The organism is Polynucleobacter sp. MWH-UH2A (assembly GCF_018687195.1).
Classification (GTDB): domain Bacteria; phylum Pseudomonadota; class Gammaproteobacteria; order Burkholderiales; family Burkholderiaceae; genus Polynucleobacter.
Genome location: NZ_CP061321.1, coordinates 1147962 through 1205492, shown reverse-complemented (window position 1 = coordinate 1205492; position 57531 = coordinate 1147962). Strand labels below are relative to the sequence as shown.

The window sequence follows — 57531 nt, the reverse complement described above, 5'->3', positions numbered from 1 at the left end:
TTAGGGGTATCGCGGTCAGAGGAGATAGCAAGCACCTTCTCGTTATCGGTTAATAAGGTAAAGCGATAGTGGGCCTTGAGTTCGCCTGGAATGATTTCTAGAACGCCTTGGGTTGTATACAGAGCGGCAAGATAACCTGTTATTTGACCACCGACGATATTGGGTACCACTTGCCAGAACACAGTCCTTCTCTCTTTGGCAATTGGCTCTTCATTCGGCAGGCTTAGTGTTATGAATGCACTAAATGCAGCTCTGCTGGTAGCCTTGCTTAACTCAATAGTGCTCGCCAGATTATCGTTAGCGGTTTGATCATTTTGAGTTTTGCTAATCCAATCTGTTTTATTGTTACCAACAGGAACAGTCCAGACGGGATTATTTTCAGCATTAATCCAAATGACTTTGACAATCTCATGGTTGTTTATAACCAAGTCATCCGCTTGCTCGCGTACGAGTTGTCGTAATTTTGGATCTTCTGTGCTTGCGGCTATTTCGCGATTAATCGAATTTAAGGTGTCGGCATTATTTGCAAAACGCAATTGAATACGCTGCTTAGCAAAAGACAGTTCACGGAATAGGGCAGCCTCTTGCTGATTTTTTTCTTGAAGATGTAGCGTGCTAAGGATGATGCCCATCACCATCGTGAACAACACAATGGCAAGCAATGGGGTGTAAACGAGCTTAAATCCCCGTATTTTTCGGAGCCATTTAAAGGGTTTGGTGATTAAGCTGACTAAAGCCGTGGATTTCATATATATAAACCCATTTTGCCTTATTGGAGGCTTGAAATATCGAATTTGAGGCTTCTAAGCCTTATTTCTGTGCAGCGCAATAAAATACCGCATTATGAGAAATATTCCCATTATGTGGAAAATTGCTTGTTAACACCCATATACCTTCCTAGAATATTGCCTATAGAGTGAATGGCTAGCAATGAAGTAACTGAAGTAAATCAAGTAACTATTGGAGACAAGTTATGGCTGCAGTTCCAGATCAAATTTTAGGCAAACAAAATCTACAGGATGCCGATCCTGGTGAGACGCAAGAATGGCTACAGGCGCTTGATGGTGTCATTCACAACGAAGGGGTGCAACGTGCTGCCTATTTGATTGATCAACAAATATCCCATGCGCGCGTCAATGGAGTGAATCAACCTTTCCATGCCGAGACGCCTTATATCAATACGATTCCCGTTGAGAATCAAGCGCGATTACCGGGCGATCAAAATGTAGAACATCGTATTCGTTCATATACACGCTGGAATGCAATGGCAATGGTATTGCGTGCTAATAAAGACACCAATGTCGGCGGCCACATTTCTTCATTCCAATCTGCAGCCACTTTATATGATGTGGGTTACAACCATTTTTGGCATGCACCATCCGCAGAGCATGGCGGTGATTTGATATTTGTTCAAGGCCACTCAGCACCTGGTGTTTATGCACGCGCCTATATGTTGGGCCGCTTAACGGATGATCAGTTGAATAACTTCCGTCAAGAGGTTGGCGGTAAGGGTATTTCAAGCTATCCGCATCCTTGGTTGATGCCAGACTTCTGGCAGTTCCCAACCGTCTCTATGGGTCTTGGCCCCATTATGGCGATCTATCAAGCGCGCTTTATGAAGTACTTGAGAGATCGCGGATTTATTCAAGAGCAAGGTCGCAAAGTGTGGGCTTTCCTTGGAGATGGTGAAACAGACGAACCAGAATCCTTGGGCGCCATTGGCATGGCGGGCCGTGAAAAATTAGATAACCTCATCTTTGTTATTAACTGTAATTTACAGCGCTTAGATGGCCCAGTTCGCGGTAATGGAAAAATTATTCAAGAGTTAGAAGGTGAATTCCGTGGCGCAGGTTGGAATGTCATCAAAGTAGTGTGGGGTGGTCAGTGGGATGCGCTGTTCGCGCGCGATAAGAAGGGTATCTTGATGCAACGTCTCGGCGAGATTGTTGACGGTCAGTACCAAACCATGAAAGCAAAAAATGGTGCTTATGTTCGCGAGACAGTATTTAATACCCCTGAACTCAAAGCACTGGTAAGCGACTGGAGCGATGACGAAATTTGGCAATTGAACCGTGGTGGTCATGACCCTCATAAAGTTTATGCCGCTTTTCATGCTGCGGTAAATCATAAGGATCAACCAACCGTCATCCTGGCTCATACCATTAAGGGTTACGGCATGGGCGGATCTGGTGAAGCGATGAATATTGCTCACCAAGCTAAGAAGATGAATGACGATGATGTTCGTCGTTTTAGAGATCGCTTTGAAATCCCAGTGAAAGACCAAGACTTAGCAGAAATGCCTTTGGTCAAGTTTGCTGAAGGTAGCCCAGAACTGGAATACATGAAGGCGCGCCGCCAGGAGTTGGGTGGTTACTTGCCGCAGCGTCGAGCAAAGGCCGAGAGTTTGCCAGTGCCTGCATTAAGTGCGTTCACTCCGTTGCTAGAAGCGACTACAGAAGGGCGTGAGATTTCAACCACGATGGCTTTTGTGCGCATGCTCAACACGATTGTGCGCGATCAAACTATTGGTAAGCGTGTGGTACCCATTGTTCCTGATGAGTCACGTACTTTTGGTATGGAAGGTATGTTCCGCCAATTGGGTATTTGGAATCAATTGGGTCAACTCTATACGCCTGAAGACCATGATCAGTTGATGTTCTATAAAGAAGATAAGTCTGGTCAAATTTTGCAGGAAGGTATTAATGAAGCAGGCGGTATGTGCGACTGGATCGCGGCTGCTACATCGTATTCAACACACGGTGTGCCGATGTTGCCTTTCTATATCTTCTATTCCATGTTTGGTTTCCAACGTATTGGCGACTTGGCTTGGGCGGCGGGCGATATGCGTAGCCGTGGTTTCTTGCTAGGTGGTACAGCAGGTAGAACCACATTGAATGGTGAAGGCTTACAACACGAGGATGGTCATAGCCATCTGTGGAGTGCTGCAGTGCCAAACTGCATTAGCTATGACCCGACATTTGCTTTTGAGTTAGCGGTAGTGATTCAAGATGGTATGCGTCGCATGTTGGAAGTGCAGGAAGACGTGTATTACTACGTCACTCTCATGAATGAAAACTATGCACACCCAGCAATGCCTAAGGGTGCTGAGCAAGACATCATTAAGGGTATGTATAAGCTGAAGTCTGTTGGTGATGACAAAGCAAAACTACGTGTACAACTCTTAGGCTCAGGCACGATTTTCCGTGAAGTGATTGAAGCTGCAGAGATGCTGCAAAAAGACTGGGGTGTTGCATCTGATTTATGGGGTTGCCCAAGTTTTACAGAGCTCGGACGTGATTGGAATGCAGTTCACCGCGCTAATCTCTTGAGCCCTACTGCAACGCCGACACTCTCCCATGTAGAGAAGTGCTTAAAAGATACAGCAGGCCCAATCATTGCTGCTACAGACTATGTGCGTCTGTTCGCTGAGCAAATTCGTCCGGCGATTCAGCATATGGGACGTCGCTATGAGGTGCTCGGCACAGATGGATTTGGACGTTCTGATACCCGTGAGAAGCTGCGTGATTTCTTTGAGGTAGATCGTCGCTGGGTGGTGATTACTGCGCTGAGATCTTTGGTTGATGCAGGCCAGTTTGATCGTCAGAAATTAGCCGAGGCTATTAAGAAGTATGGCATCGACACTAACAAACCAAACCCAATGACGGTTTAAGGCGAGATCATTTCATGAGTCAAATAATCGAAATCAAAGTACCGGACATTGGTGACTACAAAGACGTACCTGTCATTGAAGTGCTAGTAAAAGCAGGCGACAAGGTTGAAAAAGAGCAATCAATTGTCGTTTTGGAATCCGATAAAGCAACCATGGATGTGCCTTCTTCACATACGGGCGTAGTTAAGGATGTGAAGGTCAAAGTGGGTGACACCTTATCAGAAGGTTCGGTTGTCATCACTTTGGAAGAAGGTGCCGCTACAGCTGCACCCGCTCCAGCAGCAAGCACGACTCCCGCACCAGCAGCTCCGGCCGCTTCTGGTGGCGCACCAATTGAAGTGAAAGTTCCTGATATTGGTGATTACAAAGATGTTCCTGTGATTGAAGTGCTGGTGAAGGCAGGAGATAAGGTAGAGAAAGAACAATCGATTGTTGTTCTGGAGTCTGATAAAGCGACGATGGATGTTCCGTCATCTCATGCCGGCGTTGTGAAAGAAGTGAAAGTGAAAGTTGGCGATACCCTGTCCGAGGGATCGGTGGTAGTCATTTTGGGTGGCGCTTCAAGTAGCGCTTCTGCGCCTGCAGTTGCAGCATCGGCAGCTCCTGCAGCCCCAGCGGCTAGAGCAGTTGAGCCGCCTATTGCGCGAGCACCAGCACCTCCGCCAATCAGCAATACACCTCCACCAGCAGATGCTGTTGTAAGCCATGCTAGTCCTTCAGTCAGAAAGTTTGCTCGTGAGCTTGGTGTCACAATTGCTCAGGTAAAAGGATCTGGTCCAAAAGGGCGTATTACCCAAGAGGACGTGCAGTCTTTTGTGAAAGCCGCGATGAGTGGCGGTGCTGGCAGTTCAGCTGCAGCATCCAGTGGTGGAAGCTTAGGTGGTCTGAATTTAATTCCATGGCCAAAAGTGGATTTCACGAAGTTTGGTGAGATCGAGCGCCAACCGTTAAATCGCATTAAGAAACTTACCGCAGCAAACCTAGGTCGTAACTGGGTGATGATTCCTGCGGTAACGTATCACGAGGATGCAGACATCACTGATTTAGAAGCGTTCCGTGTTCTGACAAACAAAGAGAACGAGAAAAAAGGTATCAAGATTACGATGCTCGCTTTCTTGATGAAAGCTGCTGTAGCCGCCTTGAAGAAGTATCCAGAGTTCAATAGCTCCCTAGATGGGGATGACTTAATTCTCAAGAAATACTTCAATATCGGCTTTGCTGCAGATACGCCAACGGGTCTCGTTGTGCCAGTAATTAAAGATGCAGACAAGAAAGGTATCTTTGAGTTAGCCAAAGAGACTTCTGAATTGGCCGCATTGGCACGTGATGGCAAATTAAAGCCAGATCAAATGCAGGGCGCAAGCTTCACCATTTCCTCCTTGGGTGGTATCGGCGGAACCTATTTCTCTCCAATCGTGAATGCACCGGAAGTTGCTATTTTAGGTGTCAGCAAAGCAGCGATGAAACCGGTTTGGGATGGTAAGCAATTTGTGCCGCGCTTGATTTGCCCACTGTCTCTGTCTGCAGATCACCGTGTGATCGATGGCGCATTGGCCACTCGATTCAATGTATATATTGCGCAACTCTTGGCCGACTTCCGTCGTGCTTCGCTATAAGGAGGTTCCATGGCCAAGCAAACGATTCTAGTTCCGGATATTGGTGATTACGCAGACGTACCTGTAATTGAAGTGTTGGTGAAGGTGGGTGATGTTATTCAAAAAGAGCAGCCGCTATTGGTGCTTGAGTCTGATAAGGCCACCATGGAAGTGCCCGCAGATGCTGCTGGCACGATCACCAGTATTGTCGTGAAATTGGGCGACAAGGTCAGCAAGGGTTCGGTAATCGCTGAAATTGAAGCGAGTGCTACCTCAGCGGTGGCTTCTGCACCAGCCTCAGTGCCAACCCCAACTCCTCAGCCTTCAGCGCCGCCCCCAGCGCCAAAAGCAGGGCAGTACAACGGCAAAGTCGATCATGAATGCGAGACCTTAGTTCTTGGCGCTGGCCCTGGCGGCTATAGCGCAGCATTCCGGAGTGCTGATTTGGGAATGAATACCGTTTTGGTAGAGCGCTATGCAACTTTGGGCGGCGTCTGTTTAAACGTGGGTTGCATTCCATCAAAAGCATTACTTCATACCACCGCAGTGATGGATGAGGTGAAGACGATGGCTAAACATGGCATTACGTTTGGCGCACCTAAGATCGAGATTGATCAATTGCGTGGTTATAAAGAGTCGGTGATCGCTAAATTAACTGGCGGATTAGCTGGTATGGCTAAAGCGCGCAAAGTGAAGGTAGTGCGCGGCCTTGGTAAGTTTCTAGATGCAAATCACGTAGAAGTTGAGCTGACCAGTGGTACAGGCCAAGACTTAACGGGGCAGAAAGAGGTGGTACGTTTTCAGAAAGCCATCATCGCTGCGGGTAGTCAGCCTGTAAAGCTGCCTTTCTTACCTGAAGACCCTCGTATTGTGGATAGCACAGGCGCTTTGCTGCTCAAGAGTATTCCCAAAAGGATGTTGGTGATTGGTGGCGGCATTATTGGTTTAGAAATGGCGACGGTTTACAGTACGCTTGGCTCACGCATTGATATTGCCGAGATGATGGATGGTTTGATGGCTGGTGCTGACCGTGACCTTGAAAAGGTTTGGGAGAAGTTCAACGCAGGTCGTTTTGAAAACATCATGCTCAAGACTCGTGCTGCAAAAGCTGAAGTGAAGGCTGATGGCATCCAGGTTACCTTTGAGGGTGAGAATGCGCCCGCACAACCCCAGACTTATGACTTAGTGTTAGTTGCAGTGGGACGCACTCCAAATGGCAAGAAAATCGCTGCTGATAAAGCTGGTGTTCAGGTGGATGAGCGTGGTTTTATTCCAGTCAATAAACAAATGCGCACCAATGTTCAGAACATTTTTGCAATTGGCGACTTGGTAGGCCAGCCGATGTTGGCTCACAAGGCCGTGCATGAAGGTCATGTTGCTGCTGAAGCTGCCGCTGGTGAGAAGTCTTACTTTGATGCCAAGCAAATTCCTTCAGTTGCATATACTGATCCAGAGGTAGCTTGGGCAGGCCTGACCGAAGAGCAATGCAAAGCCCAAGGTATCGCCTATGAAAAAGGTTTATTCCCATGGGCTGCTAGTGGTCGTGCGATTGCAAACGGCCGCGATGAAGGTTTCACAAAGCTGATTTTTGACGCTAAGACTCATCGCATCATTGGTGGCGGTATCGTCGGCACTCATGCCGGCGACTTAATCGGCGAAGTATGTCTTGCCATTGAGATGGGTGCTGATGCGGTTGATATTGGTAAAACCATTCATCCTCATCCAACCCTTGGTGAATCTGTTGGCTTGGCTGCAGAAGCGGCGCATGGTCATTGCACAGATTTGCCGCCAGTCAAAAAGAAACCTGCGTAAGGTGTAAGCACTATTCGCAGGGTAGTAAACAAAAAAGCCCCGACCAATCAGGGCTTTTTTATAAAGCTTTATGAAATAAGCTCTGCTTTTAACTCTCGTATGCGCTCATCAACATAGTACCCGCCAGCTTCTAGGTATCGGAGATATTTAGAAGCGCATTTTTTGCACTGGTATACGTCTGATTTATTGTAGGGATGAAACTGGATCGCTATTGGGGCATTCTTTGACCACAGGTCTGTGCCATTCGGATGGTATTCCTCCCAGCATTCTGGGTTATCTTCCGATCGTAGTGTGCCAATGCACTCCAGAGTTTTGGTTTCATAGCCGCCAGGAATGCTTTCCCAACCTTCGCAAGTGAGAGATTGGCACTCAGGACACTTTTCCTGATGCTTTGCGCTTGCTAAGGCTAGAAGTTTATCTCGACTAAAGAGTTTCGTCATTTTGAGTATTTGAGTATTGGGCTTCTGAGCGGAGTATATTTTTGCAAATGAACAGATCTTAGCTCATGCAGTGAGTGCCTGAAGTAAGTAAAAAGCCCCGATCTTCGGGGCTTTTCTTATAACAGCACCTTAGTAGGCACTCGTGTTCTTACTTATTTCTTCTTGGTTGTTTTTGTAACTGCATCAGCTGCAGTATTGATATTGGTTTGAGCAACTTCAACTGCGTGCTTAACAGCCTTTTGGCTGGTTTCAAATACATTGTTTGCTGAGGCGATTGCTTGCTTCAGTGCTTGTACGGCAGCATCAGATCCAGCGGGTGCATTTTTAGTCCACTCTTCAACCAATGCATTCATTTTCTTTTGACCTGCTGCAAATTCTTTTTCTGCAGACTTAGTAAAACTATCTTGCGTCTCATGCGCCAATTCATAAAGGTGACGGCTATAAGAAATAATTTTCTCAGCAATAGGTTGTACTGTTGCGGCCTGGTGGGCGAGAAGTTGTTGAATATCTTTTACTTCCAATGCCTTTTTGGCATTATTAACGCTATCACTTAAGCTTTGTTTGGCAATTGCTAAATTCAGCTCAACCAATCTTTCGATGCTTTGCAACGCTTGGTTAGTCAAGCCACTCAAAGTTTCTAAATTGGCTTTTTGCGCTGCTGCGATTTGTTCTGGAGTTAAGTTCATTGCAGACCCTTTCTTTGGTCTAGGTTACTGTCTTCAGTATGACCCTTTGAGGAAATTGGATCAACTAACTTATACGGACAATTATAAAGCTTGTATATTGCGTCGCATCATCAAAGACCCTAACTGTATGTAGATCGCTTGGTGACTTGAATGATCTGAAAAAGCCTAAAATGGGGAGTTAATTTAAAAAAATCAATATTTTCAGTAAGTTACCCATGAAGCTAGGTTTAGACAATTTTATTGCACCCATTTTTGTGTTGATTTGGAGTACAGGGTTTGTAATTGCGCGCCTAGCAATGCCTTACGTAGAGCCAGCTACTTTTCTGTTTTGGCGCTTTAGTGGCGTACTCGCTGCGATGGCAGCGCTAAGTTTGGTTTGGCGTATTACATGGCCCAGTTGGACTCAGATTAAGCATATTGCGATAGCAGGCATACTGTTGCAATTTGGATATTTGTTGGGCGTGTGGTTCGCCGTCAGGCTTGGCATGACTGCTGGCTTAGTGGCAATTATTGTGGGTTTGCAGCCGATATTAACAGCATGGTTTGCTGCCTGGATTTCAGAAAAGGTCTCGCCTCGTCAGTGGATTGGTTTGTGCTTTGGATTTGCTGGCGTTGCTTTGGTGGTAGCAGAAAAGATTGGTTTTGCGCACATTCCTTTGGCAAGTTACGTTTTGGCGTTCATTGCGCTTTTATCGATCACGTTTGGCACTCTGTATCAAAAGAAGTATTGCCCCGTTTTTGATTTGAGGGCTGGCTCTTCGATTCAGTTTGGTGTCTCAGCTGTTTTATGTTTCTTCTGTATGTATTACTTTGAGAGTGGGGTGATGGTCTGGAATGCCTCTGTTATCACTGCTTTGTTATGGGCGATATTCCCGCTGTCAATTGGCTCAATCAGCCTCCTATTTATGATGATTCGCAAAGGAGCGGCTACCAAGGTAACAAGTTTGTTGTACCTGACGCCTCCAACCACCGCCCTAATGGCGTGGTGCTTATTTGATGAGCCATTTACCCTCATGATGGCACTAGGATTGTGCCTAACGATGACCGGAGTGGTGCTGGTTAACGCTCGCCAGAACAATACCGTTGCTACGATTGCTGAGTAGGGGTGGGGAATAAATCCCATATTCGCGTAGAAAGTATTTATCATTCCGTATGTTGAAAGTTTTAGAAGGTCTTTTTGGGATGCGTTTGAATCGATTTTGGCTGTTTGCCGTGATGGTTGTTTTTGCTTGTGGTGCAAATATTGCGCCAGCCTATGCCGCCAGCAAAGATAAAGATAAACAGCCTAAGTCCGCCAAGGTAGTTGTAAAGTCCCCTAAAAAAGCTAAAACGGTTAGAGTTACCGTAACGCGTGCTAATGCACCAGAAATAGCTGCGCCACCTTCGTTTGCAACAGCACTCGGTTTGCGTGGGCAGCATGATGATCTGAGTTTGAAATCTAGTGTTGCTATGGTGGTCAATCAGGACACTAAAGAGGTTTACTTCGAAAAGAACCCAAAGGTGAGCTTACCAATCGCCTCTATTACCAAACTCATGACGGCAATGGTGGTTTTGGATTCTAAATTGCCTTTAGACGAAACGATTGTGATTAACCCAGAGGACGCGCATATTTACCGTCGTTCTCGTTTGGCAGAGGGCACTGCAATGTCTCGTGAAGATGCCTTACACCTTGCTCTCATGTCCTCTGAGAACCGGGCAGCATATACCTTGGGGCGTAATTACCCAGGCGGTGTGCCTGCCTTTGTAGATGCGATGAATCGCAAAGCAAAGGAATTGGGAATGGATCACTCTCATTTTGCTGATCCCACAGGCTTACTCAGTGATAACGTTGCTACGGCAGAAGATTTAACTCGTATGGTCAATGCTGCGTATCAATATAAATTGATACGTGAGTATTCCACTTGGCCAGATTTAACGATGGTAATTGCAAAGCGCCCACAGAAATTCTTGAATACCAATCGATTGGTGCGCTCTGGTGACATGGATATTGGTTTGCAAAAGACTGGCTTCATTAATGCTGCTGGCAAATGCTTAGTGATGCAGGCCAGAGTAAACAACACACCGCTCTTACTGGTCTTTTTAGATTCGGTAGGAACACAATCGCGTTTCGCTGATGCAGTGCGGGTACGCGATTGGTATGAGCGCATGCCATCAGGCACACAACCCATACGCCGTTTGATGTAAAGAAGATAGCTTAGGCCGAGCCGCCTGGTTCGGTTGACTTGGGTTTATAGCCCATGCCCTTAGAGATCTGAAGGGCGGTATCTTGTAGTGAACGCAGCCAATCCGCCTGTATGCGATCGGTAGGGGCGCTCAGCGATAAGCCGGCCACTAATTTTCCGGTGTCGTCCAAAATGGCTGCAGCAAGACAACTCACACCAAGTTCTAACTCTTCGTCATCACGAGCGTTCCCAACTCTACGAACGTGATTGAGTTCAGTTTCTAGCTTTGCTAAATCGGTAATGCTATTGCGAGTATGGCCAGATAATCCTGTGCGGGTGACATAGGCACGAACCTGGTTAGCATCATCGCTAGCCAAGAAGAGTTTTCCTACAGAAGTAAGGTGAAGGGGTGCGCGACCACCAATGGCGCGAACAACTTGCATGCCTGAGCGTTCGCTATAAGCGCGATCTACGTAAACAATTTCATCACCCTGGCGCACGGAAAGATTCACCGTTTCACCTGTGAGCTTGTGCAGCGTGCGCATCGGCCCTTGAGCTGCTTCTCGAACGGAAAGTCTGGCTTTGACTAGGTTGCCTAGTTCCAGTAATTTCAATCCCAATCGATAGGTGCCACCATCGCCACGTTCAACCAAACGACAGGCAACCATGTCATTCAGAATGCGGTGAGCGGTAGAGGGGTGTAAGCCAGTCTGCTCTGCCAAGCTTTTCAGGCTACAGGAGTCTTCCTGCTCAGCCAGGGCATCAAGCAGATTCATCATGCGCTCGACTACCTGAATGGCGGTTTTAGTTACTTCCCCAGTATTTTTGGAATCTTTGGCAGATTTGCTGGTATTCATAAGGCATATTGTAGCGATTTCGCACCATATTGCATATTATGAAATCAGTTTTTACTAAATTCCTACCCATTAATGGAATGGGTGCGGTGGTGCCTAAAAGCCTTATTTAGGCACTTCTTAGCGCCTTGGCACACTCATCTATGAGGTCTGGCCCCTTATAGATGAGGCCACTATAGAGCTGAACCAAGCTTGCTCCAGCTCTAATTTTTTCTCTAGCATCGGCGCCGGATAGGATGCCACCAACACCAATGATGGGTAGGCGATCTCCAAGGCGTGCTTTGAGAACTTTGATGACAGCATTAGATGCAGCTCGAACTGGAGCCCCTGATAAGCCGCCAGCTTCTTCACTATGTTCAATGCCTTGCACTGCATCACGAGCGATGGTGGTGTTAGTAGCAATCACGGCATCCATGCCAAATTCAGCCAATAAATCGGCAATCAAATGGATGTCATCCTGATCAAGATCGGGAGCAATTTTCAAAAACACGGGTTTGCGAATTCCTGTGCGATCGCTTAAACGTTTTCTTGCATCATCCAGATTGCTTAGTAAATCACGCAACATTTCTTCACCTTGTAAAGCGCGAAGATTTTTTGTATTGGGTGAAGAGATATTTACGGTGATATAGGTTGCAATATCGTAGACGGCTTCCATGCCGAATACATAATCATTGGCAGCCTCTTCAATCGGGGTGCTTGCATTCTTGCCAATGTTGAGCCCTAGTACACCACCTTTTTGCCAGAAACGAGATTGGCGAACTCGGGCTACGCAAGCCTCAACACCATCATTATTAAAGCCCATGCGGTTAATAATTGCCTGGGCTTCTGGTAGACGGAACATGCGTGGCTTGGGATTGCCCGGTTGTGGGCGGGGCGTAACGGTACCAATTTCTAAGAAGCCAAAACCCAGAGCGGCTAATGCATCAATGTGCTTGCCGTCTTTATCTAAACCTGCAGCCAAACCAACCGGGTTTGGAAAGTGAATTCCGCATACATGTTGGGGATCGGCAATCGGCTTGCTGACAAATTTATCTAGCAAACCCCAGCGTTGAGCACGATCTAAATTGTTGAGTGTGAGATTGTGAGCCTGTTCTGGATCTAGGCAAAAGAGCCAGGGGCGTAAGAGTGAGTAGCGATCAATCATGATGGCTATTATGAACCAGTCAGCTTTTGCCAATGATCCTCAATGAGTCCTTCCATCGGCTGATACTTTGCTTTGTAGGACATCTTTTCGCTTTCTTGAATATAGTAGCCCAAGTAGAGGTAGGGAAGATGCAGTATTCGTGCTTGTTCAATTTGCCATAAGATGCTGTAAACACCAAAGCTGGCAGCACTGTCAGAGGCATCGTAAAAGGTATATACAGAGGAGATGCCATGCTCCAAAATATCAATCATGCTCACCATGCGCAATCGCCCAGGGTGAGGGTCATTAGGCCCATCTCTGAATTCAACGATCCGTGAATTAACTCTGCTTTGTAGCAAGAATTGCATGTACTGGTCTTGATCATCGCTATCCATATCACCATCCGTATGACGATCATTTTGATATCGTTGATATAGTTGGTAGTGCTCCTCTTGATAGCCTAAATTCAAAACAGATGCTTGAAGACCTGAATGCTTTTTCCAGGCGCGTCGTTGACTGCGACTAGGGATAAATTGATTGACTAAAACGCGTGTCGCAATACATGCGCTACACGAATCGCAATAGGGGCGATAGGTATACAAACCACTGCGACGAAATCCAGCATGAATCAGTTCGTTATATATATCCGCATGAATCAAATGCGATGGTGTGGCAACTTGTGAGCGCGCAGTTTTATTGGGCAAGTAACTGCATGGGTAGGGTGCGGTTGCATAAAACTGTAGGGTCGTGAGGGGTAGCTCTTTTAAGCGTGTCATAACCAGTGCGTCAATATTTGCTTGTCAAATTTCCAAGATTTAACAATATTAGATGGATTTAAAGAAGCTTGCAGTTGCCGCAAGAAATCTTGTCTAGATATGGGCTTGGCGCCCATCGATTGCAAATGCTTAGTTTCTTGTTGGCAGTCGATCATGGCAATCTGATTCTGAATGCACCAAGCACTTAGGGCGGCTAAGGCAATTTTGGACGCATTGGGTTTGCGACTAAACATGGACTCTCCATAAACCATGCTGCCAATCGCAACGCAATATAAACCCCCAATCATTTCATCATGTTCCATTAGGGCGATGGAATGCGCATAGCCTTGTTCATGAATGGCGGTGTAAGCATCCATGATTTCATGGGTGATCCACGTGCCATCTTGTTCTTTGCGAGCACTTGTTGCGCACGCTCTGATGACGGCACCAAAATCTACATCGACCAATACTTTTGCATGAGTATCTTGGCAAAAATGACGAATACTTTTTTGAAGAGAGTCGCTACAGCGAAAATCTTGGGGCTTTAGAACCATGCGTGGATCGGGTGACCACCATAGCACTGGTTGCTCGTCTGAGTACCAGGGAAAGATACCAAGCTGATAGGCCTGCAATAGCTGGTTAGGGTAAATCCGTTCGCTAACTGCAATGAGGCCAGGTACGCTCTGATCGGGATCTGAGCTTAGGAGGGGGTTGGGAAAGGAGTCTTGGGGTCCAAGCCAACAAATTTGACTCATGTGCTCAGCGCTAAACCGATTTAGATTTTCTCGGTGCGCAGTACATCCCGGCTACGCACATGAAATTCACTGGCTAGGGCGCCAGAAGCGCGATCAGCAAAGAACCACTCTAAAGTCTGCTTCACGGTTGGGAAGGCAAGCTCGCTCCATGGAATTTCTTGCTCATCAAACAACGCCACTTCTAGGCTCTCTTCACCGGCCGAAAAATCTGGCGTCTTCATTGTGGCAAGGTAGAACAAATGTACCTGTTCAGCAAGAGGGACATTTAGCAATGAATACAAAGGACCAATCTCGACGACGGCACCGGCTTCTTCAAAGGTCTCGCGAGCAGCACCATCGGCAGTACTTTCACCTAACTCCATAAAGCCTGCCGGTAGGGTCCAATAACCATAGCGTGGTTCAATAGCGCGACGACAAAGTAGCACTTTGTTGCCATAAACCGGAATGCTACCAACAACATTTCTGGGATTTTGATAATGAATGCTTCCACAGGCCTCACATACATGGCGCTCACGCGAATCATCTGCTGGTATTTTCAGAGTGATGGTGGCGGCGCAGTTGGAACAATACTTCATGAATGCTTTCTAGAAATGGGCCTTAATAGCGCCTCGTAGGGCATTGCTAAGCATAATCTCTTTCGCCCTTAGGACGTCCTGAATAGTCAGGTTGGCTTCACGGGCATTTAGAGTGGCGTCGATAAGCAAAGCCCCTCGCATGACTCCAGGCAGCACTCCGGCTGACTTGGGTGGCGTAAGCCACTCATTACCAACGGCGGGCTTGATAAATACGCTACTTCTGCCACCCTCAGTGACAAAGCCTTTCTCATTAGTAAAGAGCGCATCAAAACCACCTAACTTCACAGCCTGCTGCCATGCGGCATCGTACAAATCTCGATCGCTGACTTTATGCGCTAACAAGGGGTTCCCAGAATTCATGATGCAGTTGCTTGAAAGAATATCTTTTGCCCAAAAAATCTTCACTGGTTGGTTAATGCTCTCAAGCACTCCGTATTGGGTATCTAAGTTTCCATTAGCAGCAAGGTCAAGCCGTAGCCGCATGGGAGTGTTTGAATTTAAAGATGCGCAGGCATTTAGTATGACTGCTTTAGCCTTTTCTCTATCAAAGGAAATACGCAAAGCCTTTGCTGAGGATTGCATCCGATCCAGGTGGGATTGAAGTCGTTGAGGCACTTTGTTTAGAACTGCAATCGTTTCAAATATGCCTGTAGCGCTTGGTAGTTCTGTCAAGAAGGCAGATTTAATGCGACATTCATGCCACTCTTGTTTTGCATTGGAGTCGATGGTGATTCCAGCGCCAACGCCAAGAGTAAATTGCGCTGCTTCTGATATCGAATCTGCTTCAATTTCAATGGTTCGAATGGGAACGCTGAACGCAAAGTCACCATGAGGATCAAGCCACCCCAGGGCGCCACAATAGTAGCCTCGATCACTTTGTTCTAACTCTTGAATAATTTCCATGCTCCGTTTTTTGGGCGCACCCGTAACAGAGCCACAAGGAAAAACGGCATTCAATATATCGTTCAGTTGCACATTCGGTTTTATTTGACCTTGCACAGTAGAGGTCATCTGCAATACATCGCCATGTCTTGCTACCTGAAAGAGATGGGGAACTTTGACTGTGTTTGGTAAACAAATCCGACTTAAATCATTGCGTAATAGATCCACAATCATCACATTCTCTGCTTGATTTTTGGGATCGTCAGATAAAGCGCTTTCGGTATCTGATAGGGCGCTAGCAGTGCCTTTCATGGGCATTGCTTTTAATGTATCGCCCTGACGCTCAATAAATAGCTCTGGTGATTGTGAGAGTAAATAGTGATTATCTTGCGCAATATAAGCGCCAAACCGACCAGGCTGACGATCACGCAATCGGCTGTAAAGCGCTAATGGCGAGCCATAGACATTTCCAGAGATGCGATAGGTATGGTTGATTTGATAAGTATCGCCATTACGAATGTATTCATGGATCTTCGTAATATCATCACAAAAACGATCTTCGTTTATTGATACTTGCAGGTCAATCACCCCAGCAATTTGTTCTGCTTTTGATAGCGATTGCAATTGCGATGCAATATAGCGATCCACTTGTACTTTAGAAAGCTTTTGATAATCCTGAAAAGCCCACGCCTCAATTAAGGGGTGTGGATCTGTATGATTTGGGTGATTTAAATGATATGGTTCTAGAGTAGGTTGTGGCAGATGATGAATCAATCGACCTAATTCATAAGCGAAAGCTGCAACAATACACTTACCTTCTTTTAGTACTCGTGAGATTTCTTCTAAGCAGTCTAGTACTGCCTGATGATCGGTGTCGCGACTACCGCTAGGAAGAACGCGCCAATACTGCAAAGGCGCCTTATATAGACGGCTGGAAGGGTTGTTATCCGTGCTTTGTGCGTCATCGAGCAAAATCATGACGCTTAATCTACCTTAATCTAGCGATTACTTCAGGATGGTGGCTGATTCAATAACCACGGGCTTAGTTGGTACGTCAGCCATTCTTCCCATGCGTGGGGCAGGGGCAACCATGGTGGGCACTTTACGAATTGCATCAATAGTTTGAGTGCCAGAGATGACTTTGCCAAACACGGTATAGCCATTGCCCATGGCGTTCGGGTAGTTCAGGCCTTCATTGTCTTTGACGTTGATGAAGAATTGCGCTGTTGCTGAATCTGGATCTGAAGTGCGAGCCATAGCAATGGTGTAGGTATTGTTTTTGAGTCCGTTATTTGCTTCAGAAGCAACGGGTGCATCGGTTGGCTTTTGGACCAAGTCAGGAGTAAAGCCGCCACCTTGAATCATGAAGCCATCAATCACGCGATGAAAAATCGTACCGTTATAAAAACCACTCTTCACGTAATTTAAAAAGTTGGCAGTAGTTTTGGGGGCCTTAACATCATCTAGTTCCACTACAAAGTTACCCATAGTAGTTTTAAATTCCACTTTTGGCCCGGCAATTGCCGCTTGTGTTGCAAAGCAAGTGAACGCAAAGACCAATAAGGCGAAAAACTTACGCATAAAGACTCCTTAAGCAAAACAATAGTTTAATGAACGGCGACAGTGAACAACGTTGTTGAGTAAGATACTTATTGTATTGCGCTAAGGGCTTAGGCCATTCGGGAGATTACCCGCTTTAGCATAGGGGGTTTCGTCAAACATACCTGGGCGAGAGAGGTAGTCCAATACCCAGTCTATGGTATCGACACCCCAAAAACAACGTTGATTCACAACTAGGGCTGGCACGCCAAAGGCGCCATCCGCTTTTGCTTGTTCCGTATTGCTGATGAGTTGGGATTTCACTGCAGCATCATCTGGTTTGGGCGTCTCACGAGATAAGCCAAGATAGGCGCAGAAATCAGGCCAAGAAAGGTTGGGATCTTTCCCCTCAAGCCAGACGTAATCGAAAGCCTTTTCAACCATCTTCCAGTCAGCCTTTTCTTGAACGAGAAGACGTTGTGGCGCAATAGTCATAAAAGGATGGTGATCTGGAAAGCGAAATGGAATTCCCAATTTCTCTGCTTGCCAAACGCAGAACTGATACGTGTGAGGGCGCTTAGCGGCAACTTCACCCGGACCCTTGTTCTCAGTTGCTCTAAACAGGCCGCCTAACAATATCGGCACAGGAGTGATGTCTAGTTTTTCTTCTAGGCGTTGGCGTTGTTTGATATACAAATATGCAAATGGAGAAATAATGTCGTAATAAAAACGCGCAGACAATTTTGAAGCCATTTTGACCTCTTTATTTCTTCTGATGCTCGGCGTCGAGCTTTCGCAAGAATGCCATCTTTTCTTTAATCTGACCTTCTAGACCGCGATCAACAGGTTCATACCAATGAGGTGCAGTCATTCCGTCTGGAAGGTAAGATTCTCCCGCAGCATAAGCATGGGGCTCATCATGTGCATAACGATATTCTTTGCCATGACCAAGCTCTTTCATGAGTTTGGTGGGCGCATTGCGTAAATGATTGGGCACTGGTTTGGATTGGTCGTTTGCCACAAAGGCGCGAGCAGCATTAAATGCTTTATAGCTCGCATTACTTTTGGCTGCTACAGCGAGATACACCACTGCTTGGCCAAGAGCCAGCTCCCCCTCAGGCGAGCCAAGACGTTCGTAGGTGAGGGCGGCATCGTTAGCAAGTTGCATAGCGCGTGGATCAGCAAGACCGATATCCTCCCACGCCATGCGAATAATGCGGCGGGCTAAATAGCGAGGATCTACTCCGCCATCTAACATGCGGCAGAGCCAATATAAAGAGGCATCAGGGTCAGAACCCCTCACCGATTTATGCAGCGCTGAAATTTGGTCGTAAAACTGATCGCCGCCTTTATCAAATCGTCTAGCTTGTGTGGATAGTGCATTTTCAATAAAGCTTTGATCAACGATCTTGGCATTAAAGTCGGGTGTGAGTACTGCGTTACGAACTTGCTCAACTAAATTAAGCAGTCTTCTGGCATCGCCATCAGCGTGATGAATCAGTATCTCAATAGCTGACGCTTCAAATTCGATATTGGGCATTGCGTATTGACGCGCGCGTTCAAATAACTGCTCAAGTTCTTCCTTGCTTAGGGACTTGAGAACATAGACTTGAGCGCGAGAAAGTAATGCGGAGTTCACTTCGAAGGAGGGGTTCTCCGTGGTGGCTCCAATGAAGGTAAATAAGCCTGATTCAACATGAGGCAGTAACGCATCTTGCTGGCTTTTATTAAAGCGATGAATTTCATCAACAAACAATATCGTTTGCTTGCCAGATTGCGCTAAGACCTGCTCAGCTTGTTGTATAGCCTCACGTATTTCTTTAACGCCGGCTAGTACAGCAGAGATGGCGATGAATTCACGATCAAACGCTTTTGCGGATAGGCGGGCTAAGGTAGTTTTTCCAACGCCAGGTGGGCCCCACAAAATCATAGAATGAGGTTTGCCAGATGCAAAAGCGAGATTTAATGGTTTGTTGGGCGCAAGAAGATGGGTCTGCCCAATCACTTGGTCGATTGTTTTGGGACGTAGCGCTTCTGCTAATGGTGGCGGAGGGGTGTTATCAAACAGACCACTCATTGATTAAGCTTGAATAAATAAAATCACAATGGCCGCCCAAGTCAAACAGAAAGCAGCGATATAAGTTAAGCGATTGCGCATAGTCATAAAAGCTGCGCAGGTAGTTTCATCCGAAAAATAATAGCGATAGGTATTTTGATCAATATTGCGTTGAATAATCAAGGTAGATGCCATGATTAATAAGCCAACTGGAATATAGATGTGTAGGGCTACCCAGGCTACCAAGGCAGGAATTACTCCCCAGATCCATGCATTGCGGTCTAACCAGCGATCCCCTGTGGCGGCTTTCCCTAGATTGTGCAAATTAGCACCCCAATGCAGTGCGCCCATGAAGGAGGTAATCACGGCACTATAACCAGCAAGTGACTCAGCGCTCAGGTAATTAATTGGGGTGGGCGCAAGTTGTACCAACAGAGCTAAGCCAATAAAAGGAATTAAACCTGCGTAAGCAAGTTTAAGAACAAGCGGGGGAATAGGATTGTTACTCACGACAGTTCAGTTTTAGATTGATTGAATATGAAATTATTTATCGTAGCTATAAACGCCGCGTCCTGTTTTGCGACCAAGATAACCTGCAGCAACCATTTCGCGTAAGAGTGGGCATGGGCGGTATTTCGAGTCGCTAAAGTTTTCAAAGTACACCTCCATCACCGCAAGGCAGGTATCCAGACCAATAAGATCTGCTAAAGCAAGCGGACCAATCGGTTGATTGCACCCAAGCTTCATACCGGCATCGATGTCTTCTGGGCTTGCAAGACCCTCAGACAATACAAAGAAAGCTTCGTTAATCATCGGCAGCAAGATACGGTTAACGACAAAACCAGGAGAGTTCTTTACGGTAATGGGTTCTTTGCCCACGTGTTTTGCCATTTCAATAATGGCGGCATGTGTCTCATCGCTCGTCTGTAATCCACGAATCACTTCTACCAAGGCCATCAAGGGTGGCGGGTTAAAGAAGTGCATACCAATAAAGCGTGCAGGGTTAGAGTCCAATGCAGCTAACTTAGTAATCGAGAGTGAAGAAGTATTGGTAGCAATGATGGTGTCTTTGCTAACAATCTCATCTACTTGCTTGAGAATTTTTTCTTTAATTGCTTGGTTTTCTGTTGCGGCCTCGATCACGAGTCCAAGACCTTTGAAGTCTGCATAGGCAGTGCTGCCTTTAATACGCTTAAGGGCTGCATCCTTGGCTTCTACTGTAAGGGTCTCTTTTTTAACTAGGCGATCTAAGCTTTTACTAATTTGATCCAAACCGCGTTGCACTGAAGCTTCATTGATATCAACCATAACTACATCAAGTCCTGCAACGGCGCACACCTGTGCGATCCCATTACCCATGGTGCCTGCACCAATTACACCCACTGACTGAATCTTCATCTTATTTCCTTCGTTGATACTGGGTTGAACCAAATAACTGCTCTCTAGCCTTGTCATCATGCAAAGGCTTGCGTAATGCGGTTAATACTTCGCAACCGCGTTTTACTGCTGGTCGTTTACCAATCATTTCAAACCATCGTTTGAAATGCGGGTACGCATCGATATCAATACCTTGATTTTTCCAATTACGCGTCCAAGGAAAAATCGCGATATCAGCAATCGAATACGTTTTACCAGCGATATACGTATTATCTTTCAGTTGAGTATCCAGAACCCCGTAAAGCCGTTTGGCTTCATTGGTATAGCGATCTACCGCGTATTGAATCTTTTCGGGAGCGTAGAGGCGGAAATGATGGTTTTGACCAAGCATGGGGCCAAGACCGCCCATCTGGAACATGAGCCACTGTAGAACCTCGTATTTACCCCGTGTGGTTTTAGGTAGGAACTTGCCCGTTTTGCTGGCGAGATAAAGCAGGATGGCGCCTGACTCAAAGATACTGATTGGTTTGCCGTCAGGTCCATTGGGGTCAACCAAGGCAGGAATTTTATTATTCGGACTGATTTTCAAAAAGGCTTTATCAAACTGGTCACCTGCACCGATATCAATCGGGTGTGCAATCCAGTCACGCCCAAGCTGATAGCCGCACTCCTCGAGCATGATGTGAACTTTGTGGCCATTCGGTGTTGGCCAGCTATACACATCAATCACATTACTAGCTTTACTTTTTTTGATTGCCATGGGTTTCTCTGTGGTTACACTAAAAATCTAAAGGGTTTGTAAGTGTTCTAAAGCCAAAGAAAGTGTTTGTTCCTGTTTTGCAAAACAAAAACGAATAACGCCTGATTCCGTTGGCTCTTCATAAAAGGCAGAAACGGGAATGGCTGCAACACCTACTTCAGTGGTGAGCCATTTACAGAAATCTGCTTCATTGAGTTTTGCTTCGGGGATACCCAGGGCGGTGTAATCAACACACTGAAAATAGGTTCCAGGACTTGGTAGCAATTTGAATGCAGTCTTTTCTAATCCAACCCTGAAGAAATCCCGCTTGGCTTGATAAAAGGCTGGAAGATTTAAGTAATGAGACGCATCCGCCAGATATGTGGCTAATCCGTACTGCATTGGTGTGTTCACCGTAAATACATTGAATTGATGGACTTTGCGAAATTCTGCACTCAGAGGGGCGGGGGCAGCAACGTAGCCCACCTTCCAACCAGTGACGTGATAGGTTTTGCCAAAGCTAGAAATCAGAAAACTACGAGCAGCTAGTTCGGGATGCGAGGCAACGCTATGATGACGCGCGCCGTCATAAACCATATGCTCATATACCTCATCACTTAAGATGAGAGTGGAAGTATTTTTGAGTAAGTCGGCCAATCGATCTAAGTCGGATTTTTGCCAAACCATGCCAGTTGGGTTATGAGGTGTATTGATAATCAACAAGCGCGTGTTGGCATGCATTGCTTTTGATAGTGCTTCCCATGGAATTTGGTAAGAAGCTACTTTGCCATCAATATCGCGCTTCGCCTCTAGAGCAACTGCAATCACTTTTCCGCCAGCCAATTCAATCGACGGTCTATAGCTGTCATATGCTGGTTCAATGATGACGACTTCATCGCCCGGACTCACGCACGCAAGAATAGTAGTCAAGATACCTTGTGTACCGCCAGCAGTAATTGTGATTTCAGAATCTGGGTTGTATTGGTGTCCGTACAGTTTCTCAATCTTGTGTGCAATACCATTGCGCAAACTGGGAACTCCAACCATCGGAGGATATTGATTGTGATTAGCGAGCATGGCTTCGTTGACATCAGCAATTAACTTGCGATCACAGGGGAAATCAGGAAAGCCTTGGCCTAAGTTGATGGCTTGATGTTCAGCGGCCAAGGCAGACATTACTGTAAAGATGGTCGTACCTACCTTAGGGAGGCGACTAGGGAATGAGGGAGGCTTTGGGGCAGAATTCATCTGGACAAAAGGTGGCTAAAAGCGTTCCATTGGCCTTTTTGGCGAATAAGTTGAGCAGTCGCTAGAATGGAAACAATACATAGACAAATTGTGCCATGCTGATCGTACTTTCTCCCGCTAAATCCTTGGATTACAAGACGCCTGCAAAGGTCAAGGCGCCAACCCTGCCAGAGTTTGTTGCTGAATCGGCCAAGCTCATCACCGACCTTAAGAAATTAGCCCCTCAGGATGTTGCCAAGTTAATGGGTTTATCTGATCAGCTGGCGGTCCTCAATGTGGGGCGCTACCGAGATTGGTCAAAAAAGTTCACCGAAGAAAACAGCAAGCCTGCCATTTATGCTTTTGATGGCGATGTTTATGATGGTTTTGATGTCAAAACGCTGAATGCCAAAGCAGTTGAATTCGCACAAAACCATATTCGTATCTTGTCAGGGCTCTATGGCGCTTTACGACCCTTGGATTTAATGCAGCCCTATCGATTAGAGATGGGGACTGCTTTTAAGAACACTCGTGGCAAGGACTTGTATGCCTTTTGGGGCAATAGGGTCACAAACTCATTAAAAGAGGTGCTTGTTAAACAAAAGAAACCTGTTTTGCTGAATCTGGCATCTGAAGAGTATTTCAAGGTATTGCAACCCAAAGATTTGGATTGCCCAGTGATTTCTCCGGTGTTTCAAGATGCCAAGGATGGAAAGTACAAGATCATTTCGTTTTATGCAAAGCGCGCACGTGGTTTGATGGCGCGTTACGTTGTCGAGAATCGCATTACTGATCCTGCGGATTTGAAGGGCTTTAATTTGGATGGCTACAAGTACTATGCTGCCGACTCTAATCTAGATAAACCGGTCTATAGAAGGGCGGAGAAAAAATAATGGCTGTTCATCGCACTAAACCTTCTCAGCGCACTTCACCGGAAGTAGAAAAGCTTGTAGCTGATGCTATTTCTTTGGCTGCCTCAGGCAGTCAGATTGAGGATCGCTACTGGGAAGAGCGTTTAAACACACGCTTGATGCGTTTGCTAAAAAGCCAGAATCAGAATGTCATTGATGCCGCATTAGATCAAACTTTTCGCATTAATACAGTTGCGTTTGAAGTCTTGGCTGATACCGCGGAAACTTTGGCTGAATCTCTCAAGATGGAGTATGAGGGGCAGCAGTGGGATGCGCTCTTATTGGCGATGCCAATCGTTGCGCATACTCGTTATCAAATTCCTTCTGGTCCTTTACCGGCAAATATGGTGGAGGCAACTGCGAGTGCTTTGCATAGTGCGATTGCTGCAACCGATACTCGTTTAGCGATTATTCCCTGGCTATATAGCATTGATCAAATGCCCCATTCGCATTGCCAAACACGCGTACTTACGGAGGCACTTGCAACTGCTGCAATCTCAGGGAAAGATGTCAAATTAGAACTGCGTGATATGTCGGAAACGATAGCCGTATTGGCCGATCCGCGTTTCATCATTGCGGTTGTCAGCGTACCTAGCGGTTCCCCCATTTTTAAATGGCAAGAAGAAGCTCCCGCTAGACAGGAGCGTGGTGTCAGTTTGATCGGTTGGCAAAATGCGATGCAAGAATCTATCGCCTCTATGTTGCCTGGCTGCGAATTTGAGCTATTGCTACCTGAAGCATATTTCACTAATTGTCGTTTAGCCGATAAGCATGTTCGCCCACTCAGCATTCGCGCCGCAGTGAACTTCCTAGAAAGCACCTTAGGCATTCTTCCTGCTGGTCTGTCGTGTGTGGTTGGTGCGTTCGGAGAGGAGCAGGCTGATGAGTACCGCATCTCATTCAGTGCAAAAGGTTCGTCCGATGTTATGTATGGCGTTATTTGGCCTTTGTATGACCGAGAGAGCGTAGCTAATGATGCTCTCAATGATTTGTCGGATGATGAGAGTCCGATTAAAAAGATTTGCGATGCCCTGCATGATGCTGGGGTAGAGGATGTGTTTCGTCATGCCATGCTATTTGATCCAGAGTTATGCGATGACTGTGGTGCGCCATTGTTCCCCGATCGCTCAGGCGAAGCGGTACATGCAGAGATGCCAGAAGACACCCCAACTCAGCAGCCTTTATTTCATTAAAGAAGGACAACAAAAAAGCCGAGGGATACTCGGCTTTTTTGCTTAAAGCTTCTAGAGCTTAAAGAACTTAGTTCTGTACGAACGGCTCTGCTCCGGCAAACAAATGCGGTAATTTTCCTGCTTTCATTTCTGCTGTTTGGCAAAAATCGGCAAGGCGTGTACCTACTTTGATGTTGAATAACATTGCCTTATTACCCAAAACAACCAAATCAAAACCTGAGTTTGTATTTTTGTAACGCAAGCTACCAGGCAATGAAGTTTGGCGATCTAAGTCATATGTTTTGGTTTCCCAAGTAAGGCGAACCTTCTCAGTAGTCCCGGTGGTTTTGAACTGCTTGCTTTCGCTGCAGGTCCATGTGATTACTTCTTCATTGGCGCTCACGTTAGCTGCCCCTGTAAGGCAGACAATCGCAAGGCTAATGGTGAGAAGAGACTTCTTCATATGCAATATTCCTCAGTAGATTAAGGTAGCAAATGTTTAACGCCAGCTTGCTCTTCAAGCAATTCATTGAGGGTATGTGTCATACGCTCACGAGAAAACTCATCGATCTCCAAGCCTTCAATCATCTTGTACTCGCCGTTTTCGCAAGTGACAGGGAAGCCATAAATCACTTCAGCTGGAATGCCATATTCACCTTTGGATGGAATGCCCATAGTGACCCATTTGCCATTCGTTCCAAGAACCCAATCATGGATGTGATCAATTGCTGCGTTTGCTGCAGATGCTGCAGAAGAGAGGCCACGCGCATCAATAATCGCAGCGCCACGTTTGCCAACGGTTGGAATAAATACATCCTTGTTCCATGCTGCATCATTGATGGAGTCTTTTACTGACTTGCCATCAACAGTTGCAAAGCGATAGTCTGGATACATTGTTGGGCTGTGGTTACCCCAAACAACCAACTTCTCAATACCAGCAACAGGTTTATTCAACTTGCTTGCCAATTGCGAGAGGGCGCGGTTGTGATCGAGACGCAACATCGCTGTAAAGTTTTTCGCAGGAATATCTGGAGCAGATTTCATGGCGATGTAAGCATTGGTGTTTGCTGGGTTACCAACAACCAATACCTTGACTGTTTTCTTAGCAACAGCGTTTAATGCTTTGCCTTGTGCAGTAAAGATTTGTGCGTTAGCGGAGAGCAAATCTTTACGTTCCATGCCAGGACCACGTGGACGTGCGCCAACTAGGAGGGCAACATCAATATCTTTAAATGCAGTTAACGGGTCAGAGTGTGCTGTAACACCAGCCAACAATGGGAACGCGCAATCTTCGAGTTCCATAATCACGCCAGTTAAGGCTTTTTGAGCTTTTTCATCTGGAATTTCGAGCAATTGCAAGATTACGGGCTGATCTTTGCCCAATAGGTCGCCATTGGCGATGCGGAATAGAAGGGAATATCCGATTTGACCGGCTGCACCGGTTACGGCGACACGCATTGGGGCTTTTGCCATTGCTGATAACTCCAGAGGAAGGTTAATTGGGTTGATTAATAAAAACTTTTCTATTATCCATTCAAGTGTATGAACTTTGCCTTTACACTGTCAATGATGTCTTATATAAGACTAGAATTACTCAGAATTTTATCCAATTGATGTCCTCGTGGAGTGAATTTGTCAGAAGTAAATTTGCCTATTGCCTCATTTAGCCCTCTGTATGAGCAGATCAAGGCCATGATTTTGGCTAGTCTGCAGGCAGCAGAGTGGTTGCCTGGGGATGCGATTCCCAGTGAAATGGAGCTTGCAGCTCGCTATGCGGTGAGTCAAGGCACCGTTCGCAAGGCTATTGATGAGCTGGCAGCCCAAAATCTACTGGTCAGACGTCAAGGGAAGGGCACTTTTGTCGCTACCCACCAAGAGGATGATTGGCAATACCGCTTTTTACGCTTAGCCCCAGATTCAGGGGAGAAGTTTCACCTCATTAGTCAATTCTTGGTTTGCCAGCAAACTAAGGCAAGTGAGTACGTCGCTAATTTGCTTAAATTAAAGGCAGGTGACCCCGTTATTTACATTGACCGAGTTCAGAGCTTTGCTGGGCAACCCGTTGTTTTTGAAGAGATTTGGCTTCCAGGGAGCCGATTTAAGGGCTTAGACCTGAATACTCTCAATGACTGGCATGGACCTGTATACGCACTCTACGAAAGCCAGTACGCAACCCACATGGTGCGGGCTGAAGAAAAAATTAAAGCGGTCTCTGCCGATGAAGGCCTAGCAAAATACCTTCAGGTGACGGTCGGCGCGCCGTTGCTCTCGGTGGAGCGGGTTGCGTTCACCTACGGGAATAAACCAGTAGAAATTCGGCACGCAAGATACGACACTTCTGAGCAGCATTACGAAAATCGCTTGAACTGAACTTATCCGTAAAACCCCTTTTTAACCCTTATAAACCCTTAAAAGCCCCCACCATACCCAAGGTTTCCAATAGAATATGTTGCGACACAACAAAATCAAACTGAACCTCCACCGAAAGATAGAGATTGCCCATGGTTGATGCACAGCAAAACGTAAAAAAAGATAGACCGGTTTATCGAAATATTGGTCTAGCCCAGTTGGTGAAATACCGCCTTCCTTGGGCCGGTAAAGTTTCCATTCTTCACCGTATCAGTGGAGCAGTGTTGTTCCTCTTGTTGCCATTTATTTTGTATCTCTTTGATCAAAGTTTGGCTTCAGAATTGAGTTACCAAAAGTTCCAAGCGTTCACAGGCAACATCTTGGTAAAAATTATTTGCCTAGGTTTGATTTGGTGTTTCTTGCATCACTTCTGCGCTGGTATCCGTTACTTATTACTCGATCTTGAGATCGGAGTAGAGAAGTCTGAGTCCAATCGTTCAGCCATCATCGTATTGGTGGTTGGTTTGGCTTTGACCGCGGTAGTTGGTCTTAAATTATTCGGCTTGTACTAAGCGTTTCTTCATTAAGGAAATTTCATGCCTATTTATCAAATCGGACCAAAGCGCTTAGTTGTAGGCGCGCATTACGGCCTTAAAGAATGGATTATTCAACGCGTTACCGCGATTGTGATGGTGGTGTTTACCGTTGTGTTGCTCGTAGATTATTGCGTTACTGGTAGCGCTACTTATGAAGGCTGGTCTGGCCTATTTAGCAATCAACTAATGAAGTTATTGACGCTGCTGGCTTTGTTCAGTCTTTTCTATCACGCATGGATTGGTGTGCGCGATATTTGGATGGACTACATCAAGCCTGTTGGTATTCGTTTAACACTGCAAGTGTTGACAGTTTTGTATCTCGTAGCCTGTGCGGCCTATGCCGTTCAAATTTTGTGGAAAGTGTAATTCGATGACTGCAATTCAAAAATCATTGCCACGCCGCCGTTTTGATGCGGTGATTGTTGGTGCGGGTGGTTCAGGTATGCGCGCTTCATTGCAGTTAGCGGAAGCTGGCTTGAATGTTGCTGTTTTAAGCAAAGTATTTCCAACACGTTCACATACAGTTGCTGCGCAAGGTGGTATCGGCGCTTCATTGGGCAATATGAGTGAAGATAATTGGCACTATCACTTTTACGACACCATCAAAGGTTCTGACTGGTTAGGTGACCAGGATGTGATCGAATTTATGTGTCGCGAAGCTCCAAAAGTCGTTTATGAGTTAGAGCACTTTGGTATGCCGTTTGACCGTAACCCTGATGGCACGATTTATCAGCGTCCATTTGGTGGTCACACAGCAAACTATGGCGAAAAGCCTGTGCAAAGAGCTTGCGCAGCCGCTGACCGTACTGGTCACGCTATGTTGCATACCTTGTATCAACGTAACGTACGTGCAAAAACCAACTTCTTTGTTGAATGGTTGGCGTTGGATTTAATTCGTAATGATGAGGGCGATGTTGTTGGTGTAACTGCTCTTGAAATGGAAACTGGTCAGGTCTACATCTTGGAAGCCAAGATTGTGATGTTGGCTACTGGTGGTGCAGGTCGTATTTGGGATGCATCAACTAATGCGTTTATTAATACCGGTGACGGTATGGGTCTTGCGGCACGCGCAGGAATTCCGTTGGAAGACATGGAGTTCTGGCAATTCCACCCAACTGGCGTAGCTGGTGCAGGCGTGCTCTTGACAGAGGGTTGCCGCGGTGAAGGTGGCATTTTGCGTAACAAGGATGGCGAGCGTTTCATGGAGCGCTATGCGCCAACCCTGAAAGATTTGGCGCCACGTGATTTCGTATCACGCTCGATGGACCAAGAAATTAAAGAGGGGCGTGGTTGCGGTCCGAATGGTGACTATGTGGTGCTCGATCTGACACACATTGGCGCTGATACGATCATGAAGCGTTTGCCTTCTGTTTATGAGATTGGTATTAACTTTGCGAACGTTGACGTGACCAAAGAGCCAATTCCAGTTGTGCCAACGATTCACTATCAGATGGGTGGTATTCCAACCAATATCAATGGACAAGTCGTTGTGCCAGCAAATGGCAAACACAATGAAGTGATTAATGGCTTGTATGCCATCGGTGAGTGCTCATGCGTTTCAGTGCACGGCGCAAACCGCTTAGGTACAAACTCATTGCTTGATCTCTTGGTATTTGGTCGCGCAGCAGGTAACCATATTGTGGGCTTGGATCTCAAGAATCGTGAGTTCAAGCCATTGCCTAAGAATGCTGGCCAGCAAACGATGGAGCGTATTGCGAAGTTAGATAACTCTACTTCTGGTGAATATGCACAAGACGTTGCCAACGACATTCGTAAAACTATGCAGAAATACGCTGGCGTATTCCGCAATCAAGAGTTAATGGACGAAGGTGTTCGTCAAATGGCGAAGTTGACAGAGCGCGCTAAGCACTTATGGGTTAAAGACAAGTCTGAGATTTTTAATACCGCACGTATTGAAGCTTTGGAAGTGGCTAACTTGGTTGAGACTGCAAACGCAACGATGATCTCAGCAGCCGCACGTAAAGAGAGCCGTGGTGCTCACTCTCATGATGATCACCCACATCGCGATGATGACAACTGGATGAAACATACTCTTTGGTATAGCGAAGGCAACCGTTTGGACTACAAACCAGTTCAGCTAAAACCATTGACTGTTGATTCAGTTCCTCCAAAAGAACGTACTTTCTAAGCAAGAGAGATAGAAGATGAGCGATACCCGTATATTTGAAATCTACCGTTACGATCCAGATGTCGATGCAGCACCACGCATGCAGCGCTACGAGTTAGAGCTGACTGGTGAGCGCATGTTATTGGATGCGTTGATTTCTTTGAAGAAGCAAGACGAGACTATTTCTTATCGTCGTTCATGCCGTGAAGGTGTGTGCGGTTCAGATGCAATGAACATCAACGGTAAGAATGGTTTGGCTTGCTTGACCAATATGTTGACTTTGCCTAAGGTCATCACTTTGCGCCCATTGCCTGGCTTGCCAGTTGTGCGTGATTTGATTGTCGACATGACTTTGTTCTTCAAGCAATATTTATCGATCAAGCCTTATTTAGTAAATGACAATCCACCTCCTGAAAAGGAGCGCCTCCAGAGCCCTGAAGAGCGTGAAGAGTTGAATGGCTTGTATGAGTGCATTTTGTGCGCATCCTGCTCAACTTCTTGCCCATCTTTCTGGTGGAATCCAGATAAGTTCGTAGGTCCGGCTGGTTTGTTGCAAGCGTATCGCTTTATTGCTGATAGCCGTGATGAAGAAACTTCTAAACGCTTGGATAATCTAGAGGATCCGTACCGTTTATTCCGTTGTCATACCATCATGAATTGTGTGGATGTATGTCCTAAGCACTTGAATCCAACGAAGGCGATTGGCAAGATTAAGGAGTTGATGGTTCGTAGGGCAGTATGACCCTCGGAAATGCAGAGTTATATCGTTTAAAGAGCGACGCCCGCAGGGGCTTACTGGAAAATGATTTAATTCTGCAACGCTTCTTTGCTCGCTACGGCGATCAGTTAAGCGTAGAAGATGGAAAAGTATTAAGCCAACTATTGGCCTTAGATGACAACGATTTGATGGATTTATTGATCGCTCGAAAAGATTCTGTGGTTGGATTGGAAAAAGAGATGCAGTCGGACTCTTTTAAAAAGATTTTGCAAAGGCTGAGAGAGAAGTAAGAAATTAGTTTCAGCGTGTAGTTGTAGTGGTAGTGCAAGCGTGTATCGAATAGTGAAGTAATCATCAATTTGAATGACTAAGGATTAGAAATGATTGAATCGGACATCAAGGCAAAACTCTCGTTTTCGGATGGCACCCCAGATATTGATCTGCCAATTTACAAAGGGACAGTAGGCCCAGATGTAATTGACATCCGCAAGCTTTATGGTCAGACCGGTAAGTTCACTTACGATTCCGGCTTCCTTTCTACTGCTTCATGCAATAGCAAAATTACCTACATTGATGGCGATAAGGGTGAATTACTCTATCGCGGCTATCCCATCGAGGACTTAGCAGGCAAGTGCGACTTCTTGGAAGTTTGCTACCTCTTGATCAATGGCCAATTGCCAAACGGTAAAGAGAAGAAGGATTTTGAAAATATGGTCATGCACCACACCATGGTTCATGAGCAGATGCAATTCTTCTTGCGTGGCTTCCGTCGTGATGCTCATCCAATGTCTGTGTTGACTGGCTTGGTTGGTGCGATGGCTGCTTTCTACCATGATGAGATCGACTATAGCGATCCATACGCGCGTGAAGTGGCGCAAATTCGCTTGATTGCGAAGATGCCAACTTTAGTGGCTATGGCATACAAATATTCTGTAGGACAACCATTTATCTATCCAGATAATTCATTGTCATACACCGCAAACTTTATGCGCATGATGTTCGCGACACCATGTGAAGAGTACAAAGTAAACCCAGTCTTGGTTCGTGCTTTGGATCGCATCTTCACATTGCATGCAGATCATGAGCAAAATGCTTCAACATCAACTGTGCGCTTGTGCGGTTCTTCTGGAACCAATCCATTTGCAGCGATTTCTGCTGGTATCGCTTGCTTGTGGGGTCCAGCGCACGGTGGCGCAAATGAAGCTTGCTTGCAAATGTTGAACGAAATTCAAGCAAATGGTGGCGTAGATAAGATTCATGAGTTTATCGCCCAAGTGAAAGACAAAAACTCTGGCGTTCGCTTGATGGGCTTTGGTCACCGTGTTTACAAAAACTTTGACCCACGCGCTAAATTGATGCGTGAGACTTGCTACGAAGTATTAAATGAACTCGGCTTGCAAGATGATCCATTGTTTAAATTGGCAATGACTCTTGAGAAGATTGCGCTAGAGGATGACTACTTTGTGAGCCGTAAGCTCTATCCAAACGTAGATTTCTACTCTGGTATTGTGCAACGCGCCCTCGGCATCCCAACAGAAATGTTCACTTGCATCTTTGCATTAGCAAGAACAGTAGGTTGGATTGCACAGTGGGAAGAAATGATTACGGATCCCGAGTACAAGATTGGACGTCCACGTCAGTTGTACGTTGGCGAAACTTCACGCAAGGTTCCAGATATTTCTGCTCGTAAATAAAGGCTTTAAGGTCTCTCATGTCTCGTACGCTTTATGACAAATTGTGGGATGACCACGTTGTTTACTCTGAAGAAGATGGCACAGCCACGATCTACATTGATCGTCAATTGCTCCATGAGGTAACCAGCCCTCAAGCATTTGAAGGTTTGAATTTGGCTGGCCGTCCTGTTTGGCGCATCTCCGCCAACCTGGCGGTCTCTGATCACAATGTGCCAACTACTGATCGCACACAAGGTATTGCTGATCCTATTTCTAAGTTGCAAGTAGATACTTTGGATCAAAACTGTGATGCATTTGGCATTACCCAATACAAGATGAACGACGCTCGTCAGGGCATTGTTCATGTGATTGGGCCAGAGCAGGGCGCTACATTGCCGGGCATGACAGTGGTTTGCGGTGATTCTCATACCAGTACGCATGGCGCATTTGGTGCTTTGGCTTTTGGTATCGGCACATCGGAAGTGGAGCACGTTCTCGCTACACAAACTTTGCTCATGAAAAAGAGCAAGAACATGTTGGTGCGTATAGATGGACGCTTGCAGCCAGGGGCTACTGCGAAAGATATCGTTTTAGCAGTGATTGGCAAGATTGGTACTGCGGGTGGGACGGGCTATACCATTGAGTTTGCGGGTGAAGCCATTCGCAATCTGTCGATGGAAGGTCGTATGACGATCTGCAATATGGCAATTGAAGCAGGCGCTCGTTCTGGCTTGGTTGCTGTAGACGAGACAACAATTGAATATATTCAAGGTCGCCCGTATGCACCTAAAGGACCTGCCTTATTGCAAGCTTTGCAATACTGGAGAACCTTGCATTCTGACCCGGATGCGAAATTTGATGCTGTAGTTGAGCTACGCGCTGAAGAAATTGCCCCGCAGGTAACATGGGGTACATCTCCAGAAATGGTTCTCTCGATTAGCGATCGTGTTCCTGATCCAGAGAAAGAGCGTGATCCCAATAAGCGTTCTGCAATAGAGCGTGCGTTGGAATACATGAATCTCACCCCAAATACACCGCTTAGTAGCATTGCGGTAGATAAAGTATTTATTGGTTCATGCACCAATAGCCGTATTGAAGATATTCGCGCTGCTGCGAAAGTGGTAGATCGCATTGGTAAAAAAGTAGCAGCGAATGTCAAATTAGCCTTAGTTGTTCCTGGCTCTGGCTTGGTAAAAGCTCAAGCAGAACGCGAAGGATTGGATCGTATCTTTAAGGCCGCTGGTTTTGAGTGGCGCGAGCCTGGTTGCTCCATGTGTTTGGCAATGAACGCCGATCGGCTTGAGCCAGGAGAGCGCTGCGCCTCAACATCGAATCGTAACTTTGAAGGTCGCCAGGGTAACGGTGGCCGTACTCACTTAGTGAGCCCAGCAATGGCTGCCGCCGCAGCTATTGAAGGCCACTTTGTTGATGTTCGTAAGATTTCATAAGGGAGATCAAATGAAGTTCTCTTCAGTATCCTTAATTGCTAGGTTAACTATTGTTGGCATTATTGGTTTGGTGATAGCGGCTTGCACCAGCACTTTTGAAGGAATGGGAAAAGATTTACAGACTATGGGTAATGCCATGGGCGGATCTGGTGCAAACACCACTCAACAAAATCAATCGCAGACGCAGGGTAAGGATGTGGTTGTTACCCCAGTGAAGTAAGAAGCATTCGTTTATTTATTTAGAGTTAGAACAATGGAAAAATTTACGGTATACAAAGGACTAGTTGCTCCGCTCAATCGCGAGAACGTGGATACCGACGCAATTATTCCAAAGCAGTTCCTAAAGTCGATCAAGAAGACTGGTTTTGGCCAAAATCTATTTGATGAGTGGCGCTACCTTGATCACGGTGAACCTGGTCAAGACTGCAGCAAACGTCCTGTTAATCCCGATTTCGTTCTAAATCAGCCTCGTTATAAGGGTGCCGGTATTTTGTTGGCCCGCAAGAATTTTGGTTGTGGTAGCTCTCGAGAGCATGCTCCTTGGGCTTTGGATCAATTTGGCTTTAGAGCGGTTATTGCCCCTAGTTTTGCGGACATTTTCTATAACAATTGTTTCAAGAATGGTCTTTTGCCCATCGTTTTGAGTGAGCTCCAGGTGGATCACCTCTTTAACGAAACCATGGCATTTAGCGGATATCAGCTAACCATTGATCTTGAGGCTCAGCAGGTTATCACGCCTGACGGCACTGCCTATAGCTTTGAGGTGGCTCCATTTAGAAAATATTGCCTCCTGAACGGCTTGGATGATATTGGCTTAACTCTGCGCCATGCAGATAAAATTAAGGCTTTTGAAGCTGAGCGCATTCTGAAGATGCCTTGGCTGGCAACCCAGTTGCCATAATTTGTTGATTTAAAGGCCTTTTCATGAAAATTGCAGTTCTCCCGGGCGATGGGATCGGCCCGGAAATCGTTGCTCAAGCCGTCCGCGTTTTAAAAGCGCTAGGGCCAAAGTTTGATCTAGAAGAAGCTCCTGTAGGGGGTGCTGCCTATGACGTAGCTGGGCATCCTTTGCCACCAGCGACACTTGAGTTAGCCAAAAAAGCCGATGCGATTTTATTTGGGGCGGTAGGTGATTGGAAATACGACACGCTTGCACGCGAATTGCGTCCTGAGCAAGCGATCTTGGGTTTGCGTAAGCATCTTGAGTTGTTTGCCAACTTCAGACCAGCGATTTGCTACCCAGAGCTAACTGCTGCTTCTAGTCTTAGGCCAGAAATCATTGGCGGTCTTGATATTTTGATTGTGCGAGAGCTCAATGGCGACATCTACTTTGGTCAGCCACGTGGAATTCGTTCTTCTGAGCTGCCTTTATTCAAAGGCGCGCGTGAGGGCTTTGACACGATGCACTACAGCGAGCCTGAGGTAGAGCGCATTGGACGTGTTGCATTTGAAGCGGCACAAAAGCGCGGCAAGAAGGTATGCAGTGTCGATAAGGCGAATGTGCTTGAGACCTCACAGTTGTGGCGTGAAGTTATGATTCGAGTATCCAAGGATTATCCAGATGTGGAGTTGTCTCATATGTATGTAGATAACGCCGCGATGCAGCTGGTGAAAGCTCCAAAAGCATTTGACGTAGTAGTGACAGGTAATCTTTTTGGCGACATATTGTCAGATGAAGCGGCAATGTTGACTGGCTCAATTGGCATGCTGCCTTCAGCCTCTTTAGACAAGAACAACAAAGGCTTGTATGAGCCTAGTCATGGTTCTGCGCCTGATATTGCTGGCAAAGGCATCGCGAATCCTTTGGCAACAATTTTGTCGGCAGCCATGATGTTGCGTTATTCATTGGGAATGCCTACTGAAGCAGATCGTATCGAAAAAGCAGTTCAGAAGGTTTTGGCCCAAGGTTTGCGTACTGCTGATATCTACACTGAGGGCACGAAAAAAGTGTCTACTGTTGAGATGGGTGATGCAGTGGTAGCAGCATTGGCATAAGCGGTTAACGGGAAATAACAATAGAGCAGTTCGAGAGCAATCACATTCACTAAATAGTTGATGATCATGGCAAATACAAAAACACCTTTAGTAGGTTTAGTTGGCTGGCGCGGTATGGTTGGTAGCGTGCTGATGGAGCGCATGCTCGCAGAAAAAGATTTTGATCTGATCGAACCTGTTTTCTTTAGTACCAGCCAAGCGGGTGGTGAAGTTCCTTTGCTCAACGGTGAAAAAGTCACCAAGAGTGAAAGTACTCTGCAAGACGCTAACGACATTAAGGCATTGTCTCGTTGCGACATCATTCTGACTTGCCAGGGTGGTGATTACACCAATGACATATTTCCTAAATTACGCGCAGCAGGATGGAGTGGTCATTGGATTGATGCCGCTAGTGCATTGCGTATGAAAGATGATGCTGTCTTAATCCTTGACCCAGTGAATCGCCCTGTGATTGATAAGGCATTGGCTGCTGGTGGCAAAAACTGGATTGGCAGTAACTGCACGGTTAGCTTAATGATGATGGCTATGGGCGGTCTTGTGAAGGCCGATATGGTTGAGTGGATTAGCGCCATGACCTATCAAGCAGCTTCCGGTGCGGGTGCGCAGAATATGCGTGAATTGCTCTTGCAAATGGGCGCACTACGCGATAGCGTTGCTGCTGAATTAGCTGATCCATCTTCATGGATTTTAGATATTGATCGTAAGGTGACTGAAACCTTACGCTCTGCCGATTTTCCAAAAAAGAACTTTCGCAATACTGCTTTAGCTGGCAGCTTAATTCCATGGATTGATGTTCCAGTAGAAAATGGCCAAACCAAAGAAGAATGGAAGGGCGGCGCTGAGTTCAATAAGATTCTTGGACGTCCTGCATTCCGTACTTCTGGCAGCATTCCTATTGATGGTTTGTGTGTTCGCGTTGGCGCAATGCGTTGCCACTCCCAAGGCCTGACTGTAAAGCTAAAGAAAGATATTCCACTCAAGGAAATTGAAACGATTTTGGCGAATGACAACCAATGGGTAAAAGTGATACCAAACGATCGTGAAGCCTCTGAGCGTGATTTATCGCCCGCAGCTGTGAGTGGTACATTAACTGTGCCTATTGGCCGTCTCCATAAATTAGCAATGGGTCCTGATTATCTTGGCGCATTTACGGTTGGCGATCAATTGTTATGGGGTGCCGCTGAGCCATTACGTCGCATGTTAAGAATTTTACTTAAGTGATAATGCAAGAATGACCCGCGTCTACCGTTTCCCGCTAATCAAATTACTCTGCTTGACCATGCTGGGCTGGACCAGCATGTCTTGGGGATTCACATTAGATGCGCCTCAAGTTATGTCGTTGGCTGGGGAGCCGTTGCGTGTCGAAATTCCAATCCGAATTACTGCTGAGGATCAAGCAATATTACCCAGTCTGACTGTTGATCTACCCAATGGGATGTTGTATGAGCAATATGGCGTATCACAGCGTATTGTTGCTTTGAATCCACAGGCAATGATCTACCGCAATCATCAAGAAGATTTAATGGTCTTAATTGAGACGGTCAATCCGGTGCCGGTAGTTGATGAACCTTTTATTAGCGTATTGCTTAACCTAAGCTGGGCAAGTGGCAGTCAGTTCAAAATCTTTACTTTTTTATTGGCCGATCCTAAGAGGATCACGGTGAGACCAGGTCAAACTCTATCAGAAATCGCAGCCAGCATTCTGCCTGAGTTGAATGGACCAACCTTAGATCAAACAATGATTGCTTTATTTAAAGCTAACCCTGATGCATTTGCTAGCGGGAATATTAATATACTAGCCGTAGGTTCGGAGCTGGCTAAGCCAAGCGAATCTGTTTTGGGCTCCATTAGTCCTTCAGATGCTAGGCAGATGGTTTTGGATGCAAATCAACAATGGCGTTCAGAGCGGGATGCTCAAGGTAGGGTAGAAGTCAAGTCTGACCAGGGGCAGGCTCAACAGGTTGGCAAAGATGAGCCTAAAGATACCTTAAGAATTGGTTCGGGTGCCGAGAGTAAGAACCTTGAAAGCCAGCGTGCAGAACAGTTGGTTGCTGAAGAGAAAGAGTTAGAGCAAACTAAATCTCGTATAGTAACTTTAGAAAAAAATATTTCCGAATTACAGGGCTTGCTTGATCAAGCAAAGGGCGACGATAAAGCTGCGCAGCAGGACAAATTTACTATCTCAAGCTTGTTTAGCCAGTTTAAGCTACCAGAGCTTCCTAACGTACCTAGGCAGGCGATGCTTGTGCTTGTGGCGCTTGCAGCGCTTGCGGTGATCGCATTGGCAGTAATACTGGTTTGGGGTTTGGTTCGTTATGTGCGTAGGCCGAAATTAAATGATATTAAACATTGCATTAATGGGGGTGTTGCCCCACTTGAGGATGTGAATGTCCAGACTGGATCTGAGTACAACATACCAGAGCGTGCAAAAGCAATATTTTCTGGTCTCAATCTTGACCTAAGCCCCTCAAATAAAAGGGGCGAGAATAAGGGCCAATTAAATCAAGAGGATTCCTTAGTCTTGGCTGATGCCTTGCGCGTGAAGCTCAATTTGGCGCGAGCATACATTACCATTGAAGACTTTTCGGCAGCGAAAAAATCATTAGAAGAAGTGATTGGCGCTAGTAATGCTGTCGATCCAACGATCACTATAGAGGCACAGGGCTTATTATCTGAGCTCTCCCATCGTCAGTCTTAGGTTCTGGCTATGCGTATCGCGCTCGGCCTTCAATATGACGGAAGTTTTTATGCTGGTTGGCAGATCCAGCCTCACCAACTCACATTGCAGGGTGAGGTTGAGAAAGCTATTAAAGCTTTTGTTGGTAGCTCTCATGTTAAAACGCTCCCCGTGCAGACTATTGCTGCGGGCAGAACGGATGCTGGTGTTCATGCCCTAGGGCAGGTGATTCACTTTGATTCCCAGGTAGAGCGAGAGATGTTCTCTTGGGTTAGGGGTGTGAATTCCCATTTGCCAAAGTCAATCGCGGTGAATTGGGCAACTGAAGTCTCAGAACAATTCAGTGCGCGTTTCAGCGCAAGCGAACGCACTTATATATATGCATTACAGGCCGGTCCTTGTAGGTCGCCAATGATGAATGAGAGGGCTGGGTATGTGATGTTGCCTCCCAATAGCTGGTTTCATGTTGACGCAATGCGCGAAGCAGCAACCCATCTCATCGGAGAGTATGATTTCAGTTCATTCAGATCTTCAGAGTGTCAAAGCAAAACACCGGTCAAAACGATGTATTCCATCGACATCATTTCCGAAGAGCCTTGGTTGTATTTTCGAATTCGTGGAAATGCTTTTTTGCATCACATGGTTCGTAATTTAGTTGGTACTTTTTTGATGATTGGGCGTGAAAAAAGAAAACCTGAGTGGATGGCGGAAGTGCTTGCAGCAAAAGATCGGCAAATGGCTGCACCCACATTTATGCCAGATGGTCTGTATTTAGTCAAAATTGCCTATCCCCAAGAATTTGCTATCCCAGAGCCTTGGTTGAAAAACTCTTGGCTACCAGACAGCGTGACGGGGGTTTAAGCCTTATTATTGATTAATGGGCCTACTGACACACTCTCCCGGCAAAACCAGGGTCAAAATCTGTGGTTTGCGTACCCCTGCCGATGTGGATGCGGCGGTTAAGGCGGGCGTGGATGCAGTGGGTTTTGTGTTTTATCCCCCAAGCGTGCGATCAGTGACGCCTAATATCGCTGCTCAGCTAATTGCTAGGCTCCCAGCCGGAATTGACGCGGTTGGATTGCTGGTAAATGCGTCTGACGAAGAATGTGCCGCTATTCGTGAGGCTGCGCCAATCAGCCTTTGGCAGTTTCATGGTGACGAGACTCCAGAAAGATGTGCCCAAATAGCGAAAAACGAGCCCTGGATGCGGGCTGCCCGTATTGGTAAGCAGTTCGCTTTTGATGATTTTTCCCTACAATATAGGGATGCAGACGCTTTACTGCTGGATGCCTTAGTGGAGGGATACGGTGGCGGGGGCGTTCCTTTTGATTGGCAGGGGATTCCACAGACATGGGTAAGCGAAAACGCGCCTCGGGTCGTTTTGAGTGGTGGATTGAACGCGCACAACGTGGGCGAGGCGATTGCTCGCCTTCATCCTTGCGCAGTTGACGTCAGCAGTGGCGTCGAAAGTAGCAGGGGCGTTAAAGATGCTGCACTCATGACCCAATTTGTTCAGGCTGTGCGTGCGGCTGATGCCAAAGCTTCTCCCTAATAAATTGCAGTAAATAAATCAAAAGAGGTAACCATGTACGACAAGCCAGATGCTCGAGGACACTTCGGTCCTTATGGTGGCGTGTTTGTTTCTGAGACGTTGATGTATGCATTGGATGAGCTCAAAGAGGCCTATGCAAAATATCAACATGATCCAGAATTTCTGGAAGAGTTTCATTACGAGTTAAAACATTTCGTTGGTCGCCCATCGCCCATCTATCATGCAAAGCGTTGGAGTGAAATGCTAGGTGGTGCGCAAATTTATCTTAAGCGTGAGGATTTGAATCACACGGGCGCTCACAAGATTAACAACGTGATTGGTCAGGCAATGCTGGCAAAGCGTATGGGTAAGCCACGTATCATTGCCGAGACTGGAGCGGGACAGCATGGTGTTGCTACAGCGACGATTTGCGCGCGTTTTGGCCTAGATTGCACTGTTTATCAAGGATCTGTTGATGTGGCGCGCCAAGCGCAAAATGTCTTCCGCATGAAATTGCTGGGCGCCAAAGTTGTGCCAGTGGAGTCTGGTACCAAAACCTTAAAAGACGCACTCAATGAAGCTATGCGCGATTGGGTTACTAACGTCGATAACACCTTCTACATCATCGGCACAGTAGCAGGACCTCATCCTTATCCGATGATGGTGCGTGATTTTCAGAGTGTGATTGGCGAAGAGTGCAAAGTACAAATGCCAGAGATGACTGGCAACCAACCTGATTATGTATTAGCGTGCGTTGGTGGTGGTTCAAATGCAATGGGCATCTTTTATCCTTATATCGATGTGCCCAATGTCAAATTAATTGGTGTTGAAGCGGCAGGTCATGGATTAAGTAGCGGCCTGCATTCTGCTGCGCTCTGTGTTGGCAAGCCTGGTGTTCTGCATGGCAATCGCACCTACTTATTACAAGATGAGAATGGTCAAATTTCAGAGACGCATTCAGTGTCGGCTGGCATGGACTATCCAGGCGTTGGTCCTGAGCATGCTTGGTTAAAAGATTCTGGTCGCGCTGATTATGTGGCCATTACCGATGAAGAGGCTCTTCAGGCTTTTCATGATTGCTGTCGTATTGAAGGAATCATTCCCGCTCTGGAGTCTTCCCATGCAATTGCGCATGCATGTAAGCTGGCGAAGACATTACCCAAAGACAAAACAATTTTGGTAAACCTATCCGGCCGTGGCGATAAGGATATGCATACAGTAGCCCAAGCAACCGGTTCTGAAGGTTAAAGGCTAGCGCAATTACAAACAAGATAAGAAAAACAAGAAGAAAAATACACAAACCTCCTTATGTCAAAAATTACCGCATTATTTAAAGAGCTTAAAGCCACAGGTAAAAAAGGATTAATTCCATTTATTACTGCTGGTGATCCAGATCCAAAACTAACCGTTGAATTAATGCATGCATTAGTGCGTGGTGGGTCGAGCGTGATTGAGTTAGGTGTGCCATTTTCTGATCCAATGGCAGATGGTCCTGTTATTCAAAGATCTTCCGAGCGCGCCTTAGAGCATGGTGTGTCATTGCGCACTTGTTTGGAAATGGTGAAAGAGTTTCGTAAGACTGATACTAAGACGCCAGTAGTGCTAATGGGTTACGCCAATCCAGTGGAGCAAATGGGATCGGATCGATTTGCAAGCGAAGCAAAAGCAGCTGGAGTGGATGGTGTCTTGGTAGTTGACTATCCGCCAGAGGAGTGCGTAGATTTTGCTGCTCGTATGCGAGCTGCAGGAATTGACCCCATCTTTTTATTGGCACCGACTTCTTCGCATGATCGCATAAAAGAAGCCGCCAAAATTGCCTCTGGATATATTTACTATGTATCTATGCGTGGCGTTACCGGAGCGTCTCACCTCAATACCCAAGATGTGGCCAGCATTATTCCGAAAATTCGTCAAGAAACCGATATTCCAATTGCTGTGGGTTTCGGTATTAGCGACGCTGCTAGCGCTAAAGCGGTCTCCGCTAGCGCTGACGCCGTAGTAATCGGTAGTCGCATTATTCGCCTATTAGAGGATGCGCCCCCAGGTCAGGCAGTACAATCATTAGAAACCTTTATTCGTGAGATTCGCGACGCATTGGATGGCTAAAACTGATGAGCTGGATAGATAAATTACTCCCACCCCAAATTCAACACACTGATCCGGCGAATCGCAAATCAGTTCCCGAGGGTTTATGGGTTAAGTGCCCCAGTTGCGAAACCGTTTTGTATAGCACGGACATCGAGGCGAATCTTTCCGTCTGCCCCAAATGTAGTCACCATATGCGTATTGGCGCGCGTCAACGATTGGATAATCTATTTGACGAAAAAGGGCGCTATGAAATCGGTGTGGATATTTATCCAACTGATCCACTGAAATTCAAAGACTCTAAAAAATACACCGATCGTATTAAAGAAGCAAACGATGCTTCTGGTGAAACAGAGGCGTTGATTGTGATGGGTGGCAAGATTCAAGCCATTCCAGTTGTAGCTGCTTGTTTTGAGTTTCAATACATGGGCGGATCAATGGGTTCTGTTGTTGGTGAACGTTTTGTCCGTGGTGTGCAAGAAGCCATCAATAAGAAGTGCGCGTTTATTTGCATTACTGCAACGGGTGGTGCACGTATGCAAGAGAGCTTGCTATCCCTCTTTCAGATGGCAAAAACCAATTCAATGCTTACCTTGCTGTCTAAAAAAGGTCTTCCATATATCAGCGTACTAACCGACCCTACGATGGGCGGAATTTCAGCGAGTTTCGCATTTATGGGTGATGTCGTTATGGCTGAGCCAAAAGCATTAATTGGTTTTGCTGGCCCACGTGTGATCGAACAGACTGTTCGCGAAAAATTACCTGAAGGTTTCCAGCGTTCAGAATTTTTGATGCAAAAGGGTGGCGTCGACATGATTGTTGATCGTCGTCAAATGCGTATTGAGATTGCGCGTTTGCTGGCCTTGTTGCAGAAGCTTCCAGAGCCTGCGATTGCAGGTAGCTCAGCCGTTTAAGCGCTTGAGCACAGCACACCCAGCCCCAATCTTATTTAATAGCCTCGAGGCTTGGCTTAGCCACCTTGAAACTGCTCACCCAGTCGGCATCGATATGGGGCTTGAGCGTATTAATCGCGTCAAGGCGGCATTAGACCTGCATTTTGATTGCCCAGTCATCACTGTTGCAGGAACAAACGGTAAGGGCTCGACATGTGCATACTTGGAAAGCATCTTGCTTGCCTCTGGCTATCGTGTTGGATGTCATACCTCACCACATTTACTGACATTTAATGAGCGCGCTCGAATTAATGGCGAGGAAGTAAAAGATGCGTTGTTGCTTGAGAGCTTCGCAGCCGTTGAGCACGCACGTGTTCGTTTGGTTGATGCTCCAACCTTAACGTATTTTGAGTTCACTACTTTGGCAATTATGTATTTGTTCTCGAAGTCAAACTTAGATGCAGTGATATTAGAAGTGGGCATGGGCGGTCGTTTGGATGCGGTCAATATTGTTGATGCTGATTGCGCTATCGTGACTAGTATCGATATAGACCATGCTGATTTTCTGGGTGGCACACGTGAAGATATCGGTTTAGAAAAGGCGGGCATTTTTCGTTCAGGACATATTGCAGTTTGTGGCGACCCGGTGCCACCGCAATCATTAATTGAATATGCTGAAAAACTGGGTTGCGATCTTTGGTTGCAGGGTCGTGATTACAACTTCCAGGGTGATAAGCAACAGTGGGGTTGGGCAGGGCGTGGTAAGCGTTTTAGTGGTTTGGGTTATCCAGCCTTGCGAGGGGCAAATCAAATCCTAAATGCATCCGCAGTAATCGCTGCATTAATGGCATTGCATCAACGTTTGCCAGTGAGTGCCCAGGATATTCGTAACGGCTTTGCCATGGTTGAGCTTCCTGGTCGCTTCCAGGTTCTGCCAGGCCAGCCTACAGTGGTTCTAGATGTCGCCCATAACCCTCATGCGGCTTCTACCTTGGGTCAGGGTTTAGATAAGATGGGGTATCACCCCTACACATATGCCATTTTTGGGGCTATGGCAGACAAGGACATTGAAGGGGTTATAAAACCCCTGATCAATATTGTGGATTTTTGGTTCTGTACCGACTTACCGACCCCTAGGGCGGCTTCAGCAAGGGGCTTGGCTCAAAAGCTTGAATCCATGGGCGTAATGCCTAAAAATGGGGCAGATGGAGGTATTGAAATCTTCGAAAATCCCGCTTTAGCGTATCAAAAAGCGCTATCTCAGGCAGGTGAGGGTGATAGAATTGTGACCTTCGGATCCTTCTATACCGTTGCAGGCGTAATGGCTTATCGAAACAACCAGGCGCATTGATCCATGATTCGTATACCAAGCTTTTTTAAGCGAGAAACACAGTCTGATGACCTCGTAACAAGGTCACTGGGGCGCAACCCCATCAAAAGAGCTACTTCTCGCACATTTCAGCGAGCCGAAGAGCCTCAAGAGCTTTCACTTACAGAAGATCCAGAACAGCAGCGCGCTCGTCATCGCCTAGTAGGCGCAGCCGTTTTGGTATTGCTTGCCGTGATTGGACTACCTCGCATTCTGGATAACAAGCCAAAGGCTGCGAATAACGACATCGCGGTCAATATTGTTACTGGCTTGCCAATCCCAAGTGCCAATCCAAAACTCGACGAGAGATCAAAGGCAGCTATTCCCGGGTCGGAAGTAAGAGTGGACGAAAAAGCAGAAGTAAAGGCTGATATTAAGACGGAGCCCAAGTCAGCAACAGTAGCATCCAGTAAATCTCCTGCTTTAGGTTTGGCTGATGGGGAGGAGGTAGTTGCCACAACTTCGAATGCAAAACCAAAAGTTGAGGTAATTCCTAAAAGTTATGAAAGCGCCTCAGCAAAGAGTGCCATTAAATACGGAATTGTCATCGGTAGCTTTGCTACGGACGACAGCATTAAAAATGTTACGGCAAAATTAAAGGAGTTGAAGGTTCCTTATTCTGTATCCAACAAAACTCGCGGTGATGGTGTAAAACTTACCATATTTCGTGCCGGCCCCTATAGTGACAAGGATGCCGCTGAGGCTGCAGAAAAGAAAATTAAGGCAAGCTTAAATCCCTCCGCCAAAATCACTGAGCTTGGTAAGCAGTAATGGAATACCTATCCACCCTAAAGCTAACGTCGGTGGATTACTTCACCTTAGTTGTCCTTTTGGTTTCTGCTTTGGTCGGTATTTCTAGAGGCTTATTTAAAGAAGTCTTGGCGCTTGCTTCTTGGTTTATAGCTTCATGGGTTGCGTACCATTACAGCAACTACCTCTCCACTGAATGGCTTTCGACATTCCATCTCGAAGAATTGCTAAGTCTTGGATTAAGTTTCTTGATTTTGTTTGTATTGACCTTAATTGTTTGCGGCTTGTTTGGTGGCCTTGTACAAAGGATTATTTTATCTGCAGGTTTGAGTCTGACGGATCGCTTTTTAGGTTTGGTGTTTGGTCTTGCTCGTGGTGGTTTGATCGTTGTGGTCTTGGCTACATTAGCGGCATTAACCCCGATTCCTCAAAGCATGGCTTGGAAAAATGCGATTACTCGACCAGCGGTTGATATGGCAACTGGTTTGATTAAAGGATGGCTGCCCACTGATTGGGCAAAGCAATTAAGTGATGCCATGCCTAAAGTTACCCCAACCATTACTCCTAAATTAACAATAGGAATCTAGCGATATGTGCGGCGTTGTCGGAACCGTTTCTCATTCACCAGTTAATCAGCTTCTTTATGATGCTTTGCTGCTGTTGCAGCACCGTGGTCAAGATGCTGCTGGTATCGCCACCATGAATGGCAATTCATTTACGATGCACAAGGCCAACGGCTTGGTGCGCGATGTATTTAGAACTCGCAATATGCGTAGCTTGGTTGGTAATGCAGGCATTGGACAAGTTCGTTATCCAACTGCTGGATCTGCAAGTAGTGAAGAGGAGGCTCAACCGTTTTATGTAAGCGCACCATACGGAATTATCTTGGCACATAACGGCAACCTTACCAATGCAGCGAGTTTGCGCGTTGAGATGGCGTATCGTGATCGTCGCCATATCAACACTAGCTCTGATACTGAAGTATTGCTGAACGTTCTAGCCGATGAACTGCAGAAGGAAACGAATAGCGCAGCCCTTGATGAGAGCGTGATGTTTAATGCAGTGACTGGCGTTGCTAGTCGCGTGAAGGGTTCATACGCAGTAGTTTCTTTAATTGCCGGCTATGGATTATTAGCGTTTCGCGATCCCTTTGGTATTCGTCCTTTATGTATTGGTCGCATTGATACGCCGCAAGGTCCTGAGTGGATGGTGGCTTCAGAATCGGTTGCTCTAGAGGGATTGGGCTTTAAATTTGTGCGCGACGTTAATCCTGGTGAGGCGATCTATATTGATTTGGATGGCAATTTCTATTCTCGCCAATGCGTTACTAATGCTGCTTTAACTCCATGTATCTTTGAATATGTTTATATGGCTCGTCCGGATTCCACTATTGATGGAGTGACGGTCTATAACGTCCGTATGCGTATGGGCGATTACCTCGCAGAGAAGATTCGTAAAGAGACTAACGTCGATGAGATTGATGTGGTCATGCCTATTCCAGATTCAAGCCGTCCTGCAGCAATGCAAGTAGCGAAGAACTTGGGGGTAGATTACCGCGAAGGGTTCTTTAAGAACCGTTATATCGGCCGCACTTTCATCATGCCTGGTCAGGCAGTTCGTAAAAAATCCGTACGTCAAAAACTCAATGCCATGCGTGTTGAGTTCAAAGACAAGACTATCTTGATCGTTGATGATTCAATCGTGCGTGGCACAACCTCTTTTGAAATCGTCCAAATGGCGCGTGAGTCTGGTGCTAAGAAAGTGATTTTCGCTTCTGCTGCGCCACCAGTACGTTTCCCTAATGTGTACGGTATTGATATGCCAACTCGTAGTGAGCTGGTAGCTTATGGCCGCACGGATGAAGAGATCAATAAGATGATTGGAGCTGATCAGCTCATTTATCAAAGCGTTGAGGATATGAAGCAAGCGGTTCGAGATATCAATCCGAAGATACAGAACTTTGAAGCCTCTTGTTTTGATGGGAATTACATTACTGGCGATATCAATGAATCCTATTTGGATGCGTTGGAGGCGCAGCGTAATTCCTCTGCTGCCAAGGCTGATCGTCAGCGTGATTCGAGTGACTTTGCGCGCTCTCAGTTGCACTTGCATTTGGCAACCGAAGACTAAAAAGCTACACGATTACGCCCGATTGAGTCCAGATACACCTTCCTTGAGGCAAATCTATCATTCGGTGTCAAAATAGCGGTATGAAGAGTAAAACTACCCGCAAAAAACCTGATTTTTCTAAGCTGGCGCTAGAGACTATTGCAGTCCGCGCTGGCACTCGTCGTACCTCTGATTATCAAGAACACTCTGAAGCGATGTTTTTGACATCAAGCTTCTGCTTTGATAGTGCCGAGTTGGCGGCTGATGGTTTTGCTCATGCCGACCAAGGGTTTATTTACTCACGCTTCACCAACCCGACGGTTAGCATGTTTCAAGACCGTCTGGCTGCCTTAGAGGGTGGCGAGGCTTGTATTGCTACTGCATCTGGAATGTCTGCGATTCTGACAATGGCAATGGCTCATCTTCAGGCTGGTGACCATGTTATTTGTTCGCGCTCTGTATTTGGGGCAACGATTCAGTTGTTCACTAACATCCTGGGTCGTTTCGGAATTACGACGACCTATGTTGATTTAACGGATGCTAAAGCTTGGCAGGCCGCTGTTCAGCCGAAGACAAAGCTATTTTATTTAGAAACACCTTCAAACCCATTAACTGAAATTGCTGATATCAAAGCGATCTCAAAGATTGCCAAAAAAGCAAAGGCATTGTTGGCAGTTGATAACTGCTTTTGTACGCCTGCATTGCAAAAGCCGTTGGCCTTAGGCGCAGATGTTGTTATTCATTCTGCAACAAAGTACTTGGATGGTCAGGGCAGGGTTGTTGGTGGTGCAATTGTGGGTAGCAAAGATTTTGTAATGGGTAAGGTTTTCCCATACGTTCGCACCGCTGGACCAACTTTATCGGCATTTAATGCCTGGGTATTTCTAAAAGGCCTAGAAACCCTTGAGTTGCGCATGAAGCAACAAAGCCAGAATGCGCTCGCTTTAGCTCAATGGCTAGAGAAGCAGACCGGTGTTGAACGTGTTTACCATCCTGGCCTAAAGTCACATCCTCAACATGCCTTGGCAATGCGCCAGCAAAAAGAGGGCGGGGCAATCGTTTCGTTTGTGCTGAAGGGTGGTAAAAAATCCGCCTTTAAGTTGATTAATCAAACCAAGCTTTGTTCCATTACCGCAAACTTAGGTGATACACGTACAACCATTACACACCCTGCGACAACAACGCATTGCCGTGTAAGTCCAGAGGCGCGTAAAGCAGCCGGGATTTCCGATGGATTGGTGCGTATTGCCGTGGGCTTGGAAAATATCAACGATCTCAAGAGCGATCTCGTTGGTGGATTCAAAAAATAAACAAATCCATCAAGATAAGCCTATGGGGTTTTCTGATGCCACGCAGTTCTGGAATGAACGCTTTGATAAAGAAGAGTTCATTTTTGGAACAGAGCCTAACGAGTATTTAGTTGAGCAATCCAAACAATATCTAAAGCCTGGCGACCGAGTCTTGTGTATTGCGGATGGTGAAGGGCGTAATGGCGTTTGGCTAGCCAAACAGGGAATGCAGGTTGTTGGCTTTGATGCTTCTGATATTGCTCTCACAAAGGCAAAACGATTTGCCAATGAGAATCAGGTTGATGTGGAATACGCATTTTCGGATGCGGATAGTTATGCATGGCCAAAAAATACTTACGATGCGGTGATAGGAATCTTTATTCAATTTGCAGATCCCGCAATGCGTGAGCGAATTTTTCAAAAAACTTATGAGACTTTAAAGCCTGGCGGAATTTTTATTCTTCAAGGATATACACCAAAGCAATTGGAATATAAAACAGGCGGCCCATCTCTAATAGAGCATCTTTATACCGAAGATTTAATTCGAGATTTGGCTAAGGACTTTTCCATTCTAGAGCTATGCTCATATGAAAAAGTCTTATCTGAGGGTGCGAGACATGAAGGCATGTCTGCGTTGCTGGGTTTGGTGGCTCAGAAGCCAAGGTCTTAATTGCTAAAGCGTCTTGGATCGTTAATCGGACGCAATGGCATGATGTGAATCTTGCCCCCGTCGATTTCTAAATAACACTTTTTATCGGCTTCTAGGGATAAGCGTTTTACTTCAGCTGCCGATGCCTCCCAAATAACTGCGTGATTACCTTCAATCGTACGCAACTGAATTACAGCGATTTGGCCGATGGTACTAACTTGTTCTACGACCACCTCAATAGAGCTTGGGCTTGGGGCATTATCTAGGCTTAAGCCATCTGCTGGGATAACCCAGGCAACAGAGGTATTGGGAGGTATCTTTCCTTTGTCGACTACATTAAATATGCGTTGGCAGCCATCCCAGCTAAGTTTGCCGGCGGTAAATACACCCTCAAATTTATTGTTAATGCCAACAAGCTCCGCAACTCGCGAGTTTCTAGGGCGCTCAAACAATACTTTGGGCGGTGCCGTTTGTAAGCCAACACCATGATCAATCACTGTAATTCGATCTGCCAATAAATCAGCTTCACGCAGATCATGCGTGACAAGCAATATCGGAATGTTTAATTCTTTGCGAATTTGTGCAAGTGTTTTGTAGAGACTTTGGCGAGTCGGCGCATCAACCGCAGAAAAAGGTTCGTCTAGTAATAAGATTTTTGGGGGCCTTGCTAATGCTCTTGCTAGAGCAACGCGTTGTTGTTGTCCACCAGACAATTGATTTGGCATCCGTTTTGCAAGATCACTAATTCCCATTCGATCTAGCCACTGCAGTGCTAGGACTTTGCGTTCTGATAATGTGGGAACTGAGTTATGTAGGGGGATGCACACATTCTCGAGTGCGGATAAATGTGGGAATAGCGCATATTGCTGAAATAAGAATCCGCAAGAGCGTTGAGAGGGGTTTATGGCTGTAGTGATGCCGCTTACTTCGCTAGCTTCAAACCAGACCTGGCCGTCGCATTCAATTTTTCCCGTTTGTGGATTGCTTAAACCAGCGATGGTGCGTAATGCTGTTGTTTTGCCACTCCCAGATGGACCCACAAGCGCATGTAGTTCACCAGGTATGCATTCCATATTGAGCTGCAAAGGGTTGGGTGAGAATTGAGAAAGCTTTACCTTCAGCATTAGGCCCTCCACCCTGGGTTGCGTACACGGTTTGCTTGACGACCAAGCACACCGTAGGAGAGGGCGATAGCGATTAAAGACGTACCTAGCAGTATGAGTGAAAGCACTCCTGCGCCAGAGGTATCGAAACTTTGAACTTTGTCGTAGATTGCAATCGAAACAGTTTTAGTTTCACCAGGAATAGCTCCGCCAACCATCAGGATGACACCAAACTCACCTAGAGTGTGTGCAAAGGTTAGAACTGCTGCGCTGGTGATGCCTCGCCATGCAAGAGGCAATTCAATCAAATGAAATATTTGCCATTGCGATAGTCCGCTAACTTGAGCCGCTTCACGAATTTCAGGGTGAATGGATTCAAAGGCGCGTTGGATAGGTTGAATTGCAAATGGCAGGTTGACGATGAGTGATGCGATCAGTATTCCGGTGAATGAGAAGACTAGTGGAATTCCAAAAAGACTTTTTCCACCCAAGCCAACCAGAAGGTAATAGCCAAGTACGGTTGGGGGGAGAACTAAGGGAAGGGCAAGAGCCGCTTCAATCCAAGAACGTCCTTTGCCCATTTTTTGTAGTGAATGGGCCGCCCAAATCCCAAACGGAAGAATCAGGGCCAAAGTCCATAAAGCTAACTTTAGAGATAGGAGAAGGGCGTCAATATCAATCACCATTAAATTGTATTGCTATTGGCTATAAAAAAGACCGCTTCCGCGGTCCTTGGGCTGCCGGCTTTTATGCCCATGACTCACTCAGCAGAGTTTCGTCACTCTAAACCATGCACTTATAAATCAGGCTGATAGCAACCAGAAAGGTAAATACGGAAAAAATTTGCTGAACTCGGGGACCACTTATTTTTCTTTCCAAAATTTTTCCAATCAAAAGCCCAATAAGAGAGCCACCCCCAAAAGGTATGGCAATCGATAAATCAAGCGTTCCTGAAACAAGAGAAATCGCTGCGCCACCAGTGGAGACAATTGCCAGCACGCCCAAAGAGGTGGCAACAATAGCCTTCATTGGAAGATCGGTAAATTTCTTCAGCGATGGGACGATGATAAAGCCACCACCAACCCCAAGTAGCCCGGATAAAAATCCAGCGCACGCTCCTGCGAGCATCAAAGATCTGGCGCATGGCACCGTCCAAATTAATTTGCCAATGGACATATCCAACTGGCATGGAGGCGGCTTAGTTAGCACAGGAGGTTTGCCTGCAATGGTTTGTGTAGCCTGAATGAACATTTTGCTCGATACATAAATGAGCATCGCGCTAAAGATAAGTAGCATTGGTGTGTTTGGTGCGCGCTGAGCTACCCACAGACCTAGAGGGGAAAGTAGGAGGCCAAAGCTAGCCATGAACATGGCCGCCTTATAGCGCAACACCTTGGCATATAAACCAATCAGCGCACCTACGCCAGCTGACAAAGCGATTGCGGTTAATGCAATTGGGCCTGCATCAGCAATCGGCATGTGAAAAGCAAACACTAGAAGGGGTACCGAGAGGATGCCTCCACCTGCGCCCGTCAGCCCCATGAGAATGCCAATAAACATCCCAAGGACTGGAGCTAGAAGAATGTGTTCCATGCTTTAATTTTCAAATGGTCGTGCAAGCCATTCTCTGCCTTTCAGCATTGCATTCCAATAAAGCCAGGGTAGTACATCTTTTTTCAATATCCAAGCTAGCTTGGTTGCTTTAAGTGGATTAATTAACCATGGGAAGGTTGGCAATAACTTTCCACCGTATCCAAATTCCGCAAGAACAATCTTTCCTCTTTCGACTGTTAATGGACATGAGCCATATCCGTCGTACTTGAGTGGCATTGGTTGATGATGTTTATGTGCCAATAAATTCTCAGCGACTACCACCACTTGTTTTCTGGCGGCAGCGGCTGTTTTTGAATTCGGTGAGGAGCAGCAATCACCTAAGCTAAATATATTTGGATGGCGGGTGTGCTGTAGGGTGAATTGATCTACATCTACCCAGCCATCGGCATTAGCAACAGGGCTACCAATCAAGCAATCTTGGGGGCCTTGTGGCGGTACAACATGCAGCATGTCAAAAGATTTTTCGACTTGTGAGACATTTCCATCCGCATCTTTAACTGCAAAGATCGCTTTCTTATTGGGGCCATCTACAGAAATCAGATTGCAATTGAAGTTCAAGGTTGTCTGATATTTTTTTACATATTCCATGAGTGGCGGCACAAAATCTGCCACGCCAAACAATGCAGCGCCTGCATTATTTAATTCCACGTCAATATTTTTGAGTTTTCCTTGTTTTTCCCACTCATAACAAGAGAGGTACATTGCCTTTTGTGGAGCGCCTGGACACTTAATTGGCATAGGTGGTTGGGTGAAGATTGCTTTTCCGGATTTCATTTGCTTTACTAACTCCCACGTGTAAGGGGAGTAGTCGTAGCTGTAGTTGGATGTGACACCATTCTTTCCAATGGTGTCTACTAAACCTGGTATCGCTTCCCATTTAATTTTCAGTCCAGTAGCAATTGCTAGATATTGGTAATGAATTGGATCACCATGGGCAATTCGTACTTCATTGGCATCGGGATTAAAGCCCGTTATTTTGTCTTTGATCCAAGTAACGCCAGTTGGAATGATGTCTTTCGTTTTACGCTTACTGCTTTTGACATTGAAAGCCCCGCCACCAACAAGGGTCCAAGATGGTTGGTAGTAGTGATCCTCAGAGGGCTCGATAATGCCAATTTTGAGGGATTTATCTCTACTTTTTAGGCTTGCCGCAAGTCCAATGCCTGCTGCGCCACCACCAGCAATAAGGACGTCATATTCGTTATTGCGTTGTTTCGTATTCATTTGCTTGGTTTCCTAATTCAATGGTTATATAGCTAAAGATTCTTTATTACTATTTGTAATATATATATAAGGGTTAGTTATTAGTGTCTTTTTACCAGCTTTATTCAATAATTTCACTTAGAAATATTACCTAGAAGAGCGAGAGATGAATCCAGTTGTAAAAGGCTTTTTTGATATCGATACCTGGACGGTTACTTATGTTGTTTATGAGAAGCCTAACGCACCTTGTATCATTATTGATAGCGTTCTTGGTTACGATCCTAAATCAGGTCGTACCAACACTAAGATGGCTGATGAAGTTATTCAGTTCGTAAATGAAAATGCGTTGAAGGTTGAGTGGATATTAGAGACTCATGCGCATGCTGATCATGTCACTGCAGCCCCTTACTTGAAATCAAAGCTTGGTGGACGGATTGCTATCGGCGATCATATTTCCGTGGTTCAGGGTGTCTTTAAAGGCATCTTTAATTTAGAGAACACATTCCCAACAGATGGTTCCCAATTTGATCGGCTACTCAAGGATGGAGAGAAGATTGATTTTGGCGGCCTGAGCTTGAAGGCTATTTTTGTTCCTGGACATACGCCTGCTTGTATGGCCTATCAGATTGGGGATGCGATTTTTGTTGGCGATACCATGTTTATGCCCGATGTAGGGACAGCGCGTTGTGACTTCCCTGGCGGCAATGCCAGCGTCTTGTATCAATCGATGAAAAAGATTTTAAGTAATCCGCCTGAGACGCGATTATTTATGTGTCACGACTATCCACCAAACAATAGACCCATACACTTTGAGACTACGGTGGCTGAAGAGAAGAAGTCAAACATTCATATGCATGACGGAATTTCAGAAGAGCAGTTTATAGAGATGCGCACGAAACGTGATGCAACTTTAGAAATGCCAGTGCTGATATTGCCAGCAATTCAGGTCAATATTCGTGCAGGAGAATTTCCTCCGAAAGAGGCTAATGGAGTTTCGTATTTAAAGATTCCAGTTAACGCTGTTTAGACTATAGAAACATCTAAGCTGTCATCGGGACGTATTTATTTTTTGAAGGTATTCATTTAATGGCTGATCAAAAACGCAGAGGACAAATAAAGCAGGCGCCTGAGAACTTCATTTCCCAAGAGTTGATTGCTGATTTGAATCAGAGCGGCATGGATGATGCCCGCCGGGGATTTTTACGCAATGGCTTTATGGCTGCACTTGGTGGGGCAATAGGTGTTAGCTCTGCTGCTAATACATTTGCTGCTGAAGGCGACCCAGTAATTTTGGAGAAGCAAGAATGGCAAACCACATTGGGCAAGAATGTGGCGACTATGCCGTATGGAATGCCATCTATTTATGAGGCCAATCTCATTCGTCGTGAGTCGCCTGGATTAACGAGAGTATCTGCCGCTTCAGTGGCCTTTACCCCATTGCAGGGCTTGTTCGGAATCATTACGCCCAATGGCTTGCATTTTGAGCGCCAACATCAAGGTTGGTACAACATTGATCCAGAGAAGCATCGTTTGATGGTCAATGGCCTAGTTAAACACAATCGAGTATTCGCCATGAATGACTTGATGCGTTTACCTTCAGTGTCACGCATTCACTTTATTGAGTGTGGCGCTAATACGGGCTTGGAGTGGGGGAACGTTGCGGTGCCAACGGTTCAATATACCCATGGCATGCTTTCCTGTTGCGAATTTACCGGCGTTCCTTTGTCAGTCTTGCTAGAGGAGTGTGGCGCAGACCTGAAGAAGGGCAAGTATTTATTAGCCGAAGGTGGTGATGGTTCTGGCATGACGCGAACCATTAATTTGCCAGATGTGTTGAATGAGGCGATTGTTGCTTGGGGTATGAACGGAGAAATGTTGCGTCCTGAAAATGGCTTTCCATTAAGGCTGGTAGTTCCAGGAGTGCAGGGCGTCAGTTGGGTGAAGTGGTTACGGCGCCTAGAGGTGGGTGATATGCCTTATGCGACTAAAGATGAGGCTGTGCACTATAACGATTTGATGCCAGACGGAATGGCGCGTCAGTACACCTCGATTCAAGAATGCAAATCTGTAATTACGACGCCTTCTGGTGGGCAGCAATTGTTGGATAAGGGTTTTTATAACGTGAGCGGTTTAGCATGGTCAGGAAGAGGAAAAATCAAACGCGTTGATGTTTCTTTTGATGGCGGCAATAACTGGAAGACCGCACGTCTGGAAACTCCGGTGTTAAGCAAAGCATTAACACGTTTCAATATAGATTGGGTATGGGATGGCGCACCGGCGATTTTGCAATCACGTGCGATTGACGATACTGGATACGTTCAGCCAACTATCAAAATGCTCAGGGATGTTCGTGGCACTAGGTCGATTTATCACAATAACGCGATTCAGTCGTGGAAGGTTGGCTCAAACGGGGAGGTCAGCAATGTTCAAGTTGGCTAAATTTGTAAATCTCAGTCTCCTTTTGTTATCGAGCTATTTGGTAGCCGACATTGCATTTGCGCAAAATTCAGGTTCTCGTTTTCCTGGCATCGGCAGAGACGCAACGCCGGCAGAGGTTGCAGCATGGGATATCGATGTTCGCCCTGATTTCAAGGGTCTTCCTAAAGGGTCCGGCTCAGTAGATAAGGGGCAGCAACTGTGGGAGTCCAAGTGCTCTGTTTGCCATGGAACGTTTGGCGAATCCAATGAGATCTTTACCCCCATCATAGGTGGTACTACAGTTGACGACATCAAAACAGGTCGGGTAGCTTCACTGTCAGACCGCAAGCAACCTCAAAGAACAACCATTATGAAGGTGGCGACAGTATCTTCTTTATGGGATTACATCTATCGTGCAATGCCATGGAATGCACCTCGATCTTTAACGCCTGATGATACTTACGCATTAGTGGCTTATTTGTTGAGCATGGCAGAAGTGGTGCCGGATGATTATGTATTAAGCAATAGCAATATTGCTGAAGTACAAAAACGGATGCCTAATCGCAACGGTATGACACTAAAGCATGGTTTATGGAGTGCGAAAGGCAGTCCAGATGTTCACGCTACAGCTTGTATGACGAATTGCGTGCAGTTTGTTCAAATCGGTTCTGAGTTACCAGACTATGCACGCAATGCTCATGGCAATATCGCCGAACAAAACCGACAATATGGACCTTTCCGTGGAGCAGATTCCACTAAGCCACCTTTAGCTAAGCTGCCAGGAGCCGCTGGCGAGGGTTTAGCTCATGCATCTGATACTCATGTTGCAAGCTCAAAGGGGCCGGCCGCCTTATTTAAGAGTGAGAACTGTGCAGCCTGTCATGCTCAAAATGCCAAGCTAGTAGGCCCATCTATTAATGATATTGCGGCGAAGTATCAAGGGCAGGGTGGCGCTTTAGATAAATTGATGGATAAGGTAAAAAATGGCGGTTCAGGTGTTTGGGGATCAATTCCAATGCCGCCACAAGCGCAATTGTCAGATGAAGATCGCAAGGCGCTGGTCACTTGGGTGCTTTCGGGGGGGAAATAAACGCTGTTTAAGTAATAACCAGCATGTATTTTTCAAAAGTAGATAATATATTCAGGGCAAAAGAATTAATAAAGGAGTATTTATGAATCAACAGCGACGCAGTGTATTGAAGTATTCAGCCGTCTTTGGATTAATGGCCTCAGCAGGTCTTATTAGTGTGGCGCAAGCACAAGAGTGGAATAAAGCCGCTTTTGAAGGCAAAGGCCTAGATGATGTATTCAAGATATTGGGTGCCGGCAGTCCCGATAAATCAAGCGCAGTCACTTTAAATGCTCCTGATATTGCAGAAAATGGTGCTGTCGTTCCAGTGGGTATCACCACGACCCTGAAGGCTGAGCAAATGGCCATCCTCGTAGAAAAGAATCCTAGTGCATTAGCTGCACAGTTCTTTATCCCTTCCGGAACCGAGCCATTTGTAACAACACGTATCAAGATGGGTCAAACCTCAAATGTTTACGCTTTAGTCAAAGCAGATGGCAAATGGAGTATGGCTGTTAAAGAAGTAAAAGTCACATTGGGTGGTTGCGGCGGCTAATGCCGAGCAGTCAAGATCAATAACTACTAATTACGAATACAAGAGGAATATATGTCTGATCCAATGCGCGTTAGAGCAGCCGAAAGTGGCGGTATTGTGGATGTAAAAATTTTGATGAAGCACGACATGGAATCTGGTCAGCGTAAAGACGCTTCTGGCAAGGTTATTCCAGCGTGGCACATCACGACGATCAACGTCAAAGCCAATGGCAAAGATGTATTGAATGGTCAGTTTGGTCCAGCTGTTTCAAAGGATCCATTCTTGAACTTTAAATACAAAGGCGCTAAAGGCGACAAGATTGTTGTCAGCTGGGTTGATAACAAAGGTGACAAGCGTACCGATGAGGCAACTGCTTCTTAAGTGCTCTTATTCATTATGGCTTTGAAAGGGAATCAAATGCAGCGTAAATTCACCTTAGGCTTGTCCTCGGGAATATTGGTGGCAAGTTTGTCGATTTCATCGATTGTGTTCGCCCAAACGGCAACAGATGAGATTGCAAAATATCGTGAAATGATTGCGGATGGAAACCCTTCAGAGCTGTATGAGGCTGCAGGCGAGGATTTATGGAAAAAGCCTGCTGGACCAAAAAACGCAACCCTAGAGAAATGTGATTTAGGTTTAGGCCCGGGTGTTGTAAAGGGTGCCGCTGCACAATTGCCGCGTTACTTTAAGGATACCAACAAGGTTCAGGATCTGGAATCTCGTTTGATGACTTGCATGCAAAGACTGCAAGGTCGTAACCCTCAAGAGATGGTGGATGCACCATTTCAAAAGGGTCCCAAGAAGGACATGGAAGCGATTGTTGCTTATGTAGTTACTGCATCCAAGGGCGACAAAATTAAAGTCAGCACCAATCATCCAAAAGAAAAAGAAATGTATGAGCTTGGTAAGCGCGCATTTTATTTCCAGGGTGGCCCCATGGATTTCTCCTGTGCATCTTGCCATGGCGAAGATGGAAAGCGTATTCGCTTGCAGGACC

The 57531-nt window shown here is 46.1% G+C and carries 59 protein-coding genes (2 of these 59 running past the window's edge); 37 read left to right on the top strand and 22 right to left on the bottom strand.

Going from position 1 to position 57531, the window contains the following annotated elements; genetic code table 11:
• On the bottom strand, window positions 1-749 hold the 5' portion of the coding sequence (locus IC571_RS06300) for a PAS domain S-box protein (RefSeq protein ID WP_215315487.1). The gene continues 1774 nt to the left of window position 1, outside the view; only the first 749 of its 2523 coding nucleotides appear in the window; the start codon lies at window positions 747-749; its stop codon lies off the left edge, out of view.
• 224 nt (window positions 750-973) lie between these two features.
• On the opposite strand from IC571_RS06300, the gene aceE reads away from it, so the two are divergent.
• Genes aceE through lpdA form a run of 3 tightly spaced genes read left to right on the top strand, consistent with a single transcriptional unit; the run spans window position 974 to window position 7077 of the window.
• Window positions 974-3670, top strand: coding sequence for a pyruvate dehydrogenase (acetyl-transferring), homodimeric type (gene aceE, locus IC571_RS06295; protein ID WP_215315486.1), 2697 nt, complete (start codon window positions 974-976; stop codon window positions 3668-3670).
• Window positions 3671-3684: 14 nt separating this feature from the next.
• A complete protein-coding gene (aceF, locus tag IC571_RS06290) occupies window positions 3685-5286 on the top strand; it encodes a dihydrolipoyllysine-residue acetyltransferase (RefSeq protein WP_215315485.1) in 1602 nt (533 codons plus the stop codon).
• 9 nt (window positions 5287-5295) lie between these two features.
• Complete coding sequence (gene lpdA / locus IC571_RS06285; RefSeq protein ID WP_215315484.1) at window positions 5296-7077, top strand: dihydrolipoyl dehydrogenase; 1782 nt, start codon at window positions 5296-5298, stop codon at window positions 7075-7077.
• A 68-nt stretch (window positions 7078-7145) separates the two neighbouring features.
• On the opposite strand, the gene IC571_RS06280 is transcribed toward lpdA, so the two are convergent.
• The gene (locus IC571_RS06280) at window positions 7146-7517 is read right to left on the bottom strand and encodes a hypothetical protein (protein ID WP_215315483.1); all 372 of its coding nucleotides are present in this window, start codon (window positions 7515-7517) and stop codon (window positions 7146-7148) included.
• 152 nt (window positions 7518-7669) lie between these two features.
• A complete protein-coding gene (locus IC571_RS06275) occupies window positions 7670-8203 on the bottom strand; it encodes a phasin family protein (protein ID WP_215315482.1) in 534 nt (177 codons plus the stop codon).
• 215 nt (window positions 8204-8418) lie between these two features.
• Between IC571_RS06275 and IC571_RS06270 the strand changes: the two genes are divergently transcribed.
• Together IC571_RS06270 and IC571_RS06265 are read left to right on the top strand one after the other, a co-directional pair.
• On the top strand, window positions 8419-9306 hold the full coding sequence (locus IC571_RS06270) for a DMT family transporter (protein WP_215315481.1): 888 nt from the start codon (window positions 8419-8421) through the stop codon (window positions 9304-9306).
• A 49-nt stretch (window positions 9307-9355) separates the two neighbouring features.
• On the top strand, window positions 9356-10387 hold the full coding sequence (locus tag IC571_RS06265) for a serine hydrolase (RefSeq protein WP_251373257.1): 1032 nt from the start codon (window positions 9356-9358) through the stop codon (window positions 10385-10387).
• A gap of 10 nt (window positions 10388-10397) precedes the next feature.
• On the opposite strand, the gene IC571_RS06260 is transcribed toward IC571_RS06265, so the two are convergent.
• From IC571_RS06260 to IC571_RS06200, 13 genes are all read right to left on the bottom strand, one after another.
• Window positions 10398-11222 (bottom strand): IclR family transcriptional regulator, encoded by an 825-nt coding sequence (locus IC571_RS06260; RefSeq protein WP_215315480.1) that lies wholly within the window; start codon window positions 11220-11222, stop codon window positions 10398-10400.
• A gap of 106 nt (window positions 11223-11328) precedes the next feature.
• Complete coding sequence (locus IC571_RS06255; RefSeq protein WP_371742885.1) at window positions 11329-12363, bottom strand: quinone-dependent dihydroorotate dehydrogenase; 1035 nt, start codon at window positions 12361-12363, stop codon at window positions 11329-11331.
• 8 nt (window positions 12364-12371) lie between these two features.
• Entirely contained in the window at window positions 12372-13118 is a 747-nt protein-coding gene (locus IC571_RS06250) for an arginyltransferase (RefSeq protein WP_215315479.1), read from the bottom strand.
• Entirely contained in the window at window positions 13115-13852 is a 738-nt protein-coding gene (gene aat, locus IC571_RS06245; RefSeq protein WP_215315478.1) for a leucyl/phenylalanyl-tRNA--protein transferase, read from the bottom strand. Before aat ends, IC571_RS06250 begins: the two co-directional genes overlap by 4 nt.
• A 20-nt stretch (window positions 13853-13872) precedes the next feature.
• A complete protein-coding gene (locus tag IC571_RS06240) occupies window positions 13873-14427 on the bottom strand; it encodes an NUDIX hydrolase (protein WP_215315477.1) in 555 nt (184 codons plus the stop codon).
• 9 nt (window positions 14428-14436) lie between these two features.
• Window positions 14437-16287, bottom strand: a complete 1851-nt coding sequence (locus tag IC571_RS06235) for a bifunctional chorismate-binding protein/class IV aminotransferase (protein WP_215315476.1) — start codon at window positions 16285-16287, stop codon at window positions 14437-14439.
• Between the two features lie 27 nt (window positions 16288-16314).
• Window positions 16315-16890: a peptidylprolyl isomerase gene (locus IC571_RS06230; RefSeq protein WP_215315475.1), complete on the bottom strand. Its 576-nt coding sequence runs from the start codon at window positions 16888-16890 to the stop codon at window positions 16315-16317.
• A gap of 81 nt (window positions 16891-16971) precedes the next feature.
• Window positions 16972-17601 (bottom strand): 2-hydroxychromene-2-carboxylate isomerase, encoded by a 630-nt coding sequence (locus IC571_RS06225; RefSeq protein WP_215315474.1) that lies wholly within the window; start codon window positions 17599-17601, stop codon window positions 16972-16974.
• A gap of 10 nt (window positions 17602-17611) precedes the next feature.
• Window positions 17612-18925, bottom strand: a complete 1314-nt coding sequence (locus tag IC571_RS06220; protein WP_215315473.1) for a replication-associated recombination protein A — start codon at window positions 18923-18925, stop codon at window positions 17612-17614.
• A 3-nt stretch (window positions 18926-18928) separates the two neighbouring features.
• The gene (locus IC571_RS06215) at window positions 18929-19414 is read right to left on the bottom strand and encodes a DUF3429 domain-containing protein (RefSeq protein ID WP_251373254.1); all 486 of its coding nucleotides are present in this window, start codon (window positions 19412-19414) and stop codon (window positions 18929-18931) included.
• Between the two features lie 33 nt (window positions 19415-19447).
• Window positions 19448-20302, bottom strand: a complete 855-nt coding sequence (locus tag IC571_RS06210) for a 3-hydroxybutyryl-CoA dehydrogenase (protein ID WP_215315472.1) — start codon at window positions 20300-20302, stop codon at window positions 19448-19450.
• Between the two features lies 1 nt (window position 20303).
• Window positions 20304-21011 carry a glutathione binding-like protein gene (locus tag IC571_RS06205; RefSeq protein ID WP_215317840.1) on the bottom strand — a complete coding sequence of 236 codons (708 nt, stop codon included), beginning with the start codon at window positions 21009-21011 and terminating at the stop codon, window positions 20304-20306.
• Window positions 21012-21068: 57 nt separating this feature from the next.
• The gene (locus tag IC571_RS06200) at window positions 21069-22268 is read right to left on the bottom strand and encodes a pyridoxal phosphate-dependent aminotransferase (protein ID WP_215315471.1); all 1200 of its coding nucleotides are present in this window, start codon (window positions 22266-22268) and stop codon (window positions 21069-21071) included.
• A 95-nt stretch (window positions 22269-22363) separates the two neighbouring features.
• Here IC571_RS06200 and yaaA point away from each other — a divergent pair, with 95 nt between their 5' ends.
• Together yaaA and IC571_RS06190 are read left to right on the top strand one after the other, a co-directional pair.
• A complete protein-coding gene (gene yaaA / locus IC571_RS06195) occupies window positions 22364-23140 on the top strand; it encodes a peroxide stress protein YaaA (protein ID WP_215315470.1) in 777 nt (258 codons plus the stop codon).
• Complete coding sequence (locus IC571_RS06190) at window positions 23140-24351, top strand: DUF2863 family protein (protein ID WP_215315469.1); 1212 nt, start codon at window positions 23140-23142, stop codon at window positions 24349-24351. The genes yaaA and IC571_RS06190 overlap by 1 nt, the downstream gene beginning before the upstream one ends.
• 67 nt (window positions 24352-24418) lie before the next feature.
• On the opposite strand, the gene IC571_RS06185 is transcribed toward IC571_RS06190, so the two are convergent.
• Both IC571_RS06185 and IC571_RS06180 read right to left on the bottom strand, forming a co-directional pair.
• Window positions 24419-24793 carry a hypothetical protein gene (locus tag IC571_RS06185; protein ID WP_215315468.1) on the bottom strand — a complete coding sequence of 125 codons (375 nt, stop codon included), beginning with the start codon at window positions 24791-24793 and terminating at the stop codon, window positions 24419-24421.
• 20 nt (window positions 24794-24813) lie between these two features.
• Window positions 24814-25803 (bottom strand): malate dehydrogenase, encoded by a 990-nt coding sequence (locus IC571_RS06180; RefSeq protein WP_215315467.1) that lies wholly within the window; start codon window positions 25801-25803, stop codon window positions 24814-24816.
• 153 nt (window positions 25804-25956) lie between these two features.
• Here IC571_RS06180 and IC571_RS06175 point away from each other — a divergent pair, with 153 nt between their 5' ends.
• The 24 genes from IC571_RS06175 (at window position 25957) to IC571_RS06060 (ending at window position 48610) form a co-directional block, all read left to right on the top strand.
• Window positions 25957-26700: a GntR family transcriptional regulator gene (locus tag IC571_RS06175; RefSeq protein ID WP_371742884.1), complete on the top strand. Its 744-nt coding sequence runs from the start codon at window positions 25957-25959 to the stop codon at window positions 26698-26700.
• Window positions 26701-26831: 131 nt separating this feature from the next.
• Window positions 26832-27251: a succinate dehydrogenase, cytochrome b556 subunit gene (gene sdhC / locus IC571_RS06170; RefSeq protein ID WP_215315465.1), complete on the top strand. Its 420-nt coding sequence runs from the start codon at window positions 26832-26834 to the stop codon at window positions 27249-27251.
• Between the two features lie 24 nt (window positions 27252-27275).
• On the top strand, window positions 27276-27641 hold the full coding sequence (sdhD, locus tag IC571_RS06165) for a succinate dehydrogenase, hydrophobic membrane anchor protein (protein ID WP_215315464.1): 366 nt from the start codon (window positions 27276-27278) through the stop codon (window positions 27639-27641).
• A gap of 4 nt (window positions 27642-27645) precedes the next feature.
• Complete coding sequence (sdhA, locus tag IC571_RS06160) at window positions 27646-29424, top strand: succinate dehydrogenase flavoprotein subunit (RefSeq protein WP_215315463.1); 1779 nt, start codon at window positions 27646-27648, stop codon at window positions 29422-29424.
• A gap of 16 nt (window positions 29425-29440) precedes the next feature.
• Complete coding sequence (locus tag IC571_RS06155) at window positions 29441-30145, top strand: succinate dehydrogenase iron-sulfur subunit (protein ID WP_215315462.1); 705 nt, start codon at window positions 29441-29443, stop codon at window positions 30143-30145.
• Entirely contained in the window at window positions 30142-30411 is a 270-nt protein-coding gene (locus IC571_RS06150; protein WP_215315461.1) for a succinate dehydrogenase assembly factor 2, read from the top strand. Before IC571_RS06155 ends, IC571_RS06150 begins: the two co-directional genes overlap by 4 nt.
• 90 nt (window positions 30412-30501) lie before the next feature.
• A complete protein-coding gene (gene gltA / locus IC571_RS06145; protein ID WP_215315460.1) occupies window positions 30502-31815 on the top strand; it encodes a citrate synthase in 1314 nt (437 codons plus the stop codon).
• 17 nt (window positions 31816-31832) lie between these two features.
• Window positions 31833-33242, top strand: coding sequence for a 3-isopropylmalate dehydratase large subunit (gene leuC / locus IC571_RS06140; RefSeq protein ID WP_215315459.1), 1410 nt, complete (start codon window positions 31833-31835; stop codon window positions 33240-33242).
• A 10-nt stretch (window positions 33243-33252) separates the two neighbouring features.
• Window positions 33253-33462, top strand: a complete 210-nt coding sequence (locus IC571_RS06135; protein ID WP_215315458.1) for a hypothetical protein — start codon at window positions 33253-33255, stop codon at window positions 33460-33462.
• Between the two features lie 33 nt (window positions 33463-33495).
• Window positions 33496-34143, top strand: coding sequence for a 3-isopropylmalate dehydratase small subunit (leuD, locus tag IC571_RS06130; protein WP_215315457.1), 648 nt, complete (start codon window positions 33496-33498; stop codon window positions 34141-34143).
• Between the two features lie 23 nt (window positions 34144-34166).
• Entirely contained in the window at window positions 34167-35237 is a 1071-nt protein-coding gene (leuB, locus tag IC571_RS06125) for a 3-isopropylmalate dehydrogenase (RefSeq protein WP_215315456.1), read from the top strand.
• Between the two features lie 66 nt (window positions 35238-35303).
• Window positions 35304-36458 (top strand): aspartate-semialdehyde dehydrogenase, encoded by a 1155-nt coding sequence (asd, locus tag IC571_RS06120; RefSeq protein ID WP_215315455.1) that lies wholly within the window; start codon window positions 35304-35306, stop codon window positions 36456-36458.
• A 10-nt stretch (window positions 36459-36468) separates the two neighbouring features.
• Entirely contained in the window at window positions 36469-37935 is a 1467-nt protein-coding gene (locus tag IC571_RS06115) for a FimV/HubP family polar landmark protein (protein WP_215315454.1), read from the top strand.
• 9 nt (window positions 37936-37944) lie between these two features.
• Entirely contained in the window at window positions 37945-38775 is an 831-nt protein-coding gene (truA, locus tag IC571_RS06110; protein ID WP_215315453.1) for a tRNA pseudouridine(38-40) synthase TruA, read from the top strand.
• Between the two features lie 16 nt (window positions 38776-38791).
• The gene (locus tag IC571_RS06105; protein WP_215315452.1) at window positions 38792-39466 is read left to right on the top strand and encodes a phosphoribosylanthranilate isomerase; all 675 of its coding nucleotides are present in this window, start codon (window positions 38792-38794) and stop codon (window positions 39464-39466) included.
• A 33-nt stretch (window positions 39467-39499) separates the two neighbouring features.
• Window positions 39500-40693, top strand: coding sequence for a tryptophan synthase subunit beta (gene trpB, locus IC571_RS06100; protein ID WP_215315451.1), 1194 nt, complete (start codon window positions 39500-39502; stop codon window positions 40691-40693).
• 60 nt (window positions 40694-40753) lie between these two features.
• The gene (gene trpA, locus IC571_RS06095; RefSeq protein WP_215315450.1) at window positions 40754-41551 is read left to right on the top strand and encodes a tryptophan synthase subunit alpha; all 798 of its coding nucleotides are present in this window, start codon (window positions 40754-40756) and stop codon (window positions 41549-41551) included.
• Between the two features lie 5 nt (window positions 41552-41556).
• The gene (gene accD / locus IC571_RS06090) at window positions 41557-42444 is read left to right on the top strand and encodes an acetyl-CoA carboxylase, carboxyltransferase subunit beta (RefSeq protein WP_215315449.1); all 888 of its coding nucleotides are present in this window, start codon (window positions 41557-41559) and stop codon (window positions 42442-42444) included.
• Between the two features lie 4 nt (window positions 42445-42448).
• Complete coding sequence (folC, locus tag IC571_RS06085) at window positions 42449-43774, top strand: bifunctional tetrahydrofolate synthase/dihydrofolate synthase (protein WP_215315448.1); 1326 nt, start codon at window positions 42449-42451, stop codon at window positions 43772-43774.
• Window positions 43775-43777: 3 nt separating this feature from the next.
• A complete protein-coding gene (locus IC571_RS06080) occupies window positions 43778-44563 on the top strand; it encodes an SPOR domain-containing protein (protein WP_215315447.1) in 786 nt (261 codons plus the stop codon).
• The gene (locus tag IC571_RS06075) at window positions 44563-45129 is read left to right on the top strand and encodes a CvpA family protein (RefSeq protein WP_215315446.1); all 567 of its coding nucleotides are present in this window, start codon (window positions 44563-44565) and stop codon (window positions 45127-45129) included. Before IC571_RS06080 ends, IC571_RS06075 begins: the two co-directional genes overlap by 1 nt.
• A 4-nt stretch (window positions 45130-45133) precedes the next feature.
• Window positions 45134-46672, top strand: coding sequence for an amidophosphoribosyltransferase (gene purF / locus IC571_RS06070; RefSeq protein WP_215315445.1), 1539 nt, complete (start codon window positions 45134-45136; stop codon window positions 46670-46672).
• Between the two features lie 80 nt (window positions 46673-46752).
• Complete coding sequence (locus IC571_RS06065; RefSeq protein WP_215315444.1) at window positions 46753-47961, top strand: O-succinylhomoserine sulfhydrylase; 1209 nt, start codon at window positions 46753-46755, stop codon at window positions 47959-47961.
• On the top strand, window positions 47945-48610 hold the full coding sequence (locus IC571_RS06060; protein WP_251373252.1) for a bifunctional 2-polyprenyl-6-hydroxyphenol methylase/3-demethylubiquinol 3-O-methyltransferase UbiG: 666 nt from the start codon (window positions 47945-47947) through the stop codon (window positions 48608-48610). Before IC571_RS06065 ends, IC571_RS06060 begins: the two co-directional genes overlap by 17 nt.
• Here IC571_RS06060 and IC571_RS06055 read toward each other — a convergent pair.
• The 4 genes from IC571_RS06055 to IC571_RS06040 form a co-directional block, all read right to left on the bottom strand.
• Window positions 48607-49713 carry an ABC transporter ATP-binding protein gene (locus IC571_RS06055; RefSeq protein WP_215315443.1) on the bottom strand — a complete coding sequence of 369 codons (1107 nt, stop codon included), beginning with the start codon at window positions 49711-49713 and terminating at the stop codon, window positions 48607-48609. The genes IC571_RS06060 and IC571_RS06055 overlap by 4 nt on opposite strands.
• Window positions 49713-50378, bottom strand: a complete 666-nt coding sequence (modB, locus tag IC571_RS06050; RefSeq protein WP_371742883.1) for a molybdate ABC transporter permease subunit — start codon at window positions 50376-50378, stop codon at window positions 49713-49715. The genes IC571_RS06055 and modB overlap by 1 nt, the downstream gene beginning before the upstream one ends.
• A 97-nt stretch (window positions 50379-50475) precedes the next feature.
• A complete protein-coding gene (locus IC571_RS06045; protein WP_215315442.1) occupies window positions 50476-51285 on the bottom strand; it encodes a sulfite exporter TauE/SafE family protein in 810 nt (269 codons plus the stop codon).
• Between the two features lie 3 nt (window positions 51286-51288).
• Window positions 51289-52530: an FAD/NAD(P)-binding oxidoreductase gene (locus tag IC571_RS06040; RefSeq protein WP_215315441.1), complete on the bottom strand. Its 1242-nt coding sequence runs from the start codon at window positions 52528-52530 to the stop codon at window positions 51289-51291.
• Between the two features lie 145 nt (window positions 52531-52675).
• Here IC571_RS06040 and IC571_RS06035 point away from each other — a divergent pair, with 145 nt between their 5' ends.
• The 6 genes from IC571_RS06035 to soxA form a co-directional block, all read left to right on the top strand.
• Window positions 52676-53536: an MBL fold metallo-hydrolase gene (locus IC571_RS06035; protein WP_215315440.1), complete on the top strand. Its 861-nt coding sequence runs from the start codon at window positions 52676-52678 to the stop codon at window positions 53534-53536.
• Window positions 53537-53595: 59 nt separating this feature from the next.
• Window positions 53596-54948 (top strand): sulfite dehydrogenase, encoded by a 1353-nt coding sequence (gene soxC, locus IC571_RS06030; RefSeq protein WP_215315439.1) that lies wholly within the window; start codon window positions 53596-53598, stop codon window positions 54946-54948.
• Window positions 54932-56017, top strand: coding sequence for a c-type cytochrome (locus IC571_RS06025; protein WP_215315438.1), 1086 nt, complete (start codon window positions 54932-54934; stop codon window positions 56015-56017). The genes soxC and IC571_RS06025 overlap by 17 nt, the downstream gene beginning before the upstream one ends.
• A gap of 82 nt (window positions 56018-56099) precedes the next feature.
• Window positions 56100-56552 carry a thiosulfate oxidation carrier protein SoxY gene (soxY, locus tag IC571_RS06020; RefSeq protein ID WP_215315437.1) on the top strand — a complete coding sequence of 151 codons (453 nt, stop codon included), beginning with the start codon at window positions 56100-56102 and terminating at the stop codon, window positions 56550-56552.
• A gap of 51 nt (window positions 56553-56603) precedes the next feature.
• Complete coding sequence (gene soxZ / locus IC571_RS06015; protein ID WP_173955860.1) at window positions 56604-56912, top strand: thiosulfate oxidation carrier complex protein SoxZ; 309 nt, start codon at window positions 56604-56606, stop codon at window positions 56910-56912.
• A 36-nt stretch (window positions 56913-56948) separates the two neighbouring features.
• Window positions 56949-57531, top strand: partial view of a sulfur oxidation c-type cytochrome SoxA gene (gene soxA / locus IC571_RS06010; protein ID WP_215315436.1) — the 5' portion only. Its footprint extends 230 nt past the window's final position; 583 of the gene's 813 nt are visible here — the first part of the coding sequence; it begins with the start codon at window positions 56949-56951; its stop codon lies beyond the right edge, outside the window.

Bases quoted from the DNA above. Each gene is read 5' to 3' on its own strand.
- aceE (WP_215315486.1), top strand. From the start codon at position 974: ATGGCTGCAGTTCCAGATCAAATTTTAGGCAAACAAAATCTACAGGAT.
- aceF (WP_215315485.1), top strand. From the start codon at position 3,685: ATGAGTCAAATAATCGAAATCAAAGTACCGGACATTGGTGACTACAAA.
- lpdA (WP_215315484.1), top strand. From the start codon at position 5,296: ATGGCCAAGCAAACGATTCTAGTTCCGGATATTGGTGATTACGCAGAC.
- IC571_RS06280 (WP_215315483.1), bottom strand. From the start codon at position 7,517: ATGACGAAACTCTTTAGTCGAGATAAACTTCTAGCCTTAGCAAGCGCA.
- IC571_RS06275 (WP_215315482.1), bottom strand. From the start codon at position 8,203: ATGAACTTAACTCCAGAACAAATCGCAGCAGCGCAAAAAGCCAATTTA.
- IC571_RS06270 (WP_215315481.1), top strand. From the start codon at position 8,419: ATGAAGCTAGGTTTAGACAATTTTATTGCACCCATTTTTGTGTTGATT.
- IC571_RS06265 (WP_251373257.1), top strand. From the start codon at position 9,356: ATGTTGAAAGTTTTAGAAGGTCTTTTTGGGATGCGTTTGAATCGATTT.
- IC571_RS06260 (WP_215315480.1), bottom strand. From the start codon at position 11,222: ATGAATACCAGCAAATCTGCCAAAGATTCCAAAAATACTGGGGAAGTA.
- IC571_RS06255 (WP_371742885.1), bottom strand. From the start codon at position 12,363: ATGATTGATCGCTACTCACTCTTACGCCCCTGGCTCTTTTGCCTAGAT.
- IC571_RS06250 (WP_215315479.1), bottom strand. From the start codon at position 13,118: ATGACACGCTTAAAAGAGCTACCCCTCACGACCCTACAGTTTTATGCA.
- aat (WP_215315478.1), bottom strand. From the start codon at position 13,852: ATGAGTCAAATTTGTTGGCTTGGACCCCAAGACTCCTTTCCCAACCCC.
- IC571_RS06240 (WP_215315477.1), bottom strand. From the start codon at position 14,427: ATGAAGTATTGTTCCAACTGCGCCGCCACCATCACTCTGAAAATACCA.
- IC571_RS06235 (WP_215315476.1), bottom strand. From the start codon at position 16,287: ATGATTTTGCTCGATGACGCACAAAGCACGGATAACAACCCTTCCAGC.
- IC571_RS06230 (WP_215315475.1), bottom strand. From the start codon at position 16,890: ATGCGTAAGTTTTTCGCCTTATTGGTCTTTGCGTTCACTTGCTTTGCA.
- IC571_RS06225 (WP_215315474.1), bottom strand. From the start codon at position 17,601: ATGGCTTCAAAATTGTCTGCGCGTTTTTATTACGACATTATTTCTCCA.
- IC571_RS06220 (WP_215315473.1), bottom strand. From the start codon at position 18,925: ATGAGTGGTCTGTTTGATAACACCCCTCCGCCACCATTAGCAGAAGCG.
- IC571_RS06210 (WP_215315472.1), bottom strand. From the start codon at position 20,302: ATGAAGATTCAGTCAGTGGGTGTAATTGGTGCAGGCACCATGGGTAAT.
- IC571_RS06200 (WP_215315471.1), bottom strand. From the start codon at position 22,268: ATGAATTCTGCCCCAAAGCCTCCCTCATTCCCTAGTCGCCTCCCTAAG.
- yaaA (WP_215315470.1), top strand. From the start codon at position 22,364: ATGCTGATCGTACTTTCTCCCGCTAAATCCTTGGATTACAAGACGCCT.
- IC571_RS06190 (WP_215315469.1), top strand. From the start codon at position 23,140: ATGGCTGTTCATCGCACTAAACCTTCTCAGCGCACTTCACCGGAAGTA.
- IC571_RS06185 (WP_215315468.1), bottom strand. From the start codon at position 24,793: ATGAAGAAGTCTCTTCTCACCATTAGCCTTGCGATTGTCTGCCTTACA.
- IC571_RS06180 (WP_215315467.1), bottom strand. From the start codon at position 25,803: ATGGCAAAAGCCCCAATGCGTGTCGCCGTAACCGGTGCAGCCGGTCAA.
- sdhC (WP_215315465.1), top strand. From the start codon at position 26,832: ATGGTTGATGCACAGCAAAACGTAAAAAAAGATAGACCGGTTTATCGA.
- sdhD (WP_215315464.1), top strand. From the start codon at position 27,276: ATGCCTATTTATCAAATCGGACCAAAGCGCTTAGTTGTAGGCGCGCAT.
- sdhA (WP_215315463.1), top strand. From the start codon at position 27,646: ATGACTGCAATTCAAAAATCATTGCCACGCCGCCGTTTTGATGCGGTG.
- IC571_RS06155 (WP_215315462.1), top strand. From the start codon at position 29,441: ATGAGCGATACCCGTATATTTGAAATCTACCGTTACGATCCAGATGTC.
- IC571_RS06150 (WP_215315461.1), top strand. From the start codon at position 30,142: ATGACCCTCGGAAATGCAGAGTTATATCGTTTAAAGAGCGACGCCCGC.
- gltA (WP_215315460.1), top strand. From the start codon at position 30,502: ATGATTGAATCGGACATCAAGGCAAAACTCTCGTTTTCGGATGGCACC.
- leuC (WP_215315459.1), top strand. From the start codon at position 31,833: ATGTCTCGTACGCTTTATGACAAATTGTGGGATGACCACGTTGTTTAC.
- IC571_RS06135 (WP_215315458.1), top strand. From the start codon at position 33,253: ATGAAGTTCTCTTCAGTATCCTTAATTGCTAGGTTAACTATTGTTGGC.
- leuD (WP_215315457.1), top strand. From the start codon at position 33,496: ATGGAAAAATTTACGGTATACAAAGGACTAGTTGCTCCGCTCAATCGC.
- leuB (WP_215315456.1), top strand. From the start codon at position 34,167: ATGAAAATTGCAGTTCTCCCGGGCGATGGGATCGGCCCGGAAATCGTT.
- asd (WP_215315455.1), top strand. From the start codon at position 35,304: ATGGCAAATACAAAAACACCTTTAGTAGGTTTAGTTGGCTGGCGCGGT.
- IC571_RS06115 (WP_215315454.1), top strand. From the start codon at position 36,469: ATGACCCGCGTCTACCGTTTCCCGCTAATCAAATTACTCTGCTTGACC.
- truA (WP_215315453.1), top strand. From the start codon at position 37,945: ATGCGTATCGCGCTCGGCCTTCAATATGACGGAAGTTTTTATGCTGGT.
- IC571_RS06105 (WP_215315452.1), top strand. From the start codon at position 38,792: ATGGGCCTACTGACACACTCTCCCGGCAAAACCAGGGTCAAAATCTGT.
- trpB (WP_215315451.1), top strand. From the start codon at position 39,500: ATGTACGACAAGCCAGATGCTCGAGGACACTTCGGTCCTTATGGTGGC.
- trpA (WP_215315450.1), top strand. From the start codon at position 40,754: ATGTCAAAAATTACCGCATTATTTAAAGAGCTTAAAGCCACAGGTAAA.
- accD (WP_215315449.1), top strand. From the start codon at position 41,557: ATGAGCTGGATAGATAAATTACTCCCACCCCAAATTCAACACACTGAT.
- IC571_RS06080 (WP_215315447.1), top strand. From the start codon at position 43,778: ATGATTCGTATACCAAGCTTTTTTAAGCGAGAAACACAGTCTGATGAC.
- IC571_RS06075 (WP_215315446.1), top strand. From the start codon at position 44,563: ATGGAATACCTATCCACCCTAAAGCTAACGTCGGTGGATTACTTCACC.
- purF (WP_215315445.1), top strand. From the start codon at position 45,134: ATGTGCGGCGTTGTCGGAACCGTTTCTCATTCACCAGTTAATCAGCTT.
- IC571_RS06065 (WP_215315444.1), top strand. From the start codon at position 46,753: ATGAAGAGTAAAACTACCCGCAAAAAACCTGATTTTTCTAAGCTGGCG.
- IC571_RS06055 (WP_215315443.1), bottom strand. From the start codon at position 49,713: ATGCTGAAGGTAAAGCTTTCTCAATTCTCACCCAACCCTTTGCAGCTC.
- modB (WP_371742883.1), bottom strand. From the start codon at position 50,378: ATGGTGATTGATATTGACGCCCTTCTCCTATCTCTAAAGTTAGCTTTA.
- IC571_RS06045 (WP_215315442.1), bottom strand. From the start codon at position 51,285: ATGGAACACATTCTTCTAGCTCCAGTCCTTGGGATGTTTATTGGCATT.
- IC571_RS06040 (WP_215315441.1), bottom strand. From the start codon at position 52,530: ATGAATACGAAACAACGCAATAACGAATATGACGTCCTTATTGCTGGT.
- IC571_RS06035 (WP_215315440.1), top strand. From the start codon at position 52,676: ATGAATCCAGTTGTAAAAGGCTTTTTTGATATCGATACCTGGACGGTT.
- soxC (WP_215315439.1), top strand. From the start codon at position 53,596: ATGGCTGATCAAAAACGCAGAGGACAAATAAAGCAGGCGCCTGAGAAC.
- IC571_RS06025 (WP_215315438.1), top strand. From the start codon at position 54,932: ATGTTCAAGTTGGCTAAATTTGTAAATCTCAGTCTCCTTTTGTTATCG.
- soxY (WP_215315437.1), top strand. From the start codon at position 56,100: ATGAATCAACAGCGACGCAGTGTATTGAAGTATTCAGCCGTCTTTGGA.
- soxZ (WP_173955860.1), top strand. From the start codon at position 56,604: ATGTCTGATCCAATGCGCGTTAGAGCAGCCGAAAGTGGCGGTATTGTG.